This window comes from Sphaerotilus sp., from assembly GCF_013299175.1.
Lineage (GTDB): Bacteria > Pseudomonadota > Gammaproteobacteria > Burkholderiales > Burkholderiaceae_C > Sphaerotilus.
The window spans coordinates 1-43595 of sequence record NZ_JAAFKF010000022.1 but is presented as its reverse complement, the minus strand read 5'-3'; the positions used below and the strand labels follow the sequence as shown (position 1 = coordinate 43595).

Sequence of the window (43595 nt, the reverse complement as noted above, 5' to 3'; positions counted from 1 at the left end):
AGCTGCCCGCCGAGATCAGCAGGTAGCCGATGCCCTCGTTGGCCGCGGTCATCTCCGACACGGTGGTGCCGACGAAGGCCAGCGTGATCGCCACCTTCAGCGAGCCGTAGAAGTAAGGCAGCGAGCGCGGCAGCCCCACCTTGGTCAGCACGTCCCAGCGTTTCGCGCCCAGCACGCGCAGCACATCCTCCAGCTCCGGCTCCAGCGTGGCGAGTCCCGTGGCGATGTTCACCATGATCGGGAAGAAGCTGATCAGGAACGCCGTCAGGATGGCCGGGCCGACGCCGATGCCGAACCACACCACCAGGATCGGCACGAAGGCCGCCTTGGGCAGGGCATTGAACGCGGTCATCAGCGGGTAGACGGCGGTGTAGGCCATGCGCGAGCTGCCGATCAGGAAGCCCAGCAGCACGCCCACCACGATCGACAGCCCGAAGCCGGCCATCGTCACCCAGTAGGTGCGCCAGGCGTGGCCGGCGATGGTGGCGCTGTGCTGCACCAGGGCCGAGCCGATCGCGGCCGGACTCGGAAAGATGAACTCGGACACCTTGAACACCGAGCACACCACCTGCCACAGCACCAGCACCGCCACCAGCAGAAGCCACGGCGACCAGCGTTCCACGGTCTTGGCGTTCATTGCGTGACCTCCACGCTGCTGCTGTTGGTGGGCGTGGCCGGCTTGCGCATGGCGCCGATGTAGCCCCGCAGTTCCTGCACGATGGCGGTGAACTCGGGCGTGTAGGTGATCTCCAGGTCGCGCGGACGCGGCAGGTCGATCTCGCGCTTGACGACGAAGCGCCCCGGACTCTTGCTCATGACATACACCGTGTCGGCCAGAAAGACACTCTCGCGCAGGTCGTGCGTGACGAGGATGACGTTGAATTTCTGCACGGCCTGCAGGTCGCGCAGCGCGCACCACAGCTCTTCGCGCGTGAACGCATCCAGCGCACCGAACGGCTCGTCCAGCAACAGCAGCTTCGGCTCGTGGATCAGCGCCCGGCAGATCGACGCCCGCTGCTGCATGCCGCCCGAGAGCTGCCACGGGAACTTGTCCTCGTAGCCGCCCAGGCCGACGCTCTGCAGCAGCTTGCGCGCCTTGTCCTGGTACTCGGCCTTCTTCTGCTTGAACGACGAGCGATACGGCTCGACGATCTCCAGCGGCAGCAGCACGTTCTCCACCGTCGTGCGCCAAGGCAGCAGGCTCGGCGCCTGGAAGGCCATGCCGGTGATCTTCAGCGGGCCGGTCACTTCCTGGCCGTCGATCACCACGCGGCCCTTGCTCGGGCGCTTCAGGCCGGTGGCCAGCTTCATGAAGGTGGACTTGCCGCAGCCGGATGGCCCGACGATGGCGATGAACTCCCCCTCGCCGACCTGCAGGCTGATGTTCTCCACCGCGAACTGCCCGCTGGCGAGCAGTTCCTCGTTGTAGGCGAGCCAGACATCCTGGAAATCGACGAAGGCGGTCGTCATCGTGGCGTGCTCCTGGTCGAATCCGGCTTACTTCTTCGCGGGGGCGAAGATGTTGCGGTCGGCCGCAGAGGGCAGGAAGCTGCCGTTCCAGATCGCCTCGGACTTGACGCGCTCCTTGGTGCCGAACGCGTCCGACACCTGGCTGGCCATCAGCGACAGGCGCGGGCCTTTCACGTCACCGAAGGTTTCGGCCCTGGCGTCCGCGGTCAGCACCGAGGCGTCGAGCGCCAGCTTCAGGCGGCGCAGTTCCAGTTCGCTGTTGATGATGCCGTCGCGTGCCTTGACCGTCTCGACCGCACCGGCCGGGTCGGCGATGACCGCTTTCACGCCCTTCGTGAAGGCGCGCAGGAACGCCTTGATCGCCTCGGGGTTCTTCTTGACGAACTCCTCGCTGGCGATGATCGCGTTGCCGTAGAGCTTCACGCCGAACTGCGGATACGGCAGCACCACCACGTCCTCAGCCTTCACGCCGCGCGCTTCGAGGTTCAGCAGCGAGGTGAACGAGAACCCGGTGATCGCGTCGATGTCCCCGCGCACCAGCATGGTCTCGCGCAGCGGCGGGTCCATCGCGGTCCACGCCACGTTGGAGATGCCGTTGGCCTTGGCAAAGATCGGCCACGCCTTGCGGCCGGCGTCGAACACCGGGGCGCCGAGCTTCTTGCCGTTCAGGTCGGCGGGGGTCTTGATGCCGCTCTTCTTCAGCGCGAGCACCGCAGCCGGCGTGTTGTTGTAGACCATCATCACCGCGACCGGCTTGTTCGGCGCCGTCGGGTTGTTGGCGTGGAACTCCATCAGCGCGGCCAGGTCGGCGAAGCCCATGTCGTAGGTGCCCGAGGCCACGCGGGTGACAGCGCCGCCCGAGCCATTGCCCGCGTCCACCGTGACGTTGAGCTTCTCGTCCTTGAAGAAACCCTTGCTGGCGGGCACCTGGAACAGCGCGGCCGGGCCTTCGAAGCGCCAGTCGAGCTGGAACTTGATCGGGGTGTCCTCGGCCTGGGCGGCCAGCGGCAGCGTGCCCAGCAGGGAGGCGCTGGCGAGCACCAACAGGGTGCGACGGATCGGGGAAGGCTTCATCATGGTGTGTTCCGGATCGTATACAGTTTGGTGGACAATTCGGGAAAGCAGTTTGCGTGCCAGAAAACCCTTCTGCGATCGGGTCGAACCCTTGCCCCGCGCCGTCCCTCCGGCGCGGATCACCCCGACGGCGACGGGACCAACGCGCTGGCCAGATCGTGGATGCGCGGGTTCAGGCTGAGATTGCGCTCCACGCTGCCGATGTGGTCCGCCATCAGGGCGACGGCGGCGTCGGCGTCGTGGCGGGCCAGCGCCTCGACGATCGCCACATGCTCTGCCTGCGAGTGCTCGGCCGAGTGCGAGGACTGGTACATCAGCGAGATCAGCGACGAGCGCGAGAGCAGGTCGGTGAGCAGTTGCGCCAGCACCTCATTGCCCAGTTGACGGGCCAGCACCACATGGAAATCCGCCAGCAGCCGCGTGCGCCCCGGCACGTCGGTGCGCAACACGGCCTCGCGTTCAGCAACGAGGTGGGCGCGCAGCTCCTCGACTTGCGCGGGCGTGATCTGGGCGGCGAGCTGGCGGATGAGCGCGGTTTCCAGCATCTGCCGCACGGCGAACACCTGCCGCGCCTCCCCGACGCTCGGTTGCGCCACGAACGCACCGCGCGCTGGCTCCAGCGTGATGAGGCGGTCGCGGCTGAGCTGCATCAGCGCCTGGCGGACCAGGGTGCGCGAGACCTTGAAGATGTCGGCGATCGGCTGCTCGGCCAGCTTGGTGCCGGGCATGAGGCGGCGCTCGACGATGGCGGTGGTGATGGCATCGACGATGCGCTGCGTGGCGCTGGTGGGGTGATCCTCCGCCGTGGCCGCCGGCGCGTCCAGGGGGTTCGGCATCAGGGGCGGGCTATGGCGCATGGGCGATCGCGGGTGTACGTTGCATTCCGGGGTGTTCATTCCAGTGTATACACCGGCCGCAACCGTGTGCAATCGGGTCCGCCATGCTCCACCTGCTCAACCTGTTCGCCGCGATTGCCCTGCTGATCTGGGCGACGCAGATCGTCCGCACCGGCGTGCTGCGGCTGTTTGGCGAAAGCCTGCGCCGGCTGCTGGCGCTGAGCATGGCGACCTGGCCGGGGGCGATGCTGGCCGGGGCGGCGGTGACGTGCGTGGTGCAGTCGAGCACGGCCACCGCGCTGATCGTGTCGTCCTTCGTCGGGCAGGGGCTGGTGGCGACGGCGCCCGCGCTGGTCGTGATGCTGGGCGCGGACGTGGGCACGAGCGTGATGGCGCTGGTGTACTCCTTCGACCTGTCGTGGTTGTCGCCGGCGCTGATCTTCTGCGGCGTGGTGCTGCACCTGTCCCGCGAAAAGACCAGCACCGGGCGGGTCGGCCAGATCGCCATCGGACTCGGCCTGATCACGCTGGCGCTGCAGCTCATCGTCGAGAGCACGCGCCCGCTGGTCGAGGCGCCGCTGGTGCGCGCATTGCTGGTGACGCTGCCGAACGACCTGACGCTGGAGCTGATGGTCGGCGCAGTGCTCGCGATCGTGTCGTATTCGAGTCTGGCGGTGGTGCTGCTGGTGGGCACGCTGGCGCAGGAGGGCATGGTGCCGGTGGCGACCGCACTCGGGCTGGTGCTGGGGGCGAACCTGGGGCGGGCGCTGGTGGCGGTGCTGTCGGTGTCACGCTCGGACGTGGCGACGCGGCGGCTGCCGATGGGGTCGCTGGTGCTGCGCGGTCTGGCGTGCGCGGTGGCGGCGCCGTGCATGGGGGTGTTCCATGTCTGGTTGCAGCGTGGTGTTCACGAGGTGCTGCTGCAGGTGGTGCTGTTCAACCTGGCCTTCAACGCGGTGCAGGCGCTGCTGTTCGTGCCGCTGACGGGACCGCTCGCCCGCCTGCTGGAACGCTGGATGGTCACGCCCCCGCTCACCGACGGCCGCACCCCGCGCCACCTCGACCCGCTGGTGCTGACCTCGCCGTCGCTGGCGTTGAGCTGCGCCGCCCGCGAGGCGTTGCGGCAAGCCGATGCGGTCGAGACCATGCTCAGCGGCATCCAGCCCGTGCTGCGCGACAACGACCTCGACCAGGCCGAGCGGCTGCGCCAGATGGACGACGTGGTGGACGCGCTCTACACCGCGATCAAGCTCTACCTCACGCGCATTTCCCGCCAGCCGCTGTCCGAGCGCGAGAGCCAGCGGTGGACCGAAATCGTCTCGTTCACCATCAACATGGAGCAGATCGGCGACATCATCGAGCGCGTGCTGCAGGACATCGAGGACAAGAAGATCCTCAAGCAGCGCCGCTTCTCGGACGCCGGCATGGCCGAGATCATCCACCTGCACGAGCGGCTGATGGCGAACCTGCGGCTGGGCATGAGCGTGTTCCTGGACGGCCATCCGCGGGACGCCCAGAAGCTGCTGGAGGAGAAGGCGCGCTTCCGGGAGCTGGAGCACAGTTATGCGGCCAACCACCTCGGGCGGCTCAAGGACAACACCGCCGACAGCATCGAGACGAGTTCGCTGCACCTCGACCTGATCAGCGACCTGAAGCGCATCAACTCGCACATCTGCTCGATCGCGTACCCGATCCTGGAGCCGGCGGGGGCGCTGGCGAAGACGCGGTTGCGGCCGTCGCGGGTGGGGGGGCTGGACGACGTGCGGGGGTGAGGCGGGCACGGAGATCACCGCCCGGAGCGGCTCAGAACCCGATCACCGTGACGACCGTTTGCAAGAAAAAATCCCTAGGAAACGACGCCTGCCCGCGTTCATCGCGCATGTGCCAGACCGTCGTGAAGGTGCCGCTGCGGCAGGGTGCGGTGAAGTCGAGGCTGAGCGTCACCGGCTGACCGGGCGGCGTGTCGGGCAGGGGTGTGCTCGCGGTGTGGCAGCGCAGGTGGGCGTCGGCCACCGCTTCGAGCTGCGTGCCGACGCGCCGGGCGATGACCAGTTCTTCATCCAGCCGAACCAGGCTTCGCGCCCGCCACGCGACGTTGCCGACGTTCTGCAGCGTCCAGGTCTGGGTGAACGTCTCTCCCGGTGCGATCAGCGATGGATCGGGCGTGGGTGCGTGGGGGATGAAGGCCACCGAGTCGCCTGGGGTGGTCTGGCTGCGGACGACGCAGGCGGGCGCTTCCCGAGGGTCCGTGGCGTGGCGGTGGCCGTGGAGGTAGTGGCGCAGCAGCACGATCGGCGAGACATGCAGCGCCCCCGACAGCCGCGTCAGCGTGTGAACGGACGGGTCGCGGGTGGTGCCGTTCAGCAGCGAATACAGGTGCGAGCGCGTGATGCCAGCCTTGTCGGCGAGGTCGGACATCGACAGCGCCAGTTCATGCCGCGTGCGCTGGACCAGTGCCTGGATCGGCGAGCCTCTGCTCGGTGTGTGCAGGTTCATTGAGGGCCTCTCCCCGTGATGTTTTGTGCCGTGGCATGCGTGACCCTGCCAAGTGTGCAATTTTGCACATTTGTAAAGAGAGTGTGAATTTTTTGTGGATCTGTCCACTGAAGTGGACAAGTGCGTCGGTAGGATTCGTGCAAATTTCTCATAACAAGTACATGCCGGTACGCGGAACCCTGCGGTTCTCGGGCTAGGCGGTCGCATCAGGGGGAGGGTTCTTGCGGTCAGCGCCGATGCGGCGTGTGGCTGCGCAATTAATCCCTTGGTTTTCTGATGATCACCGCTTCGGATGCTGATGCGGTGGAATTTTCGTGGCTGTCGTTGTTGTCCAATAAATGTCTGACTTTTGCTGTGGAGAGTTTCTATGAAAAAATTTGGTATTCGGGCTGTGTCTATTGCTGTTGCAACCTTAATTGCTGGCTGCGGTGGTGGAGGAAGTGATGGCAACGGGTTGACTGATATTTCTGGAAGGGTTATTGATGGATACATCAAAGGCGCCACAGTATTCTGGGATTGTAATAAAAATGGGGTTTTTGATTCTAGCGAAGAATCAACTGTAACTGGTGATGATGGGGTTTATAAGATAAAAAATAAAAGCGGAGATGGTTGTCAACTGTTAGCTTATGTTCCATCTAGTGCAGTTGATAAAGATCGTCCTTTTGATGTGGGCCGATCTGCTTATACTATGCGGGCTGTTCCTGGTATTTATGATTTGATCACGCCTTTTACAACGATTATTTCGGGGAAGATGGCTTCTGATGGTATTTCTGTTGATCAGGCGAATAGTGCGCTGGCAGGTGTTCTAGTGGTGAATAAGAACTTGCTAGTTGATTTTATTGGCAATAAAGATCCCGAGCTAAGTGCTTTTGCTGTTGATGTGCGGCGGGTGCTTGAAATGGCTGCGCTAAATAAAATACCGGCAGGAAGTAGTATTTTTGAGGCAGTAAAGCTACGCTACGCTGATTCGGCATTCATGGCATCTGTTGCGCGTGGCATCGAGGTTTTTGACTACTCATTTACCTCCACAATCGATCGAGTAAGTAAATTTTACAATGGAAATCCCGGTAATAAATTGGTTCGACGGGTTGTTTTTTCCGATTCTCAGATCAATGCGGACTTGGATCGAATTGCTGGTCAAGTTAACTCGCGAGGCGGTGCTTTGTTTGGAAGCGCAGATTGGAATAAATTTAGTGATGATGAAATCAAAAAATATTCCTTAGTATTAATCAAGATAATTCAGTAAAGCCAATTTCATTGCGCAGTGTTGATTTGCAAGAAATTCAAAGAAAGAGAAATTTTTTGTTTTCTTCTGCGAGTGCTGCGTTAAATTTAACAATTAAAAATGAAAATGATTTAAGTACTTTTTTCACGAATGATCCAGGTGCTACTTTCGATTGGTTGTTGGAGTCAATTTCAATTTCAGGTGAATTGGCTGTTGATTTTTCTACTCTTGCTATACCGCTTCCTAAGGTGGGGAGACCATCCAATTTGACAAAAGAGCTTAAGGCGTTTGTTTCCGATAGTGGGCGGGGTAGTTTATTCAAAAGTGGAACGCAGATTGCTACTTCATATGCAAAGTGCGTGAAAGCTATATATGTTCTTGATGATGTTCTGGCTATAACGGGAGAAGTCGATTATTCGGATGCAATATCTGGTTTTGTTTTTGATTGTGGTGCATTCTTTTTTGATAATATAAAAGAAATTTCAAAAATACAGAAAAATGGTAAAATTAGTGATGCATTTGATGTGGCGGCCAAAGTTCTTGATGCTTCCGGGAATGTATATCTAACTTTGACGGAGAAAGATAAGTTATTGATTGTGTACAGATATTACATAACAATTTTTGGCTTGTTGCATACAGCGCTTGATGGTGTACCTGATCCCGTTACAAAAAAGGTTAATGCTGGAATTGATATTGGTGTTCAGGGATTGAAGGCGATGGTCGCTTCAATGGAGCTTGAAAAAGCCGCAAACGAGAAGAGGGATGAGAAATACGATGCTGCATTTAAGCTGTATAATGAGCGAGCCAGTAAAATATGGCGCAGTTATTTTATTTCTTTTTTGGAAATATATGATGATTATTATTTCCGGGTTGCTGACGCCAGTGCTTGCACAAACGGAACTGAACTAGATCTGGTCGGGGTGTGTTCACCGCCGGTAATCGCTAGTGTCTCCGGGGTCTCGCCTGCGGTTGCAAATCTGAGTCAAGCGACAACATTCACCATCACCGGCCAAAACCTCCCCCTAACCTCCGTCCTCTCCATCGCCGACGCCACCTGCCAGACCCCCACCAACCGGACGGCCACGGGCTTCACCGTGGTCTGTACGCCGGGTGGGGCGGCTGAGAGCAAGGTGGTGACGGTCAAGACGGATACGGAGGCGAATGGTGGAGTGGTGATTGATGCGAGCAGGGTGGTGACTGTTCAAAACAGTCCCTCTAGTTACGGCTGGAATGTTTCCACGCATGCCCAGTATCAATATATGCAATTATTTGGAATATCGATGGGTTCGGACGGGAGTATTTATGGCGCAGACATCCATCAACATTCAGTGCATAAAGTTGCAAAAAATGGGATCGTTTCTGCATTTTTTAATATAAATAGTGGATACGTTGATTGTGCATACATGTTGAATCCGTACTCTGTCGCTGTGGGTCGTGACGGTGAGGTTTACGTCGCTGATACTGGTTATAATATTATAGACAAGCTAACGGGTGTCAATTCAAAGGCGCAGACTTTTGGATATTGTAAATATCCATATGGTGTGATCAGCTATAACGGCGTCAAGTTTAATGGTCCAGTTGGGATTGCTGTTGGCCCTGATGGATCGGTATACACGGCCAATGCTGGTAATGGTGACCTGATTGAAAGAAATTACATTGCAAAAATTAAGCCAGATGGCTCAACCTTAATTTTGGCTGGATCAAATTCGACTGGATTTGCCAATGGCCAAGGTGTAGCTGCTTCGTTTAATTTCGAGTCTTTATCTGGTATGACGGTTGATCAAAATGGAAACATTTATGTGGCTGATAATGGTAATCATGTAGTTAGAAAAATTTCTCCAGATGGTTATGTGGCGACAGTGGCAGGGTCCGGTGTTGCTGGATTCTTGGATGGCCCAGCATCGATCGCATCTTTCAAGAATCCTACTGCTGTTGCTATTGACAGCAAAGGAAACATGTACGTTGCTGATTCAGGGAATCTTAAAGTTAGAATGATTTCTGCAAATGGTATTGTTTCAACAATTGCAGGCGGTGGCGCCATCGTAAACAACGAGACGGTTGATGGGGTTGGTGGCTCGGCATCATTCTTGGCCTTGTTCGGAATGACTGTAGATAAAGATGACAATATATATGTCACTGACGCATGGCGAAAGGACGGTGGTTGGTATTGGGGGAAAATTAGAAAAATATCCTATGGCATAATAAAATAAGTTGCAGCACTGCGATGAAACAAAAACAGCCAGCGTTGGCCGATGCGTTGCTGGCTGGCCGCCCCCCACGTCAGAATAGTTGCCGCGTCGATAGAACCCGAAGTCATCACATTCGGCGCCGATGAAGACGAGGCGCTGTTGCAGGCGGTCGATGCGCTGGAGACGGGTCTGTCGTTCTACATCGAGGCGTGCCGACCATTGCCCGTCGCCAGTGCGCCGCAACCGGGCCTGTGCACCGCGCGCCCCTCGGCGCGGGAGTGCACCAGGCTGGGTGTGTACCGGGCGATGACCGACTCGCCCATGAACCCACTTGACAACTAAAACCTAGTTGGTTAATTTCATCCCATCACGCATGGAAAAGCGCACCCCTCACTGCAAGCTGTCGATCGTCAAGACCCTGGTCGATGCGGGCAAGGTGCGCATGACCCAGAGTGCGGTCATCGGAGGAAGACTGCTGGGTGTGGATGAAGACGGCATCGTGTCCACGGTTCTGGCCCTCACCCCGCAGGATTTCTACAAGTCGATGACCACCCACGCCGATCACCGCCTCTGGCAAGACGTGTACCGTCCCCGCACGGCGGTTGGCGATGTCTACCTCAAGCTGACGGTCATCGACGATGTGCTGATCGTGTCGTTCAAGGAGTTGTGACCATGAAATGCCCCGCCTGCGGCGCCGCCGAACTGGTGCATGACACCCGCGACGTGCCGTTCACCTACAAGGGTGAAACGACGATCATCCCGGCTGTGACCGGTGATTTCTGCCCCGCCTGCACCGAGTCCGTACTGGACATGGCACAGGCCCGCCGCTTTGGCGATCAGGTGGCCGAGTTCATCAAGCAGGTGAACGCCACCATCGTCGATCCCGGCTTCATCGCCAACGTGCGCAAGAAGCTCGCCCTCGGCCAGCGCGAAGCCGCGCAGATCTTCGGCGGCGGCGTCAACGCCTTCTCGCGCTACGAAACCGGCAAGACCCGGCCGCCGCTGGCCCTGGTGAAGCTGCTGAAAGTGCTGGACCGCCACCCGGAGTTGCTGGACGAGGTGCGGGCGGTGTAGAGACGGCATGCCTCCGTTTCCATGTCGCCGAAGCCGTGCCAACGAGCTGAAAAATGCAAAATCAAACCATTGATGGTGTCGAGGTCATGCGCAGTTCCGGCAACGTGTTCGCCGACCTGGGCTTGCACGACGCTGAAAAGCTCAAGATCAAGGCGGGCCTCGTGATCGAGATCCGCAAGGCGATGCGGCTGCAGGGGCTGACCCAGCAGGTGGCGGCCAAGCGCATGGGCATCACCCAGCCCAAGGTGTCGGACATGATGCGCGGCGATTTCTCGAACCTGTCCGAGTGCAAGCTGATGGACTGCCTGAACCGGCTGGGCTACGACATCGAGATCAAGGTCCGGCCAGCGGCCCAGCCGGTCGGGCATTTGATGCTCGCCGTCGGTTGATCAGAGAAACACATCCGCCCGCACCCGGAACCGCTGCGCCAGCCCCGTGTGGTGTGTTGCATCGAATATGATGCCCATCATCATCAATAAAGATGCAGGCGCCCGCCATGAGAACCACCGTCACCCTCGACGACGAGCTGTACGAACAAGCCCTGGCCATGGCCGATCCCGCGATGGACAAGGCCGATCTGTTCCGGGAAGCCGTCAAGACCTTCGTGCGGGTACAGGCGGCCAAGCGGCTGGCGGCGCTGGGTGGGGTCGTGCCCGACATGCAGGACGTGCCACGCCGCCACGAAGTGCCCGCGGCATGACGGCCGTGGCCGGGGTGCTCATCGACACCTCCGTCTGGGTGGACCACTTTCGCCACCACAACGGCGCACTGGTGGCCCTGCTGGGCCTGGACATGGCCTGGACGCACCCGATGGTGGTGGCCGAATTGGCCTGCGGGACACCTCCGGCGCCACGCCGACGGACGCTGGGCGACATGGAACAGCTTCAACAGGTCCAGCAGGCCACGCTGCCAGAGGTGATGGTGCTGATCGAGCGCGAGAAGCTGCACGGGCTGGGGTGCGGGCTGGTGGACTTGGTGTTGCTCGCCTCGACGCGCATCACGCCTGGGGCCGTGCTGTGGACGCTGGACAAGCGGTTGGCCGGGTTGGCTGCGCGGTTGGGGGTGTTGCACCAACCCGTGTCGCATTAGGTCGCCGCCGCCGCCTCGGCCCGGAGATGCCGGTACACCCGCCCCCGCGACACCCCCAGCGCCCGCGCCGTCTTCGACACGTTCCCGCCATGCTCGGCCAGCGCCTGCACGATCGCCTGGTGCTCGGTCTCGCGCAGTGACGCCGTGCTGTCCGGCCGCTCGACTGGCGGGACGGACGCGGCCACCGGCTTGGGCGCGACCGCATGCACCGGCCGGTGCCCGTCGCGGCTGCGCCAGTCGCAGCGCACCCACAGCATCAGGCCGTTGGGCAGGTGCAGCGGCTGGGGCTGGGCCGGCGTGCTCCAGCCGATGAGCGTGGACAGCGGGACGCCGAAATGCGCCTCGACCCCGCCCCGCGCCTGCGCCGTCGCCATGCCATCCCGCAGCCCCAGCAGCCGCGCCGCCGCACCATTGAACCAGTCGAGCCGTCCGTCGCCCGTGATCCCCGCCAGCCCGGCCATCGGCGTGTCGAGCAGGTTCGGCGCGATCTGCATCCGCACGACCAGGTGCTCGGTGGACTGCGCACACAGCAGCCGGTTCTCGATCTCCGCCGCGTAGTGGCCGACCACCGACCCGGCATCGAACCCGAACGGCCGCCCCTCGCTCGACAGGTCCAGCACCCCGGCGAGTTGGCCGCGGATGTCGTGGATCGGCGCGGCGGCGCAGTGCATCGCCTGGACATTGCCGAAGTAGTGCTCCGCGCCCGAGACCACGCAGGGCCGGGCGGTGCGCGCCGTCACGCCCGGCGCGGTGGTGCCGACCGCCTCTTCCGACAGGTTCACGCCGATGCGCGTCGTCACCGGCATCAGCCGCTCGTGGCTGCGCGCCTGCACGAAGGTGCTGCCGATGATGATGCCCTGGGCGTCGGTGAGCATGGCGGTGCCGCTGGTGCCGGCCAGCGTGTATTGCAGGCGCGCCATCTCGTCGGTCGCCGCCGCGAGCAGTTGCTGGTTCAGCCGCAGCGCGCCGTGGACGCGGCTGGGCGTGACCGGCTCGAACTCGACCGACCGGCTCGGGTCCTGGCGGGCGTGCAGGCAGCGGGTCCACGACTGGATCACCGCCTCGCTGACCATGCCCGACGGGCGGATGCCTTCCTCGAAATAGCGTTGCCGTGCCAGGGCGATGCGTTGGGCGGCCGAGGCATAGAACGGGTTGGCGGGCAGGTGCTGGCCGTGGGTCATGGCGGTGTCTCCGTGCAGCGAGTGTGCGGGCGGGCCGGGCCATGGGGCAAGGTGTGCCGTGGCGGAACACTCCGGGCCTCGGGTAAATCCCGAAGTGGCCGCGCTGTCGGGCTGGGTCTATCGTGGTCCGTGAACTGATCCGCACCGAGTTGCACAACAGGAGACACCCCCATGCTGAACCTGCCCATCCGAAGCCTCATGGCCTGCGCGGTGGCTGCCCTGGCCACCGCCAGCGGCGCCCAGAGCCTCGCCGACCTGCGCAACGACGCCGCCACGCCGGGCGATGTCAGCACCTACGGCATGGGCTGGGGGCTGCAGCGCCACTCGACCAGCCAGGAGATCACGCCCGCGAACGTGAAGGGCCTCGCGCCGGTCTGGAACCTGAGCCTCGACAACTCGACCAACGCCTCGAACCAGCCGCTGCTGATCGACGGCACGATGTACGTCGCCACCCACAACAGCACGGTCGCGGTTGACGCCATCACCGGCCGCCAGAAGTGGAAGGTCGGCGTGGACCTGCCGAACGACATCGCCGGCTACCTGTGCTGCGGCATCCACACGCGCGGCATGGCGGTGCTCGACGGCGTGCTCTACCGGACCACGATCGACGCCCATGTGATGGCGATCTCGGTGGCCGATGGCAAGGTGCTGTGGAAGCAGAAGGCCGCCGACTACAAGGACGGCTATTCGATGACCCACGCGCCGCTGATCGCGGGCGGCGTGCTGGTCACGGGCATCTCGGGCGGCGAATACGGCACCCGCGGCTTCATCAACGGCTGGGACTTGAAGACCGGCGCGAAGAAGTGGCACCGCTGGACCACCGCGCTCCCCGGCGAGCCGGGCGGCGACACCTGGAAGGGCGACGCCGCGAAGACCGGTGGCGGCCCGACCTGGCTGACCGGCAGCTACGACCCGGAGCTGGACCTCGTGTACTGGGGCGTCGGCAACGGCGGCCCGTGGAACGCGGCGACCCGCGGCGGCGATTCGCTGCACATCAACTCGGTGCTGGCGCTGCGGCCCTCGACCGGCGAGATCGTCTGGACCTACCAGTTCTCGCCCGGCGATCCGTATGACTACGACGGCGTGAACGAGCTGGTGCTGGCCGATCTGCCCATCGCGGGCAAGAAGACCAAGGTGCTGATGCAGGCCAACCGCAACGGCTTCTTCTACGTGATCGACCGCCAGTCCGGCAAGCTGCTGTCGGCCACGCAGTTCGCGCGCAACGTCAACTGGGCCACCGGCATCGACATGAAGACCGGCCGCCCGATCGACACGCCGATGACCACCACGGTGCGCAAGTCCGAGGAGATGAAGGACTTCGTCGAGGTCTGGCCGAGCGCGTTCGGTGGCAAGAACTGGATGCCGATGAGCTTCGACCCAGGGCGCGGGCTGGTGTTCATGAACACGATCGACGTGGGCATGAAAGTCCGCTACACCAAGCAGGAACGCCCCGGCGGCCCGAACTGGTACCTCGGGCTGGAGCTGGGCGGCTTCGTCAGTCCGGCCGACGGCAACCGCGGTGCGCTGGTGGCCTGGGATCCGGTGGCGGCCAAGCCGGTGTGGACGGTGCTGAACAAGTCGCCGTTCTGGGCGGGTGTGCTTTCGACGGCGTCGGGTCTGGTGTTCACCGGGGCGCAGAACGGGCAGTTCCTGGCGTTCGACTCCAAGTCCGGCCAGCAGTTGTGGTCGTTCCAGACCGGCTCGGGCATCTCCGGCCTGCCGATCGCGTGGGAGAAGGGCGGGCGCGAGTACATCACCGTGCTCAGCGGATCGGCGCACGTCTACGGCGCACTGGCGGGTGACCCGGACACGGCCAATGTGCCAGCGGGTGGCTCGGTGTGGACCTTCGCGCTGCCGAAACGATGAAGACAGGCGTTCTTGCCCTGGCGCTGTGGGGCGCCTTGTCCGGGTCTGGCGCCGTGCAGGCACAGGAGGCGGCGCCCGACCCGGTCGAGGCCGGGCGGCGCCTCTACGTCATCTCCTGCCAGCGGTGCCACGGCATCAACCTGGTCTCGAACAGCATCGGCTTCGACCTGCGCACCTTTCCGCAGCACGACAAGGCGCGGTTCGTGCGCTCGGTGAACGAAGGGCTGCGGGCGATGCCGGCTTGGGGCGCTGTGCTCAAGCCGGGGCAGGTGGAGCTGCTGTGGGGGTATGTGGGGTCGGTGAACGGGTGGGCGGCTGCGGCCAGCGCGCCGCAGTGAGCGGGGGCGTATCCCCGCCCCATGTGTTCTTCAACCGAGTTGCAGGAACACCCGCCCGCCCTCGACCTTCACCGGATAGCTGCGCACCGCCTCGGTGACGGGCGCGCAGGTCGGGCGGCCGTCGCGCACGTCGAACTTGCCCTGGTGCAGCGGGCATTCGATCTCGTGGCCGTCGAGGAAGCCGTCGCACAGGCGGGCGTGGCCGTGGGTGCAGAGGTTGTCGGTGGCGTAGACCTCGTCGCCGACGGTGTAGACCGCGATGTCGCGCCCGGCGACCGCGAGGCCCATCACGTCGTCGGTGGGCAGGTCAGCGGCCGACAGTGCATCGACCCAGTTCGTGGTGCTCATGGTGTTCTCTTCTCGGTTCGGTTCAGATCGGTTCAGATCGGTTCAGATGGGATAGATGATCGAGTTGGGGATCATCTCGGAGTCGTAGATGCACTCGCGCGAGGCGAACTTCAGCCCCGCTGGCGTGCGCACCACGACATCCAGGTAGCGCCCGACGTTGAACACGGTCGAGACTTCGGACAGCTTGGTGCGGAACACCGCGTAGTTGGCCTCGCAGCGCCAGCGGCCGTCCCCGGCTTCATGCACCAGTGGGGTGCCGACGATGTGGCGCTGGTAGTAGGGATCGTGGAACAGCGTTTCCTTGATGCCGTAGACGCGGTCCTTCAGCATCCCCTTGCTCGTGAACCCCAGCGTCGCCAGCGGGAAGCCACGCTCGTGGTTCTCGCGGGGCTGCAGGCGGTACACGCAGTCGTCGGTGAAGAACTCGGGCCAGAGATCCCAGTTGCCGGAATCGACGGCGCTGGCGTAGTCGGCGTAGAGCTGGGTCAGGGCCAGCCAGTCTTCAAAGCCCATCGGGGTGGTCATGGGGGTGGTCATGGCTCAAGCCTCCATCACGTTGCGCCAGTAGCGGTACATGCCCCGGATCAGCGTCTCCGTGACCATGTGTTCGGTGTTTTCCACGCCATGCCCGCCGAGTTCGGCCAGCGTGCGGTGGAAGGGCTTGCTCTCGAAGGCTTCCTGCGAAAACTCGATGACCTCGCCGTCGTCGGCCGAAACGAAGCCGGCCGGGCCGAACAGGTTGGCTTGCCGCAGGCGGCGCTCGGTCATCTCCGCGCTGTCGTCCTCGAAGCCGAAGTGGGTCCAGACGAAGTCGAAGCTGCCGTGGCCGTCGGGCTGGATGTGGCGGGTCGAGACGCTGTTGACCTGCTGCTGCAGGATCACGCTCGGGAAGATGGTCGTCATCACCGCCGTCGGGCCGTTCCACCACGGCTCGGGCACGATGTCGAGGAAGCTCGGGTCGTGGAGCTGCATGCTTTCCTTGAAGCTCGACACCTGGGTCACCTGCGCCGCGTCGGTGGATTTGCTCGCCGTGCCGCGGGTGGAGATCATCGCGGCGTGGCGGTGCTGGTCGTCCATGCGCAACTGCGACTTGTTGTCGGCGCGCCAGAGGCCGAAGGTGACGAACCAGGTGTGCAGCAGGCCGGGGTGGTAGGGGTCTTTGATGTTCTCCTGCATCAGCTTCCAGTTGCCGGGGATGCGCTGGCGGTTGTAGCCGAGGATCTTCAGTTTCCGGCCGTCGAAGAGGCGGTCGAAGTAGCCCAGGATGGTGGGGCCGAGGTAGTCCTCCAGCGACTCGACTTCGTGGTCGAAGGACGCGAAGACCACGCCGCCGCGCACGGCGACCTTCAGCTTGGTCAGGTTGTGGTCGCTGGTCTTGAAGTCCGCCGGCATGCCGCCCTGCACCTTGCCGTCCTGCTTGACGCCGCGGCGGAAGGGCACGCCCTGCAGATCACCCTTGAGCGTGTAGCTCCACTGGTGGTAGGGGCAGACGAATTCCTTGCGGTTGCCGTGGCGCTCGCGGCAGAAGCGCATGCCGCGGTGGGCGCAGACGTTCTCGATCACGCTGACCGTGCCGTCTGGGTCGCGGGCCATGATCACCGAGCGTTCGCCGACGACCGTGCGCTTGAAGTCGCCCGGATTCGGCACTTCGGCTTCCAGGCCGACGTAGCACCAGTGCGCCTTGTAGAAGAAGCGTTCCAGCTCGCGCTGGTAGATCTCTTTGTCGGTGTAGGCGAGGAAGGGGATGCGGTGGGTGCCGTCGCCTTCCCAGGTGAGTTCGGTGGGAAAGACCGTCGAGGTCGTCGAGGTAGTCGATGGATCGCTCATGCTGGATCTCCTCAATCAAGTGCCTTGGTTGTAGAACGCGTCGGCATAAATGTGCGCGGCCCCGATGCCCTTGCGGCGCGCCACCACCGTGGCCGCTTCGACCATCGGCGGCGAGCCGCACAGGTAGGCTCGCCAGCCGTCGAGCGCGCCGTGGTCCTGCTCGATGGCGTCGGTGACGAGTCCGCAGCGGTGGAGGGCCGGATCGCCGCCCGACGCCACGACGACCTGCACGTTCAGGGCCGGGTGTTCGCGCTGCAAGGCGTCGAGTTCGGCCAGGCCGTACACGTCACGCGGCGAGCGCACGCCGAAGTACAGGTGGACGGGGTTCGCCATGCCCTGCGCGACCGCACCGCGCAGGATCGACAGGATCGGCGCCAGCCCCGTGCCGCCCGCGACACAGAGCATCGGTCCTTCGTGCTGGCGGCGCAGATAGGCCGATCCCAGCGGCCCGCTGACCCGCACGGCGTCCCCGACCTTCAGGTCGTTGGCGATGTAGCCGGTCACGCGCCCATCGGGGACGAGACGGACGTGGAACTCGAACACCTCGTCGCCGCTCAGTCCGGCCATCGAGTACGGACGGATGTGGCTAGGCGTGAACTGCAGTTGCACGTACTGGCCGGGCGAAAACTCGATGGGTTTGGCCGGGCGGATCACCAGCCGGCGGATGTCGTGTGTCAGTGCCTCAATGGCGGTGACGGTGCCCTTGACGATGCGGGCCGGATGGACCACGACTTCATCGGGTTCCGGAATCTCGATCGTGCAAGGCTCGGTGAGGTAGGTCTGGCAAGCGAGCACGTAGCCTGCATCACCGGCGAGCGGGGCTTGCTGCTCGCCGCCGTCGTGCTGCACTTCACCCTCCAGCACGCGGCAGCGGCAGGTGCCGCAGCGGCCCGCCATGCACGAATACGACATCGGCACCTGGGCTTCCTGCAGGGCTTGCAGCAGGTTGGCGCCGGGCTGGACCCGGATGACACGGTTGAGCGGTTGAACGAGGATGTCCATGGCAGGTTTGGTGGAGCGTGGCGCATCATTCCCGGTTTGCCGGAATCAGCCAATAGAATCGGTTGAATGTGAACCATCACTGGCGATGATGCACACGACCTGCACGACCCACACGGCCCGCACGGAGACCCCATGGAACTGACCGACATCGACCTCAACCAGTTGGTGGTGCTCCAGCAGTTGATGGTCGAGCGGCGCGTGTCCAAGGTGGCGGAGAACCTGGGCCTGACGCAGCCGGCGGTGAGCAACACGCTGGCCAAGCTGCGGCGGCAGTTCGGCGACGACCTGTTCGTGCGCACCCCGGCGGGCATGATGCCGACCCCGTTTGCCGAGCAGCTCGGCGAGACCATCGGCTACGCGCTCGGCATGATCCACAGCGGCCTGAACCAGCACAGCCGCTTCGATCCGGCCAGCGTGCAGCGGTCGGTGACGATCGGGATGACCGACATCGGCGAGATCGTGTTCCTGCCGCGGCTGCTGGAGCGGCTGCGCGAGGTGGCGCCCGGCGTGTCGCTCGGCACCGTCCGCACCACGGCCACGACCCTGCGCGACGACATGGAGTCCGGCAAGGTGGACCTGGCGATCGGGCCGCTGCCGCAGCTCAAGGCCGGTTTTTTCCAGCGCCGCTTGTTCCGCCAGCGGTACGTCTGCCTGTTCCGCCAGCAGCACCCGCTGGACCAGCCCGGTCGGCCCCTGTCCCTCGCCGAGTTCAAGGCGGCCGAGCACCTGGTCATCGTGTCGGCGGGCACCGGCCACGGCAAGGTCGATGCCTTGATCCGGCAAGCCGGGGTGGAGCGCAGCGTGCGGCTGACCGTGCCGCATTTCGTCAGCGTGGGCCACATCCTGCGGCGCACGGACATGGTGGCGACCGTGACCGAGCGGCTGGCCGAGAGCTTGGTCGAGCCGTTCGGGTTGACCTGCCAGCCGCACCCGATCGACCTGCCGGCGGTGGCGATCAACGTGTTCTGGCACGCCAAGGTCCACCGCTCGCCCCTGCACCAGTGGCTGCGCGGGCTGGTGTTCGAGCTGTTCGGCGAGGACCAGTCCACCGAGCTGGCGCCGTCGGAGCCACATCACGGCGGGTGATGCACCACATTCGCCCCAGCCCATAGGCGCGCGCGTGCAGACGCACGACGATCGGCGCCATGCACCACCTGTCGAACCTGTCCCTGCTGCACTCACGCCCCGACCGCATCGCGCTGGCGCGCGAGCGGTTCTTCGAGGGCGGACAGGCGCCGACCGGCGTGGTCAGCGAAGCGGTGTTCGAGTCCTGGGCGCGCTGCCTGCGCCTGCATGGCAACCCGAACGAACGCGCCACCTTCCAGCCGGTGACGGCCAGCCGGACCCAGTTGGCGCTGATGAAGAACCGCCCCTTGCGCCAGGCCTGGCTGGACGAAGTGCCGCGGCTGGAGGCGATGCTCAGCACGTCGAACTGCACGGCGATGCTGACCGACGCCACGGGCGTGCTGATCGGCTCGACCTGCGTGGGCCGCTCGCACGAGGAGCTGATGCCGGTGGCGACGCGGCTGGGCGTCAACCTCTCCGAAGATGCTGTCGGCACCACCGCGCCCGGCGTGGTCGCCCGCACCGGCAAGCCTGTGTGCGTCCAGGGCGGCGAGCACTTCTTCGACAGCGTCAAGGAGATGCACTGCGCCGCTGCGCCGATCCGCGACATCCGGGGGCAGTTGGCCGGGGTGCTCGACCTCTCCAGCGAGCGCATCCCGTTTGCCTTCGATGCGGCGGCGGTGGCCGGGCTGTACGCCGGCGCGATCGAGAACCGCCTGCTCGTGGCGCAGTCCACCGAGCACCTGGTGGTGCGCTTCCAGGTCGCGCATGACCTGCTCGACTCGGCGATGGTGGGGCTGATCGGGATCGACGTGGGCGGGCGGATCGCGTGGGAAAACGGGGTGGCCCGCAGCCTGCTCGGGGGACGTGCCCATCCCGCCGCCCAGGCAGAGCGGTGGCTGGAGCCGTCGTTCGGTTTGCCGTGGGAACAACTGGTGGCCTTGCCAGCGGCGGGGGCCGCGCCGCTGGCCTTGCCCAATGGGCTGCAGGTGTGGGCACGGGCCGAGATGCGGGCACCCGATGGCCGCCGCGGGCTGGTGGTCGGGGCGAGCCTGCCCGCTGTAGCGCCGGAGCCGCCGGTCGTCCCCGAACCGACCGCCGAACCCATGGAGGAACCTGTCGCCGATCCGCGTGCGGCCAAGCGCCTGCGCGAATCGGACCTCGACCTCATCCGCACGACGCTCCAGGCGTGTGGTGGCAACGTGTCGGACGCCGCCAAGCAGCTCGGCGTGTCACGCGGGCTGATCTACCGCCGCCTTCGGGGTTGATCGACCGCATCGACGCGGCCCGGCACGGTGGTGTCCGTGTTCTCAAACGGAACACCGCCCACCCCACGTTTTCCCGAAGTTCTGGCTGCACCCCCTGCACCCCTACCGTTCGCCACCTAGATGAACGGAGACGCTCCCATGCAGGACCACCTGGACCGACTTGAACACGCCCTGATGGCCGGCCGCATCAACCGCCGCGGTTTCATCCGTGCTGCGGCTGCCGCCGGACTCGCGGGCAGCAGCCTGCACGCCCTCGCCGACGAACTCGATGCCGTTCGCGCCAACCAGGCCGAGCGCGCCAAGAACCTGCAAGCCGCCTACGACTACATCGTGGTCGGCACCGGCAGCGCCGGCTCGGCCCTGGTCGGCCGCCTCGCGGTGGCGCGTCCCGATGCCAGCATCCTCGTGCTGGAAGCTGGCGACTGGGACACGGCGCCCTCGATCCACGACCCCAGCGTCTGGTTCACGAACCTGGGCACCGAGCGCGACTGGAAGGACGTGGCCATCCCGTCCAGCGGCACCAACAACCGCGCTATCCCCGAACACATGGGCCGCGTCGTCGGTGGCGGCAGCAGCATCAACGCCACCATCTGGGCGCGTCCGTTCAAGGACGACCTGGAGCACTGGGCGGCCGAGAGCGGCGACAAGGCGTGGGGCTACGAGCACGGGCTGTCGATCTACCGGCGCATGGAAAACTGGCAGGGCAAGCCGGATGCACGCTACCGCGGCCAAGGCGGCCCGGTGTGGTGCCAACCCGCCGCCAACCCGCACCCGCTGGCGCCCGCGATGCTCGCCGCCTGCAAGAGCCTGGGCATGCCGATCCTCGACGACCTGAACGGCGCGCGTGAGGAAGGTTCGGGCGGCTTCGCGCTGATGAACCAGATCATCCGCGACGGCCGCCGCCAGAGCATGGCGCGGTCCTACCTCTACCCGGTGCTGGGCCGCAAGAACGTGACGCTGCTGGTCAACACGCACGTCGATCGCCTGACGTTCGCCGGCACCAAGGTCACGGGCGTCGAACTCGCCGGCGCCGCAGGTCCGCGCCGCATCCAGGCCAAGACCGAGGTGATCCTGTCTTCGGGTGGCATCAACACGCCCAAGCTGCTGATGCTCAGCGGCATCGGCGACGACGCCCAACTGCGCAGCCACGGCATCAAGACGCTGGTGAACGCACCCGAGGTCGGCCAGAACTTCCAGGACCACCTGCTGCACGGCGGCTGCCTGTGGGAACCCCAGGAGCACATCCCGCACCGCAACAGCGCGGCCAACGCCTCGGGTTTCCTCAAGAGCCAGGCGGGACTCGCCTCGCCCGATGTCAACCTGGTGCAGATCGAGATCCCCTACGCCAGCGACGTGGTGGGCAAGCGTTACGCCCCGCCGAACACGAGCTGGGCCTTGTGCTCGGGCTTGGTCGCGCCGAAGAGCCGCGGCGAGCTGCGCCTCAGATCCGCCAACCCGGCCGACCGTCCGATCGTCGATGCCCGCTTCCTGAGCCACCCGGACGACGTGAAGGCGCTGGCCTACGGCATCGAAGTGGCCCGCGAGATCGGCAACTCGGCGGCGATGCGCGACTTCGTCAAGCGCGAAGTGGCTCCTGGCAAGAAGCTCACCGGCAAGGACATGGAGGACTTCGTCCGCGACGGCGCCACGACCTACTTCCACCAGGCCGGCACCTGCCGCATGGGCAAGGACAGCAAGGCCGTGGTGGACGCCAAGCTGCGTGTCAACGGCGTGCAGAACCTGCGCATCGCCGACAGCTCGATCATGCCGCGCATCGCCTCGGTGGCCACGATGGCGAGCTGCGCCCTGATCGGCGAGCGCATGGCCGAGATCCTCACCGCCTGAACCCCCGTTCATCTTTCCGCCTTTCCGCCTTTCCACCCCCACCTGGAACACCCCATGGACTCCCAACTGCTCGTCAACAACGAACTCCGCGCCGCCTCCGATGGCGCCACTTTCGAGCGCCGCCACCCCGTCAGTGGCGAAGTCGTCACCCGCGCAGCGGCTGGCTCGGTCGAGGACGCCGTCGCGGCGGTCGAATCGGCCCAGACGGCGTTCCTGGCGTGGCGCCATTCGCCCCCGTCCGAGCGCCGCCGCCTGCTGCTGAAGGCCGCCGACGCACTCGACGCCCGCACGCCCGCCTTCATCCAGGTGATGGGCGAGGAAGTCGGGGCCTCGCCGCTGTGGGCCGGGTTCAACGTCTATCTGGCCGCGAACGTGTTCCGCGAAGCCGCCTCGATGGCCACGCAGATCCAGGGCGAGACCATCCCCACCGACAAGCCCGGTGCGCTGTCGATGACGGTGCGCCAGCCGGTCGGCGTGATCCTGAGCATCGTGCCGTGGAACGGGCCGGTGGTGCTGGCCGCCCGCGCCATCGCCTACCCGATCGTCTGCGGCAACACGGTGGTGTTCCGCGCCTCCGAAGCCAGCCCGCGCACCCACCAGCTCGTGGCCGAGGCGCTGGTCGAGGCCGGCTTCCCGCCGGGCGTGCTGAACATGCTGACCAACGCCCCGAAGGACGCGCCGGAAGTCGTGGACACGCTGATCGCCCACAAGGCGGTGCGCCGCATCAACTTCACCGGCTCGACCCGCGTCGGCCGCATCATCGCCGTGAAGGCGGCCCACCAGCTCAAGCGTTGCCTGCTGGAGCTGGGCGGCAAGTCGCCGCTGGTGGTGCTGGACGATGCGAACGTGGACGAGGCGGTCAAGGCGGCCGTGTTCGGCTCGTTCCTGTACCAAGGCCAGATCTGCATGTCCACCGAGCGCATCGTGGTGGACGAGTCCATCGCCGACGAGTTCGTGGCCAAGTTCGCTGCGCGCGCCAATGAACTGCCGGCGGGTGATCCGACCCAGAACGCCGCTTGCGTGATCGGCCCGATGGTGACGAAGGAGTCCGGCCCGCGCCTGAACGCGCTGATCGACGACGCGCTGGCCCAGGGCGCCACGCTGGCCTGCGGTGGTCACGCGGATGGCGCGGTCATGCCCGCCACGATCGTGGACCATGTCAAGCCCGGCATGAAGATCTTCGACGAGGAGACCTTCGGCCCGATCACCACCATCGTGCGCGTCAAGGGTGTCGAAGCCGCCGTGGCCGCTGCCAACGACACCGCCTACGGCCTGTCGGCGGGCATCTTCGGCCGTGACGTGACCCGTGCGCTGGGCGCGGCGCTGCAGATCGACTGCGGCTCGGTCCACGTCAATGGCGCGACGGTGCAGAACGAGGCCCAGGCGCCCTACGGCGGCATGAAGAACAGCGGCTACGGTCGTTTCGACGGCCGCGCCGTGATCGACGAGTTCACCGAACTGAAGTGGATCACGCTGGAGCCGTCGGTGCAGCAGTACCCGGTCTGACCGAGTACGGACACTGACACTGCAACCAAGAGGCCCCGGTGGTTTTGAACCACCGGGGCCTCTTTCATTCACCTGTCACCTGTCACCTGTCATCTGTCATCTGTCATCACTGGCAGGTGTAGCTGCCCGCTGCCGTGACCGCACCACTGCCGCTGTAACGCACCTTCTTCGGATAGACGCACAACGGCATCGACACGGTGCCATCGGACGAGGTGGCGGTGAAGGTGCTCGGCGCTGTGCCTTGCTCCACCCACGACTGCAACGCCAGGAACAGCTCATCACGCCCCAAGGCGGTCTGCGGCACCGGCACCTTGGCGGCGGCTTCCAGACGACCGCCGTGCGACAGGCCAGGGATGTGGACGTAGCGGAAGAACTTCTGCACTTCGGCCACGCCGCCCATCGCCGAGGCCACCCGGTTGTAGTAGTTGTCCGATCCCTGCGGGGCGATCAGGTTGTCGGCAAGCCCGTGGTAGAGCAGCAGCTTGCCCTTGCGTGCGTTGAAGGCGGTGAGGTCCGGGTTGTCGGTGTTGATGTTGCTGAACTGCGGTTGCTGGACCAATCCCTGGTAGGCGGCCACCGTGAGGTCGTTGTAGCTGAACCGCTGCCAAGCGTTGGCGCCATTGCCTGTGGCGTTGGAGAAGAAGACCGAGCCGAGCGCCGCGTTCTGCATCTCGATGGCGACCTGGTCCGTCGCGATCGGGAAGGCATTGGCACCAGCGAGTCCGTCAAGTGGCGCGCCGCGCGTGAGGCCGAACCAGAGCTGGTTACTGCCTGCGAGGTAAGGGCCTGATGCGTTGTCCAGCGCCGGATCGGGCACGCTGCCATCGGCTGTCTGGCCATACCAGATGCGGTTGAACACGGAGGCTTCCGCCAGCGTGACGCAACTCGCCGCGCTGGCATTCGTGCCGACCACGCCGCCGTTGCCCGCCACGCCCGTGCAGAGCGCCGCAGCATCCTTGGTCGGGTCATAGCGGCAGGCGTAGGGGTCGGTCAGGAAGCCGAGCGCCGCGCCGCCGCACGCCGCGATCGCTGCAGTGGAGACCGCCGTGAGCTTGGCGCTGGCGATCGGGCCACCGAGTTCGCGCTGCATCGCCACCTGCGGGTACAGCTCGTTGGTGATGAAGCGCGTCCAGTTGATGGCCGGTGCGCCGGAGAGGATGCCGTCGAAGTCGTCGGGGTAGACCTGCGCGAGCTTCAGACCTTGGCGACCGCCGGTGGAATAGCCGTCCCAGTAGGCGTAGCTGTGCGCCTTGCCGTAATAGAGCTTGGCCAGGGCCTTCGACTTCACCGACATCTCGTGGAGGCTGCGCTCGGCGAAGTCCTTCCACAGCGTGGTGTTGACCGTGCCGTCCGGGTTCATGCCGAAGGAGGCGCTGATGCCGCCGAAGGGGCTGGTGTGGCCGTGGTCAGAGGTCGCCACGACGTAGCCCTTGCCGGCGGTGGAGGCGTGCAGGTCGTTGCCGTCACCGCCACCACCGATGGTGGTGGTGCTGGTTTGCGCACTGCCGGCCCAGCCGCCGCTGCCGTAGGCGCGGATGCGCTGGTTCCACGCTGCGTGGGCGGGCAGCCAGACCTCGATGCCGATGCCGGCGGAGGTCGAGGGCGCCGTGGCGGGGCCGGCATTGCCAGGACCGACGAGCAGCTTGACCAGGCACAGGTCGGCCGGTGCAACGGGCGGCGCGGGCGTGGTCGGGGTGCCGGACAGCGCGATGGCGTCACCGGCCTTGAAGGACTTGACCAGCAGCACCGTCGTGTTCGCGTCCGGCTTGAAGGCGGTCTTGAGTCCATCGTCGCAGGACAGCGCGGTCACGGTCGGCGTGGCGGGGGTGCTGTCGCCGCCGCCGCAGCCTTGCACGAGGGCGGTCATGGCCAGGGTGGCGCTCACGCCTGCAAGCCGAAGCCCTGGGGGTGGGAGAGGAAATGGCATGGTGGTCTCGCTTTCGTCTGGGTCTTGGAACCTTCGGACGATAGGAAACGGGGGGGCGACCGTCTTTCACGATCCTGCGGAAATTGCAGCGGCTTGCGGCGGCAGACCAGGGACTTACCCGTGCAGGCGGCGCAGGGTGCTGGGGGTGGTGCCCAGGTGGCGGCGCATCTGCGTCGTCAGGTGCGACTGGCTGGCGAAGCCGCATTGGCCGGCGATTTCGGCGATGGAGTGGTCGCCGCAGCGGGCCAGGGCGCGCGCGGCGGCGTCGAGCCGCACACGCTGCACATACGTGTGCGGGGTGGTGCCGAAGCTGGCCTTGAACAGCCGCGCGAAGTGGAAGGGGCTGAGCCGGAGTTCGTCCGCCAGCCGGTCGAGCGTGAGCTTCTCGCCGAACGCCTCGGCGACGAAATCGACGATGCGCCGCCGCTGGTCGGGTGCCAGCGTCTGGACAGCGGCGGCGCGGGCGGGTGCCGGGCCAGCGTGGTCGGCGTGGAGCACCGCCAGCAAGGCCAGGCTCAGGCCGCGGGCATACAGCGGCCCGGTCGGCGTGCCCGCCAGCACTTCCTCGGCCAGTTGCAGGGCCAGCGTGCTCACCCGGTCGTCGAAGACCTCGTGCCGGGTGCGCAGCGGCAGCGACTGCAGCTCGCCGCCGGTCAGCGCCTGTACATCGGCATCGGGAAACAGGATCTCGATGCAGCGCCCCGCCTCGCCGGACCACTCCGCACGCTCGAAGTGCAGGCCCGCCTCGCAGACCTCGATCATCCGGGGGGCGGTGCGCAGGTCCAGGGTGTGCATCCCGCGCTGGTAGCGGCGGCGGCCCGCGCCGCTGTGCGCCACATAGATGCACGCGATCGGGTGGTGGTCGTGCTCGGTGGCGCCGCTGGCCGGGATCGGGCGCACCGCCACCGGCAGTCCGGCCGATCCCTGCGGACTGCAGGCCAGCACTTCACCTGGGTTGTTCGATGCAGCGAGTCCGTGCAGGGTCGTGAACAGCATGTCCGGCCAACAGGTAGGTCAGTGGAGGTGGGCACCTCGCGGCGCCCATCCGGTCCCATGCAGCAGGGTATCAGCGTCAGATCGCGCCGCCCATCACTTTCCCGAGAACGCCACCAGTGACTGGTTGTCCCGCGACGAGCCGCCCACGTAGAAGGTGAAGCTGCCGCTCGGGAGTTGCCATTGGTGCTTGCTGGTGTCCCAAACGGACAAGCGTTCGGCCTTGATCGTCAGGCTCACCGCCTGGCTTGCGCCGGCGGCCAGGCTGATCTTCTGCCATCCCACCAGACGCTTGGGCGGCTCGCCACTGTTGCTGGGCAGGCCGGCGTAGACCTGTGCCACCTCGGCACCGGCGCGGCCACCGATGTTCTTCAGCGTGAAATTGACCGTCAGGTTGCCGGCGGCGTCCATGCTGGTCTGAATGCCGGAGTAGCTGAAATCGGTGTACGAGAGGCCGTGACCGAAGGGGAACAGCGGCGTGATCTGGCGGGCGTCAAACCAGCGGTAGCCCATCGCCAAGCCTTCCAGGTACTGCACGTTCAGCGATGTCTTGGAAATGGCCGTCTGGGGAAGATCGGCCTCGCGAACCGGGAAGGTCTGCGGCAGTTTGCCGGACGGGTTGACATCGCCGAAGAGAACGTCCGCGATCGCCTGGCCGCCCTTCACGCCCGGATACCAGGCTTCCAGCACCGAGTTCACGTTGCCGACCCACGGCATGGTCACGGCGGTGCCGGTTTCCAGCACGACCACGGTCTGTTTGGCCTTGGCCGCCACCGCCGCAATGAGCGCGTTCTGGTCGTAGGACTGGTTGGCCGGGTCGGTGACCGCGTCGGGCAGGCTGAGGTTGCTCAGGTCCGCGTCTTCGGTCTGCCACTGCGTGCCGAAGACGATGGCCACGTCCGCCGCGGCGGCAGCCGTCGCCGCCGCAACCGCATCGTTGCCATCGAAATAGGTGACGGTGGCCGTCGGAGCCTTGGCGCGGATGGCGTCCAGCGGCGAGGACTTGTACCAGGTGGCGCAGGCATTGAACAGATTGAGGTTGCCCACCACGGTGCCAGGCTTCAGGCAAGGCACGGCATCGCCGTCGCGTGGGGCCACGGAGGCCGATCCACCGCCCGACAGCACGGCCACGTCGGCATGCCCGCCGATGACGACGATGCTGCGCACGCTGCCGGCATTCAGCGGGAGCGGCTTGCTGGTGGAGCCGGTGCTGGCCGTGTTCTTCAGCAGCACCATGGACTGCTGTGCGAACTTCAGCGCGGCGGCCGAGCCTGCGGCCTGGTCGATGGTGCCGCCGGCCTTCGGCGGCGACTCCAGAATCCCGACGCGGGCCAGCGTGCGCAGCTTGCGGAACACCATGTCGTTCAAGCGGCTGAGCGGCACCGAGCCGCTCTGGACGGCGGTCTTGAGCTTCTGGTTGAAGAAGGTGGGCCAACCGAAGATGCCGGCGCTGTCGTCCGGCGAGCCGGCTTGTTCTTCGTCCAGACCGGCGGTGGCGGCCTGGACGGTATCGGTCAAGGCCAGGAACCAGTCCGACTGCACCTTGCCCTTGAAGCCCCATTCCTTCTTCAGCACATCGGTCAGCAAATACGGGTTCTGGCAGGCATGCAGGCCATTGACCAGGTTGTACGAGCACATCACATTGCCCGGCTCGCCCTGCTTGACACCAATTTCGAAGGGCAGCAAGTACAGCTCGCGCATGGTGCGCTCGTCCACCTCGGAGTTGGACGTGAAGCGGTTGACTTCCTGATCGTTCAGCGCGTAATGCTTCAGCGTGGCCACGACCTTCTGGGAATGCGTGCCGATCGTGCGCTGGGCCACCAGCTCGCCGGCCAGCACGGGGTCTTCACCCATGTATTCGAAGTTGCGTCCATTGCGCGGTTCACGCGCCAGATTGACGCCACCGCCCAGGCCCTCGTAAAAGCCCAGCGCGCGCAGTTCCTTGGCAATCGTCTCGCCATACTCGAACGCCAGCTTCGGGTCCCAACTGGCGGCCAGGGCAATGGGTGCCGGCATGGGCGTGACATTCTTGCCCGTGACACCGACGCCTGCGGCCGAATCGGCCGTGTAGAGCTCTGGAATACCCAGTCTTGCAATGCCGGGAATCCAGCCCGCACCACCCACAGGTGAATTGCCGAAGCCATTGCCATGCACGAGCTGGATTTTCTCGTCCAGCGTCATCTGTGCCAACAAGGCCGAAGCTTTGTCGTCCGCAACGGTGTCTGCCGTCGGTTGGACCACGGTCGTCTGGGTGTTGTCGCCGCCGCCGCAGCCTGTCAAGGTGCAGGCCACCAGGGCGCCAGAAATCAGGGAAGTGAGGGTTGGGTTCATAGCTGTTCCGTCGTGCCGACCTCGGGGATCGTGCTGTTCTGCATGGCATGGCTTGGACCGACCAAGCACGATGCACTGTAGGGAGTCGGATCGCGGGACGTTTGACCGCTGGCGACAGCACTTGACCGCTGGGAGCAGGGACGTGCAAACCTAGGGAAACTCGCTAGGCCTGTGCTGTTGCAGCGCACGGTAGCGGCTGGGGGTCATGCCGCAGTGGCTGGAGAAAAAGCGTGAGAACGCGCTGAGCGCGGAGAAACCGAGTCGATGCGCGATTTCAGTGAGCGTCACTGTGCTTCCCGACAGCAGCCGCTGGGCCTCGGTGGCCCTGGAGTGCTCCATGACGTCCGAGAAACTGGTGTCTTCTTCGCGCAATCGACGCTGCAGGCTCCAGCGCGAGAGCCGGAATTCACCGCAGGCGGCTTCCAGCAGCATGCCTGGGTCGATGTCCGATGGCCGGCACCCAGCATGGCCGGCGTGGTCCGATCCGGCGTCGTGGAACACCTTGCTCAGCCAGTCCTCCAGCAACTTGCGCGTGGAGGGCGCTGGCTTGAATTGATCCATGGCGGCCTCGGCCATCGTCACATGGTGGTGGTGCAAGACGGGGTTGTGCTGGCGGTAAGGCTGGTCCGCATCGGGTGCCGTCAGCATCAAGCGGTTGTGTCTGGCGCCGAAGCGCACCACGCAGTCGTGCAACTCGCTGAAACACTGGCGTGGTGCGAAGGGCAAGCCAATCAGCTCGATGCTGGCAACGGCCGAGGTCTGCGGCAGGTAGTGCCGCGCCAGCAACTCGACCAGGGCGAAATGCCTGTAGGCGCACAACGAAGAACGCGCCGGACCCTCCATCCTGTACTCGAAAACCCAGCCATCCTGCTGACGATGCGCGATCAGCACGTCCACTTCGCCCATCAGGGACCGCAGCCGCAGCAGTTCACGAATGGCCCCGGTGAGCGACATGCTGTTGGCCAGCACGCTGGCGTAAGTCGGGAAGGCCTCCAGCCATTGGGGCCAGTCCATGCGCAATTCTTCCCGCACCAGTTGCAGTGGACCGAGCAGGTGCAGCAGGTGCAGGTGCTGGACGGCGGGGATGCGTCCCCGTGGATCGTGCAGCAACAGTTCGCTGATGCCGGCGTCGCGTCGTCGCGCCTGGGCCGCGCTGGCGCCTGCGTGGCTTTGCACCTGCCGCAGGATGAGGGCATCGACCTGGCTGCTGACGGTTCGGCCGTGCATGGGACGAACGTCCAGGTCTCTCGGTGTCGATGGCAATAACGATCAGTGGGTCAGTGGGTCAGTGGATGTGCGTGCCGCCGTTGACATCGATCGTGGCGCCCGTGACGAAGCCGGACAGCTCGGACGCCAGGAACAGGCACGCGCCCGCCGCTTCCCGCGTGGTGCCGGTGCGCTTCAGGGGGATGGCTTCGACGATGCCCTGCAGCCGTTCAGCGTTCAGCCCATCGAGCATCGGCGTGTCGATCATGGCCGGGCAGATCGCGTTGGCGCGGATGCCCAGCGGCCCGAACTCGCGGGCGATGCTGCGGGTCAGGCTGAGCATGCCGCCCTTGGACGCCGCGTAGTGCGGGCCACCGACCAGCCCGCCGCCACGCTGCGCGGCGAGCGACGCCACGTTGACGATGGTGCCCGAGCGGCGTTCGCGGAACACGCGCAGCACGCTCTGGCACAGGAAGAACGCGCCCTTGAGGTTGATGTCCAGCATGCGGTCCAGGTCCGCGGCGCTGATGTCGAGCAGCGGCTGGGACTGGACGATGCCGGCGGAGTTGACGAGGCAATCGAGGGTGCCGTGCTGTTCGACCACCTGGCGCACGGCCTGCTCGCAGTCGTCCGCGCTGCTGATGTCGCAGCGCAAGCCCTGCGCGGACACCGGGCGCTGCAGGCGGGTTTCCACCTCGGCCCGGAAGCCGCTCACCACCTGTTCGGTCATGAACAGGTCGAGCAGGACGACCTTGGCGCCGTGTTCGGCGAACAGCGCCGCCGTGGCGTAGCCGATGCTGCGCGGCGACGCTGCACCCGCGATCAGGCAAACCTTGTCCTTGAGCAACATGGGAATCTCTTTCAAAGTTCAGGAATATCAGGAGCAGGCATCTTCAGGCGCTGGCATCTCGCCGAGCACCCAGTCGGTCACGGAGCGGTGGCGCGGTGCCCAGCCCAGCTCGCGGCGTGCTCGCACGGCCCGGACGCGGCTGTTGCTGCCCAGCGAGAAATACGCGCGTGGCACACCCCAACGCTCGGCGGCCACGACCGGGTCCAGCGAGACCACGCCGGGCCGCCCGAGCCGCGTGGCGATGGCCGCGCCGAGATCGCCGAAGGACGCTTCGCCGTTCTCCGCGAAATAGAAAGCACCGGGTGGCGCCTGGTCGAGCACCAGCAGGTACAGCGCCACGAGGTCGTCGAGATGCACGTTCGACCACACGTTCAGGCCCTGGCCGACGACCTCGACCCGGCCCTGCGCACGGGCATTCGCGACGAGAAAAGGGATCTGCACGCTGTCCCGCTTGAGTCCGTGGCCGACGCCGTAGACGAGGCTGGGGCAGATCACTGCGCTGCGCACCCCCTGCGTTGCCGCCGCGAGCACGCACAGGTCGATGTCGCGGCGGGCCTGCTTGCGTGGGTCCACGGCGAGCGGGGTGTCTTCGTCGAAGACGGGGCCGGACGGTGCCTGACCACGGGCATCGTCGCCGACCACGCTGGCGCCGCTGGTGTGGATCAGCGGCTTGGACGACCCGGCCAGTCCGGCGATGAGCGCGTGGACGCTCGGCGCGTGGTCGGCGCTGGCGGTGTGGACCACGCCGTCCGAGCGCCGCGCCTCGCCGCTCAGCAGCGCGGTGTCGTCGAGGCTGCCCAGCACGGGTTCCATGCCTCGGGATTCGAGGAACGCCGCCGCCTCGGCGCTGCGCACGAGGCCGCGCACCCGGTGGCCAGCTTCGGCCAACCGCAGGGCGACGGAGCCGCCGATGTAGCCCGTCGCGCCGGTGAGGAACAGGGTGGCCATGGGCGGGGCTACTTCGCGAAACCGATCGACAGGGCCGGCACGGCCGCCACCACCACGGTGCCGACCAGCAACGCGAGCAGGTAGCCCAGGATGGGCCGCATCCCCACGCTCGGGCTGACGCGGCTGATGGCGCAGGCGGCGTAGTAGCCGACGCCGAACGGCGGCGCGAACAAGCCGATGCCCATCGCCAGCACCACCACCATCGAGTAATGGACATCGTGGACGCCGAACTGCTTGGCGATCGGGAACAGCAGCGGCCCGAAGACCACGATGGCCGGGATGCCCTCCAGCACGCTGCCCAGCACGACAAACGCCAGGATCGACACGGCCAGGAAACCAGCCGTGCCTCCGGGCAACTGCGTCATGGCCTGTGCCAACTGCCGCGAGAAGCCCGATTGCGTCAGTGCCCAGGCCATGCCGGTGGCCGTGCCGATGATGAGCAGGATCGCGCCCGACAAGGCCGCGGTGTCCACCAGCGCCGGCCACAGCTTGCGCCAGTCCAGTTGGCGGTACAGCAGGGCGCCCGCCAGGATCGCGTAGGCGATGCCGATGGTCGAGACCTCGGTGGCGGTGGCGATCCCTTCCACCACCGCGGCCCGGATGATGAAGGGCAAGGCCAGCGCCGGCAGCGCGACCAGCAGCGTGTGCCCGATCTCGCCCCAACTGGCGCGCACCATGCCGGTGAGCGCGACCTTGCGGTTGCGCCACCAGACGACGAAGCACAGCAGCACCGCCAGCACCAGCGCCGGCACCAGCCCCCCGGCGAACAGCGCCGCGATGGAGATGCCCGTGACCGAGCCGATGGTGATCAGCACGATGCTGGGCGGGATGGTCTCGGTCTGCGCGCCGGTCGCCGCGAGCAGCGCCACCATCTCGCCCTCGGGCATCCCGCGCTTGCGCATCTCGGGGAAGAGCACCGGGGCGAGCGCGGCCATGTCGGCCGCCTTGGAGCCGGAGATGCCGGACACGAGGTACATGCCCCCGACCAGCACATACGACAAGCCGCCGCGCACATGGCCCAGCAGCGAGGCCAGAAAGCGCACCATCGCCTTGGCCATGCCGGACAACTCCAGCACCACGCCGAGGAACACGAACAGCGGCACCGCCAGCAGCACCAGGTGCGCCATGCCCTCGTCCATGCGGCCGACGATGACGATGGTGGGCTTGGACGTGGCGAGCGCGATGTAGCCGAAAGTGGCCAGCCCGAAGGCGAAGGCGATCGGCACCCCGCTCAGCACCAGCGCCGCGACGATGAAGACGAAGAAGATGAGCAGGTTGACATTGCCCAGCGACTGGAACAGCGGGCGCATCACCCAGAGCACCGCCACCGCCGTCGCCACCACGGCCAGCGCCGCGAGCAGGCGCCGCCAGTCGGTGACTTCCGCGAGTTTCAGCAGCGCCGACAAGCCCATCAGCACGATGCCGCACGGCAGCGCCGCCGCGCGCCACGCATTCGAGATTTCAAGCGAGGGGGTCGTGACGATGGCTTCTTCGATGGCGAACTCGAAGGCGCCGTGGCCGATCAGCAGCAGGAACGTGCCGGCGGCCACGGTGGCGAGCAGGTCCAGGAAGGCCCGCGTTTCGGGTGAAGCCATGTCCACCAGCGCCGTCATCCGCATGTGCGCGGAGCGGCGCAGGGCGATCACGGACCCCAGCATTGCCAGCCACAGGAACATCATCGCCGCCAGCTCGTCCGACCAGGTCAGCGGTCGGTGCAAGGCGTAGCGGCTCACGACCCCCGCCAGCAGCACCAGGATTTCCAGCAGCACGAGGAGCGCGGCCGGCACCTCCGTGAGCCACCCCAGCAGGCGATCCGCCGCCGCGACGCCGCGGCGCCAAGGGGTCGTTGCGAGAGACGGGTCCGATGGCCCTTGGCCCGGTGCGTGGGAGGTGTGCATGGGTCAGGCCAGCTTGCCGCTGTACTTTTCGAGCAGTGCCCAGGCTTCCGGGCCGAACTTCTTCTGCCAGTCGGTGTAGTAGCCCGCCTTTTGCAGCGTGTCGCGGAAGGGCTTGCCGTCCACGGTGTTGAACTGCATGCCGGCGCCCTTGAGCTTGGCTTCCAGCGATGCGTTCAGTGCCTCGTGCGCGGCGCGTTGCTTGAGGGCGTGGGCGTCGAAGATGCGGGTGGCCAGGGCACGCAGGTCGTCCGGCAGCGCCGCCCAGTTGCGCTTGTTGCCCACCAGCGAGAAGCAGTCCCACATGTGCGAGGTGTACGAGCAGTACTTCTGCACCTCGTAGAGCTTGGTGGCGTCGATGGTCGGCAGCGCGTTTTCCTGCCCATCGACGACCTTGGTCTGCAGCGCGGTGTACAGCTCGCCGATCGGCACCGTGGTCGGCGAGGCGCCCAGGCCCTTGAACAGCGAGGTCGAGTTCGGGCTGGCGGGCACGCGGATCTTCATGCCCTCCAGGTCCTTGGGCGAGGTGATCGGCTTGGACGCATGGGTGATCTGGCGGAAGCCGTGGTCGAACACCTTGCCGACCGGCACGACCCCGATCTTGTCGAACAGTCCGCGGACGTGCGCGCCCAGCTCGCCGTCCATCGCCTTCCAGACCGTGGCGTAGTCGGGAAACGCGAAGGCGAGCGTGTTGATGGACACCACCGGGATCAGGTTGCCCCAGATCTGGTTGGCGGTGCAAACGAAGTCGATCGCGCCGGAGCGGACCTGCGACACCGTGTCGGTGTCGCTGCCGAGTTGCCCGTTGGGGTAGACCTCCATCGTCAGTCGGCCGCCCGATTCCTTGAGGATCTCGGCGCAGGCGGCCTTCAGGGCGGCGCTGGTCGGGTGGCTCTCGGGCAGGGAAATCGCGATCTTGAGGTTGAACTTGTTGGCTTGGGCCAGCGCGACGCCAGGGACGAGGGCGGCGGCGGCCAGCCCCCCAAGCTGCTGGAGGACGGCGCGGCGTGCGGGGGTGGAACGGGTGGTGTTCATGGTCAGGGTCTCCTGAATCGGTGTGGATGGCGAGGGATGGCTCAACTCAACTCAGCTCAGTTCAGGTAACGCGCAGCCGGCGTCTGGACGCCGTTGCGGGGCGCGTCCACGCACTTGAAGCTGCTGGCCTTGCTGGCGTCCCCGCTCTGGTAGGTCGGCACCTTGGGGTAGGCGCAGATCGGGCGTTCCATGGCCACGGTCGTGCCGGCGGCGTCGGCGTAGCGGGTGGCGATCACGCTGTCGGGCGCGGTCTTGTTCTCCACCCAGTCCACCATCTTCAGCAGGATGTCGTGGTCGGCGTCCTTGGGCACGTACTGCGAGTACGACTGCCCGAAGTCGCCCACGCCCGGCCCGCCGGTGATGCTGCTGCAGTGGCCCATGCCCGGCACCAGGAAGTAGCGGAAGAAGTTCTGCGTGGCGGCGAGGTCGCCCCCTTGGGCCTGCACCGTGCGCTCGTAGTAGTCGATCGCGCTGGCATACGGCACACCGGGGTCGGCCGTGCCGGTGAACATCGCCAGCTTGCCGCCGTTGGCCTTGAAGCGCGACAGGTCGGTGTCGTTGGCGTTCATGATCGACGCCAGACGGGCGTCCGCCGTGTCCATGTCGCGGTCCATGTCGAAGGTGGCGTAGTTCCAGGCGGAACCCGACGCCCACTTGAACATGTAGAACTGCTGGGCGGGCCAGGACGTGGTGTCGCCCTGGAAGCCCAGACCGAGCACGGCGCTTTCCGAGCCGACCGGCAGGCCGGAGAAGATGCGCTCGCCGGTGCGCGGGTTGACCGGGCCGTTCCAGGTGGCTTTCAGCGCGGTCAACTGGGGCACGGTCAGGCAGGTGTCGCTGTCGGTGCCAGCGCACTTGGGCAGCGTCTCGGGGTCGAAGCTGCAGCGGCGCGGGTCGGTGAGGAAGGTGTCGGTCGGGGCGCCGCCGTCCTTGCCCACGCAGGCCGCCAGCACCTTGGCCGTGACCATGTTGAGCTTGGCCTGCGAGAGCGCCGCGCCGGGGGCGGTGAGGGCCTGCAGGTTGTGGATGAACATCGTGTGCAGGTGCGTGCGGTTGTTGGCCGGGGCGCCGGCGACGATGCCGTGGTAATCGTCGGGGTAACGCTGGGCGATCGACAGCGCCTGCTGGCCGCCGGTGGAGCAGCCCTGGAAGTACGAGGTGCGCGGCGCGGCCTTGTAGTAGGCCGTGGCCAGCGCCTTGCCGGTGACGGTCATCTCGTGGTTGGCGCGGTAGCCGAAATCGCGCCAGCGTTCGGGGTGGTCGATGGCCAGGTTCGCGTCCGGCGCGGTGCCCAGGTCGGTGTTGGCGGACGCGAAGCCGCGCTTCAAGCCTTCCGCCATGCCGGTGATGTAGGCGATGCTGCCCCCGCCGCCACCGTTGCCGGTGCCCAGGAAGCGGCCGTTCCAGTTCTGGCGCGGCATCCAGACCTCGACGTTGACGCTGGAGTCGGTGGACGGCTGCATCAGCGCGGTGACGCGGCAGAACGCGGGCAGGCCAGTCACGGGGCCGGGCTGGCCGGGCGGGGTGTAGTCGCCAGCGGGGATGGCCGCGGCCGTCAGCACCTTGCCGCCCGCCAGTGTCGTGCCCACGAGGCTTTCGCACGCAACCTTCTCGGCGTTGCTGGTGGTCGTGCTGGTGTCATCGCTGCCGCCGCCGCAGGCTGCGAGCAGCAGGGGCAGCAGCAGGAAGGGCACGCCGGCCAGCCGTGGCTGTGGCTGTGATGGGAAGAGGGAATGGGATGTCATGGCTTGTCTCCGTTGTTCTGTGGTTCTGTGTGCATGGGTACATGGGCACGGCAGGGGTGGCGGCCCTTACCGGGGGTCGAACACGCCGGGCTGGTGGATCTCGATCACATGGCCATCCGGGTCGTGCAGGAAGACCTGGTGCCAGCCGGGAATGGCCCAGCAGCCGTAGTCCGAGTAGCGGATGCCCAGCGCGTCGCAGCGGCGCATGAAGCCCTGGATGTCGTCCGTGCGGAAGCAGAAGTGGCCATGGCCCATCGGGTTGACGAATTTCTTCATCTTGAAACCGGTGTCCAGGTCGCGCTCGGCCCAGTGGAACTCGATGTCCCCGTCGGTCAGGAAATCGACATTGCCGGTGTAGGCACGGTCTGCGCGCACGCCACTCACGACGGTGTGTTCCTGGTCCTGGATGGTCCCCAGGTCGAACAGCGTCTTGTAGAACTTGGTCAGGCGCGGCAGGTTGTCCGTGCAGAGGTTCATGTGGTGGAACTTGAAGTTCATGGCGGTCCTGTGTGGCGGTGAGAATTGCTTGCAATGATTCACCCATGAAGATGACAAATCATTGGTAAAAACACCTAAGCCGCAAAAATGGACTTTCTTGGCAGATGGCGGCCCAATGCTTTTCGATGACTTTCATTGAAGAACATGCAGTTTCATCCATGACACAGAACCTGATGCACCCCCAAGCCACGGCTGACGCGGGGGAGTCCGCCGCAGTGCAGCGGGAAGAGACCTGTGCCCTGTCCACCGTGCGCCGGGTCGCGGCCATGCTCGATCTGGACCCCGACGGCGTGTTGGCGGGACAGGCGCTGCCCCGTGGCTGGCAGTTCGTGCTGCTGGGGGCCGACACGCGGCGCTCGGCGCTGCGCGGCGATGGTTTTCCGGGGCTGGGCGTGCCGATGCCGGACCTCGGGCTGCCGCGCCTGATGCTGGGCAGCCGGACGGTCGCGTTCCACGGGGACATCCCGGTCGGCGCCTCGGTGGTGCGCTCCAGCGGACTCCAGAGCCTCGTGCGCAAGACCACGGCGTCCGGCCCGATGGCGGTGGTCAAGATCGCGCACACGCTGCGGCTGGCCTCGTCGTCCGAGCCGGCACTGGTCGAGACCCAGACGTACCTGCTGCTGCCACCTCGGCCACCCGGTGCCGGTGCCGGTGCTGCTGAAGCCGCGCCCGCCGCGGCTCCGCAGGCCGCGCACCTGAAAACCGCCGTGCCCGACGAGACGCTGCTGTTCCAGTATTCGGCGCTGGGCTTCAATTCGCACCGCATCCACCTCGACCGCGACCACGCCCGCACGGTCGAAGGCTTTCCCGATCTGGTCGTCAATGGCGGGCTGTGTACGCTGCTGCTGACCGAGTTCCTGCGGCGTGACCTGGGTGTGGTGCCGGCCGCGCTGTCGGTGCGGCACCTGGCGCCGCTCTACTGCAACCGCCCCGTCACCCTGACCGCCGATCCGGAACCGGATGCGTCGGGCGGACACTGGCGGCTCAAGGCATACGACGATCAGAACCATCTGGCCGTCGAGATGGAGGTCAAGCTCTGATGGCATTCGAACCACTCAAGGGCGTGCGCGTCCTCGACCTGACCAGCGTCGTGGTCGGCCCGGTCTGTACCTGGCGGCTGGGCCAGTACGGCGCCGAGGTCATCAAGGTCGAGGCCCCCGAGGGCGACCTGATGCGTGGCCTGGGCGGCCTGTCGCCCACCGGCCAGCACTCGGGCACCTACCTGCACTTCAACCGCGGCAAGCGCAACATCTGCCTCGACCTGAAGCAGCCCGGCGCCCGCGAGGCCGTGGCGCGGCTGGTCGAATCGGCCGACGTGGTCGTGGCCAACATGCGTCCGCAGGCACTGGCGCGGCTGGGGCTGGACGCGGCGACCGTGCGGGCGAAGCATCCCGACAAGGTCTACTGCCTGATCACCGGCTACGGCACCGACGGCCCGTATGCCGGTCTGCCCACCTACGACAGCGTCGTGCAGGGCGTCTCGGGCATCGCCGGGCTGATGCAGGCGCGTGACGGGGCGCCGGCCTATGTGCCGCTGCTGATCTGCGACCACGTTGCGGGCGAGATCGCCGCCGGCGCCATCCTCGCCGCATGGGTCGAGCGCCGCACCAGCGGGCAAGGCTGCAGCATCGAGGTGCCGATGTTCGAGACCATGGCCGCCTTCGTGCTGCAGGAGCACCTCGCGCAGCACAGCTTCGACCCGCCCGTCGGCCCGCCCGGCGATCTGCGCCTGCTCAGCCCGCACAACAAGCCGGTGAAGACGGCGGACGGCTGGATCTCGTTCACGGTCAACACCGACCCGCAGGTGCGCGCTTTCCTCGTCGCCACCGACCGGGCGCACCTGCTGGACGATCCGCGCTTCACCAGCGTGGCGGCGCGGGCGCGGCATGTGGGCGAGTGGTTCGAGGTCCGCGGCGCCGCGCTGAGCAGCCGCACCACGGCACAGTGGCTCGCCATCCTGCAGGGTGCCGATCTGGCCGCCCAGCCCTGCCACACCCTGGACACGCTGCCCGACGACCCACACCTCACCGCCGTCGATCTGATCGCCTACGAGCAGCACCCCACCGAGGGCCGCACCGCCGCGATCCGCTCCTCGATCCGGGTCGGTGACGCCCACCTCCCGCGGCGCACGCCCGCCCAGCCCCGCGGCGCGGATACGCGGGCACTGCTGGAGGAGCTGGGCTACGGCGCCGAGGCGATCGAGGCGCTGCTGGCCTCGGCGGCCGCGCAAGTGCCCCGCAGCGGTTGAGTCCATCGGGTCGTCGCGCAGCGTGCGGGACAATGGTGGCCGCGCACGATGCGATGGACAGACAGCCGATGGAGCATGGATGAAGGACGACGCCAAGGACACCACGGGAACGGGCACGGGCACCGGCCCTGCCGCTGAAGCCGAGGCGCGCGCGTATGCGGCGCCGGCACTCGAAAAGGGCCTCGACATCCTGGAGATGCTCTGCCGCAGCGAGCAGCCGCTGACGCAGAAGGACATCGCGCAGCGCCTGGGCCGCAGCGTCGGCGAGATCTACCGGATGGTGGCGTGTCTCGTGAACCGCGACTACGTGACGCTGGTGGACGAGAACACCTACGGCGTCACCACCAAGCTGTTCGAGCTGTCGCACGTTTATCCGCCGACGCACCGGCTGCTGTTCGAGGCCACGCCGATCATGCAGCGCCTGGCCAGCGAACTCGACCAGTCCTGCCACCTCACCGTCTACGGCCAGGGCAAGCAGGTGGTGCTGTGCAAGGTGGACACGCCCAGCGGCATGGGCTTCGCGGTGCGGGCGGGGGCGGAGCTGGATGTGCTCATCTCGGCGTCGGGCCGGGTGCTGCTGGCCTTCCAGGACGAGGAAACGCGCAAGCTGCACATCGAGGAATCGCTGCAGCGCCGCCCCGAGCAGGCCGATCCGCAGATTGACAGCACGCTCGCCGCGATCCGCATGGCCGGCTACGAATCGATTCCCAGCGTGCAGGTGCGCGGTCTGTACGCCGTCAGTTTCCCGGTGCTGGATGCCCAGGGGCGTGCCGTCGCGGCATTGACCGTGCCCTACGCCGAGCGGATCGACCAGCTCCGGCGCAAGTCGATTCCCGAGGTGACGGCCGCATTGGGCTTGGCCGCGCGCAAGTTGTCGTCACGCATCGGTGGCATGGCCGAACGGCCCGCCAGACTCTGAACACCAGGACCACCTGCACATGGACATGAACATGGACATCCACACCCTGCGCAAACTGGTTGCGCGCGACGGCACCCGCAGCTTCCTCGAAACCCTCGACATCCACACGGGCGAGCGCACCGTGCGCAAGACCTTCGACGTGGTGATCGAGGCGCCGAACTGGACCCGCGACGGCCGCCGCCTCGTCTACAACAGCCAGGGCCGGATGCACGCCTTCGAGTTGGCGACGGGCGAGGTCAGCGCCATCGACACCGGCTTCGCCACCGACTGCAACAACGACCACGTCCTCTCGCCGGACAACACGCAGCTCGCGATCAGCCATTTCACGAACGAGGACGCCGCCTCGCGCATCTACACGCTGCCGCTGGGCGGTGGCGCCCCCGTGCTGGTGACGCCGCAAGGCCCGAGCTACCTGCACGGCTGGTCCCCGGACGGTGCGCGGCTGGCCTACTGCGCCGAACGCGGCGGGCAGTACGACATCTACACCATCGGCGTCCACGGCGGCCCGGAAACCCGGCTCACCGACACCCCCGGACTCGACGACGGCCCGGAGTATTCGCCCGACGGCCGCTCGATCTGGTTCAACTCCACCCGCAGCGGCCTGATGCAACTCTGGCGCATGGACGCGGACGGTGGCAACCCGACCCACATGGTGCAGGAGGACGCCAACGGCTGGTTCCCGCACGTCTCGCCGGACGGGCAGTGGGTGGCCTATGTCGCCTATGGCAAGGACGACGTGGCCCCCGGCGACCACCCGCCCGACAAGTGGGTGGAACTGCGTGTGGTGCCGGCCAGCGGTGGGGTCTCGCGGACGCTGGTGAAGCTGTTCGGCGGCCAGGGCACGCTCAACGTCAACTCCTGGGCGCCGGACAGCCGGACGCTGGCCTTCGTGTCCTACGAGCGCATGGGGTGAAGTGAGGCGGCCAAGCGGTTGGCGTGACCCAGCCCCTGGTCCATACAGGGAGGTCGGGAGGGGGGCCTTCGGGGTCAGCAGACCTCACAACCCGCGCACCTCGCTCGCGGTGCAGGGCTATCTTTGCTCGGTCGGGCTGGCGGTCGGCGGTGGCACGGGTTGCCGCTCCACCTGCTCCAGCGTCGGATCGAGACAGGCCCACGTCGGCGCGCTGCTGGTCCAGATGTTCATCGTCGGCTTGACTGACGACGTATCGTCCAGTATTCGCTGGTCGGGCCGTCGATGTCGAGTGCTGCGGTCGGCACCATGATGTTGACCGTGCCGTTGGCCGCCAGATGCTGGCAGTCGCGGCACCAGCAGATTCTGGTGGCGACCGGTTCAGCGGAGAGGCGGAAGCGGAAGGCGCCGCAGAGGCATTTTCCGAGGCGGGTAGTCATGGGGTTTTTAACGCCGATTCCAGCGCACGAAGTGCGCGGTATTGCAACGATTTGTTAATCGATATTATCGAACCACAACTCGTCACGATTGAGTAAGCTAATTGATGTGGCGGGCATAGAACATATTGTGGTTGCTTCGCCATTATTAAATTCGTCTAAATCGACAAGCACTATTCTGGATCCATTATCTTCTTTTGGCATAACAATAAATACCACGTTTATTTCAGATCCTGGGGACTTATTTTTGCAAAATGATACTAGCGCCCTATATTTTCCAATTTCTTCATCCGTTAGCTTAAATAACGTCCCATTATCAGTTACATGGTACTTTGCATCAAAAAGCATAAATCCGCCATTGAACTCCGCAATAAAATCCGGCCTTTTGCCTCCGTGCATTTTTAATTCGGAGGACAAGGTATTTTTGCCTTGTTCGATGCTCTCATATTTGATTCCGTATGCTTTCAACCATTTTCCAGCATATTCTTCTCCGTCAATTCCTGCAAGACGCGAATTTTTCTTTCGTAATGCCGATCGAAGCTTGTCCATGGGAGTCATTTTTAAATCCTTACTATTTTAGTGCAGTATGTGCGGAACACCTTGCTGGCGTAACAGCCTCTTTGCTGAGTATCAGCTTGTCGGCAAAGCAACTCAAGTCCGCGTAACCATTGAGTTTTTTATTGGTCTTGCAAGTTTTTGCCTTCGTATAAATTACCCTAAACCACGCGCCCTGCGTAACTCGATACGCCGCCACAAGGCCATACAGCATATCGAATCTGTCATTTCAGGTCTACGCTCGTCATCCCGCCACCAACCCCAACGCCAACCGATCATGCCGCTCCACCAGCGGCCCCAGATCCACCGTCGTCAACTCCCCCTCGCGCACCAGCACCCGCCCCCCGACGATGTTCCACGCGACCGACGGACTCGCGCACAGCAGCAGCGCCGCCAGCGGGTCATGCACCGCGCCGCCGGCCATCGCCAGCCCGCCCGTGGGCCACAGCACCAGATCGGCCGCCATCCCCACCGACAGGTGCCCGATGTCATCCCGGCCGAGCACCTTCGCGCCGCCCCGCGTGGCGATCTCCAGCGCATCCCGCGCCGTCATCTCCGCCGGCCCGAGGTCGCAGCCGTAGCGCAGCACGCCGCCCGCGTCCATCTCCGGCGGCTGCATCGCCCGCCCGACCCGCGCCAGCAGCAGCGCCTGCCGCGCCTCGTTCAGCAGGTGCGCCGCGTCGTTGCTCGCGCTGCCGTCCACGCCGAGGCCGACCGGCACGCCCGCGTTCAGCATCCGCCGGATCGGCGCGATCCCCGACGCCAGCCGCATGTTGCTGCACGGGCAGTGCGCGACCCCCGTGCCGGTCGCGGCGAAGCGGGCCAGGCCGTGCGCGTCGAGCTTGACGCAGTGCGCGTGCCACACGTCCTCGCCCAGCCAGCCCACGCTCTCGGCGTACTCCGTGGGCGTCATGCCGAACTTGAACTGGCTGTAGGCGAGGTCGTGGTCGTTCTCGGCCAAGTGGGTGTGCAGCCGGGCGCCGAGGCTGCGGGCGAGTGCCGCCGAGTCGCGCATCAGCTCGCGGCTCACTGAAAACGGCGAGCACGGCGCCGCCACCACGCGCAGCCGGCTGTAGCGGCCGTTGTCGTTGTAGGCATCGATCAGCCGCTGCGTGTCGATGAGGATGGCGTCCTCGCGCTCGACGAGGTGGTCCGGCGGCAACCCGCCCGCCGACTCGCCCACGCTCATGCTGCCCCGCGCGGCGTGGAAGCGCATGCCGACCTGCTGCGCCGCCTCGATCTGGTGGTCCAGCGTCACGCCGTTCGGAAAGAGGTAGAGGTGGTCCGAACTCGTCGTGCAGCCCGACAGCAGCAGCTCGGCCATGGCGACCTGCGTCGAGACCTGCACCATCTCCGGCGTCAGCCCGGCCCAGATCGGGTAGAGCGTCTTCAGCCAGCC

The 43595-nt window shown here is 65.7% G+C and carries 42 protein-coding genes; 19 read left to right on the top strand and 23 right to left on the bottom strand.

Annotated features, from left to right (window positions below; genetic code table 11):
- From QZW52_RS06075 to QZW52_RS06060, 4 genes are all read right to left on the bottom strand, one after another.
- The coding region (locus QZW52_RS06075) for an ABC transporter permease (RefSeq protein ID WP_293996353.1) at positions 1 to 637 on the bottom strand (637 nt) is incomplete at its 3' end.
- The gene (locus tag QZW52_RS06070; protein ID WP_293996351.1) at positions 634 to 1470 is read right to left on the bottom strand and encodes an ABC transporter ATP-binding protein; all 837 of its coding nucleotides are present in this window, start codon (positions 1468 to 1470) and stop codon (positions 634 to 636) included. The genes QZW52_RS06070 and QZW52_RS06075, both read right to left, overlap by 4 nt.
- Before the next feature lie 27 nt (positions 1471 to 1497).
- Positions 1498 to 2544 carry an ABC transporter substrate-binding protein gene (locus QZW52_RS06065; RefSeq protein ID WP_293996355.1) on the bottom strand — a complete coding sequence of 349 codons (1047 nt, stop codon included), beginning with the start codon at positions 2542 to 2544 and terminating at the stop codon, positions 1498 to 1500.
- A gap of 119 nt (positions 2545 to 2663) precedes the next feature.
- On the bottom strand, positions 2664 to 3380 hold the full coding sequence (locus QZW52_RS06060) for a GntR family transcriptional regulator (RefSeq protein ID WP_293996349.1): 717 nt from the start codon (positions 3378 to 3380) through the stop codon (positions 2664 to 2666).
- Between the two features lie 104 nt (positions 3381 to 3484).
- Between QZW52_RS06060 and QZW52_RS06055 the strand changes: the two genes are divergently transcribed.
- On the top strand, positions 3485 to 5152 hold the full coding sequence (locus QZW52_RS06055; protein ID WP_293996347.1) for a Na/Pi cotransporter family protein: 1668 nt from the start codon (positions 3485 to 3487) through the stop codon (positions 5150 to 5152).
- A gap of 31 nt (positions 5153 to 5183) precedes the next feature.
- Here the strand turns inward: QZW52_RS06055 and QZW52_RS06050 are convergent, their stop codons facing one another.
- The gene (locus QZW52_RS06050; RefSeq protein ID WP_293996345.1) at positions 5184 to 5876 is read right to left on the bottom strand and encodes an NBR1-Ig-like domain-containing protein; all 693 of its coding nucleotides are present in this window, start codon (positions 5874 to 5876) and stop codon (positions 5184 to 5186) included.
- A gap of 367 nt (positions 5877 to 6243) precedes the next feature.
- Between QZW52_RS06050 and QZW52_RS06045 the strand changes: the two genes are divergently transcribed.
- The 8 genes from QZW52_RS06045 (at position 6244) to QZW52_RS06010 (ending at position 11453) form a co-directional block, all read left to right on the top strand.
- Positions 6244 to 7122 (top strand): hypothetical protein, encoded by an 879-nt coding sequence (locus tag QZW52_RS06045; RefSeq protein ID WP_293996343.1) that lies wholly within the window; start codon positions 6244 to 6246, stop codon positions 7120 to 7122.
- Between the two features lie 11 nt (positions 7123 to 7133).
- On the top strand, positions 7134 to 9311 hold the full coding sequence (locus QZW52_RS06040; protein ID WP_293996341.1) for an IPT/TIG domain-containing protein: 2178 nt from the start codon (positions 7134 to 7136) through the stop codon (positions 9309 to 9311).
- A 42-nt stretch (positions 9312 to 9353) separates the two neighbouring features.
- On the top strand, positions 9354 to 9632 hold the full coding sequence (locus QZW52_RS06035) for a type II toxin-antitoxin system HicB family antitoxin (protein WP_293996339.1): 279 nt from the start codon (positions 9354 to 9356) through the stop codon (positions 9630 to 9632).
- Positions 9633 to 9663: 31 nt separating this feature from the next.
- Positions 9664 to 9960: a type II toxin-antitoxin system MqsR family toxin gene (locus QZW52_RS06030; RefSeq protein ID WP_293996337.1), complete on the top strand. Its 297-nt coding sequence runs from the start codon at positions 9664 to 9666 to the stop codon at positions 9958 to 9960.
- Positions 9961 to 9962: 2 nt separating this feature from the next.
- A complete protein-coding gene (locus tag QZW52_RS06025) occupies positions 9963 to 10364 on the top strand; it encodes a type II toxin-antitoxin system MqsA family antitoxin (RefSeq protein WP_293996335.1) in 402 nt (133 codons plus the stop codon).
- Between the two features lie 53 nt (positions 10365 to 10417).
- A complete protein-coding gene (locus QZW52_RS06020; RefSeq protein ID WP_293996333.1) occupies positions 10418 to 10753 on the top strand; it encodes a helix-turn-helix domain-containing protein in 336 nt (111 codons plus the stop codon).
- Between the two features lie 107 nt (positions 10754 to 10860).
- The gene (locus QZW52_RS06015) at positions 10861 to 11064 is read left to right on the top strand and encodes a type II toxin-antitoxin system VapB family antitoxin (protein WP_293996331.1); all 204 of its coding nucleotides are present in this window, start codon (positions 10861 to 10863) and stop codon (positions 11062 to 11064) included.
- Positions 11061 to 11453 (top strand): type II toxin-antitoxin system VapC family toxin, encoded by a 393-nt coding sequence (locus QZW52_RS06010; RefSeq protein ID WP_293996329.1) that lies wholly within the window; start codon positions 11061 to 11063, stop codon positions 11451 to 11453. Before QZW52_RS06015 ends, QZW52_RS06010 begins: the two co-directional genes overlap by 4 nt.
- Here QZW52_RS06010 and QZW52_RS06005 read toward each other — a convergent pair.
- Positions 11450 to 12634: a helix-turn-helix domain-containing protein gene (locus QZW52_RS06005; protein ID WP_293996327.1), complete on the bottom strand. Its 1185-nt coding sequence runs from the start codon at positions 12632 to 12634 to the stop codon at positions 11450 to 11452. The genes QZW52_RS06010 and QZW52_RS06005 overlap by 4 nt on opposite strands.
- A gap of 171 nt (positions 12635 to 12805) precedes the next feature.
- Between QZW52_RS06005 and QZW52_RS06000 the strand changes: the two genes are divergently transcribed.
- Both QZW52_RS06000 and QZW52_RS05995 read left to right on the top strand, forming a co-directional pair.
- Positions 12806 to 14500 carry a PQQ-dependent dehydrogenase, methanol/ethanol family gene (locus QZW52_RS06000; RefSeq protein WP_293996325.1) on the top strand — a complete coding sequence of 565 codons (1695 nt, stop codon included), beginning with the start codon at positions 12806 to 12808 and terminating at the stop codon, positions 14498 to 14500.
- Positions 14497 to 14838 (top strand): c-type cytochrome, encoded by a 342-nt coding sequence (locus tag QZW52_RS05995; protein WP_293996323.1) that lies wholly within the window; start codon positions 14497 to 14499, stop codon positions 14836 to 14838. Before QZW52_RS06000 ends, QZW52_RS05995 begins: the two co-directional genes overlap by 4 nt.
- Positions 14839 to 14868: 30 nt before the next feature.
- Here the strand turns inward: QZW52_RS05995 and QZW52_RS05990 are convergent, their stop codons facing one another.
- From QZW52_RS05990 to QZW52_RS05975, 4 genes are read right to left on the bottom strand one after another with little or no spacing between them, the layout of a single operon-like run.
- The gene (locus QZW52_RS05990) at positions 14869 to 15186 is read right to left on the bottom strand and encodes a non-heme iron oxygenase ferredoxin subunit (RefSeq protein ID WP_293996321.1); all 318 of its coding nucleotides are present in this window, start codon (positions 15184 to 15186) and stop codon (positions 14869 to 14871) included.
- A gap of 42 nt (positions 15187 to 15228) precedes the next feature.
- On the bottom strand, positions 15229 to 15711 hold the full coding sequence (locus QZW52_RS05985) for an aromatic-ring-hydroxylating dioxygenase subunit beta (RefSeq protein WP_434738280.1): 483 nt from the start codon (positions 15709 to 15711) through the stop codon (positions 15229 to 15231).
- 15 nt (positions 15712 to 15726) lie between these two features.
- Positions 15727 to 17013 carry an aromatic ring-hydroxylating dioxygenase subunit alpha gene (locus QZW52_RS05980; RefSeq protein WP_293996317.1) on the bottom strand — a complete coding sequence of 429 codons (1287 nt, stop codon included), beginning with the start codon at positions 17011 to 17013 and terminating at the stop codon, positions 15727 to 15729.
- Between the two features lie 15 nt (positions 17014 to 17028).
- Positions 17029 to 18015, bottom strand: a complete 987-nt coding sequence (locus tag QZW52_RS05975; protein ID WP_293996315.1) for a 2Fe-2S iron-sulfur cluster-binding protein — start codon at positions 18013 to 18015, stop codon at positions 17029 to 17031.
- A gap of 132 nt (positions 18016 to 18147) precedes the next feature.
- Between QZW52_RS05975 and QZW52_RS05970 the strand changes: the two genes are divergently transcribed.
- The 4 genes from QZW52_RS05970 (at position 18148) to QZW52_RS05955 (ending at position 23699) form a co-directional block, all read left to right on the top strand.
- Entirely contained in the window at positions 18148 to 19101 is a 954-nt protein-coding gene (locus tag QZW52_RS05970; protein WP_293996313.1) for a LysR family transcriptional regulator, read from the top strand.
- Between the two features lie 59 nt (positions 19102 to 19160).
- The gene (locus QZW52_RS05965; protein ID WP_293996311.1) at positions 19161 to 20348 is read left to right on the top strand and encodes a GAF domain-containing protein; all 1188 of its coding nucleotides are present in this window, start codon (positions 19161 to 19163) and stop codon (positions 20346 to 20348) included.
- 138 nt (positions 20349 to 20486) lie between these two features.
- Complete coding sequence (locus QZW52_RS05960; RefSeq protein ID WP_293996309.1) at positions 20487 to 22193, top strand: GMC family oxidoreductase; 1707 nt, start codon at positions 20487 to 20489, stop codon at positions 22191 to 22193.
- 54 nt (positions 22194 to 22247) lie between these two features.
- Complete coding sequence (locus QZW52_RS05955) at positions 22248 to 23699, top strand: aldehyde dehydrogenase (protein WP_293996307.1); 1452 nt, start codon at positions 22248 to 22250, stop codon at positions 23697 to 23699.
- Between the two features lie 106 nt (positions 23700 to 23805).
- Here QZW52_RS05955 and QZW52_RS05950 read toward each other — a convergent pair whose 3' ends face one another.
- The 10 genes from QZW52_RS05950 to QZW52_RS05905 all read right to left on the bottom strand — a co-directional run bounded on the left by QZW52_RS05950 (position 23806) and on the right by QZW52_RS05905 (position 37127).
- Positions 23806 to 25584, bottom strand: coding sequence for a tannase/feruloyl esterase family alpha/beta hydrolase (locus QZW52_RS05950; protein WP_293996305.1), 1779 nt, complete (start codon positions 25582 to 25584; stop codon positions 23806 to 23808).
- Between the two features lie 156 nt (positions 25585 to 25740).
- Positions 25741 to 26622 (bottom strand): AraC family transcriptional regulator, encoded by an 882-nt coding sequence (locus QZW52_RS05945; protein ID WP_293996303.1) that lies wholly within the window; start codon positions 26620 to 26622, stop codon positions 25741 to 25743.
- A 93-nt stretch (positions 26623 to 26715) separates the two neighbouring features.
- A complete protein-coding gene (locus tag QZW52_RS05940) occupies positions 26716 to 28950 on the bottom strand; it encodes a beta-glucosidase family protein (RefSeq protein WP_293996301.1) in 2235 nt (744 codons plus the stop codon).
- A 150-nt stretch (positions 28951 to 29100) separates the two neighbouring features.
- Positions 29101 to 30213 carry a helix-turn-helix transcriptional regulator gene (locus tag QZW52_RS05935; RefSeq protein WP_293996299.1) on the bottom strand — a complete coding sequence of 371 codons (1113 nt, stop codon included), beginning with the start codon at positions 30211 to 30213 and terminating at the stop codon, positions 29101 to 29103.
- 22 nt (positions 30214 to 30235) lie between these two features.
- The gene (locus QZW52_RS05930; RefSeq protein ID WP_293996297.1) at positions 30236 to 31006 is read right to left on the bottom strand and encodes an SDR family NAD(P)-dependent oxidoreductase; all 771 of its coding nucleotides are present in this window, start codon (positions 31004 to 31006) and stop codon (positions 30236 to 30238) included.
- Positions 31007 to 31033: 27 nt separating this feature from the next.
- Complete coding sequence (locus QZW52_RS05925; protein ID WP_293996295.1) at positions 31034 to 31954, bottom strand: NAD-dependent epimerase/dehydratase family protein; 921 nt, start codon at positions 31952 to 31954, stop codon at positions 31034 to 31036.
- Between the two features lie 8 nt (positions 31955 to 31962).
- Complete coding sequence (locus QZW52_RS05920) at positions 31963 to 33852, bottom strand: TRAP transporter large permease (RefSeq protein WP_293996293.1); 1890 nt, start codon at positions 33850 to 33852, stop codon at positions 31963 to 31965.
- Between the two features lie 3 nt (positions 33853 to 33855).
- Positions 33856 to 34884, bottom strand: a complete 1029-nt coding sequence (locus QZW52_RS05915) for a TRAP transporter substrate-binding protein (RefSeq protein ID WP_293996291.1) — start codon at positions 34882 to 34884, stop codon at positions 33856 to 33858.
- A 56-nt stretch (positions 34885 to 34940) separates the two neighbouring features.
- A complete protein-coding gene (locus QZW52_RS05910; RefSeq protein WP_293996289.1) occupies positions 34941 to 36629 on the bottom strand; it encodes a tannase/feruloyl esterase family alpha/beta hydrolase in 1689 nt (562 codons plus the stop codon).
- 66 nt (positions 36630 to 36695) lie between these two features.
- The gene (locus QZW52_RS05905) at positions 36696 to 37127 is read right to left on the bottom strand and encodes a VOC family protein (RefSeq protein WP_293996287.1); all 432 of its coding nucleotides are present in this window, start codon (positions 37125 to 37127) and stop codon (positions 36696 to 36698) included.
- Positions 37128 to 37300: 173 nt separating this feature from the next.
- Here QZW52_RS05905 and QZW52_RS05900 point away from each other — a divergent pair, with 173 nt between their 5' ends.
- The 4 genes from QZW52_RS05900 (at position 37301) to QZW52_RS05885 (ending at position 41207) form a co-directional block, all read left to right on the top strand.
- Entirely contained in the window at positions 37301 to 38167 is an 867-nt protein-coding gene (locus QZW52_RS05900) for an HTD2 family dehydratase (protein ID WP_293996285.1), read from the top strand.
- Positions 38167 to 39375, top strand: coding sequence for a CaiB/BaiF CoA transferase family protein (locus tag QZW52_RS05895; protein ID WP_293996283.1), 1209 nt, complete (start codon positions 38167 to 38169; stop codon positions 39373 to 39375). Before QZW52_RS05900 ends, QZW52_RS05895 begins: the two co-directional genes overlap by 1 nt.
- 79 nt (positions 39376 to 39454) lie before the next feature.
- Positions 39455 to 40294 carry an IclR family transcriptional regulator gene (locus QZW52_RS05890; protein ID WP_293996281.1) on the top strand — a complete coding sequence of 280 codons (840 nt, stop codon included), beginning with the start codon at positions 39455 to 39457 and terminating at the stop codon, positions 40292 to 40294.
- A 19-nt stretch (positions 40295 to 40313) separates the two neighbouring features.
- Positions 40314 to 41207, top strand: coding sequence for a TolB family protein (locus QZW52_RS05885; protein WP_293996279.1), 894 nt, complete (start codon positions 40314 to 40316; stop codon positions 41205 to 41207).
- 227 nt (positions 41208 to 41434) lie between these two features.
- On the opposite strand, the gene QZW52_RS05880 is transcribed toward QZW52_RS05885, so the two are convergent.
- From QZW52_RS05880 to QZW52_RS05870, 3 genes are all read right to left on the bottom strand, one after another.
- Positions 41435 to 41644 carry a GFA family protein gene (locus QZW52_RS05880; RefSeq protein WP_293996277.1) on the bottom strand — a complete coding sequence of 70 codons (210 nt, stop codon included), beginning with the start codon at positions 41642 to 41644 and terminating at the stop codon, positions 41435 to 41437.
- Between the two features lie 54 nt (positions 41645 to 41698).
- Positions 41699 to 42190: a hypothetical protein gene (locus QZW52_RS05875; RefSeq protein WP_293996275.1), complete on the bottom strand. Its 492-nt coding sequence runs from the start codon at positions 42188 to 42190 to the stop codon at positions 41699 to 41701.
- Between the two features lie 250 nt (positions 42191 to 42440).
- The coding region (locus QZW52_RS05870) for an 8-oxoguanine deaminase (RefSeq protein ID WP_293996273.1) at positions 42441 to 43595 on the bottom strand (1155 nt) is incomplete at its 5' end.

Coding starts and splice junctions, on each gene's coding strand:
- QZW52_RS06070 (WP_293996351.1), bottom strand. CDS start 1,470: ATGACGACCGCCTTCGTCGATTTCCAGGATGTCTGGCTCGCCTACAAC.
- QZW52_RS06065 (WP_293996355.1), bottom strand. CDS start 2,544: ATGAAGCCTTCCCCGATCCGTCGCACCCTGTTGGTGCTCGCCAGCGCC.
- QZW52_RS06060 (WP_293996349.1), bottom strand. CDS start 3,380: ATGCCGAACCCCCTGGACGCGCCGGCGGCCACGGCGGAGGATCACCCC.
- QZW52_RS06055 (WP_293996347.1), top strand. CDS start 3,485: ATGCTCCACCTGCTCAACCTGTTCGCCGCGATTGCCCTGCTGATCTGG.
- QZW52_RS06050 (WP_293996345.1), bottom strand. CDS start 5,876: ATGAACCTGCACACACCGAGCAGAGGCTCGCCGATCCAGGCACTGGTC.
- QZW52_RS06045 (WP_293996343.1), top strand. CDS start 6,244: ATGAAAAAATTTGGTATTCGGGCTGTGTCTATTGCTGTTGCAACCTTA.
- QZW52_RS06035 (WP_293996339.1), top strand. CDS start 9,354: ATGCGTTGCTGGCTGGCCGCCCCCCACGTCAGAATAGTTGCCGCGTCG.
- QZW52_RS06030 (WP_293996337.1), top strand. CDS start 9,664: ATGGAAAAGCGCACCCCTCACTGCAAGCTGTCGATCGTCAAGACCCTG.
- QZW52_RS06025 (WP_293996335.1), top strand. CDS start 9,963: ATGAAATGCCCCGCCTGCGGCGCCGCCGAACTGGTGCATGACACCCGC.
- QZW52_RS06020 (WP_293996333.1), top strand. CDS start 10,418: ATGCAAAATCAAACCATTGATGGTGTCGAGGTCATGCGCAGTTCCGGC.
- QZW52_RS06015 (WP_293996331.1), top strand. CDS start 10,861: ATGAGAACCACCGTCACCCTCGACGACGAGCTGTACGAACAAGCCCTG.
- QZW52_RS06010 (WP_293996329.1), top strand. CDS start 11,061: ATGACGGCCGTGGCCGGGGTGCTCATCGACACCTCCGTCTGGGTGGAC.
- QZW52_RS06005 (WP_293996327.1), bottom strand. CDS start 12,634: ATGACCCACGGCCAGCACCTGCCCGCCAACCCGTTCTATGCCTCGGCC.
- QZW52_RS06000 (WP_293996325.1), top strand. CDS start 12,806: ATGCTGAACCTGCCCATCCGAAGCCTCATGGCCTGCGCGGTGGCTGCC.
- QZW52_RS05995 (WP_293996323.1), top strand. CDS start 14,497: ATGAAGACAGGCGTTCTTGCCCTGGCGCTGTGGGGCGCCTTGTCCGGG.
- QZW52_RS05990 (WP_293996321.1), bottom strand. CDS start 15,186: ATGAGCACCACGAACTGGGTCGATGCACTGTCGGCCGCTGACCTGCCC.
- QZW52_RS05985 (WP_434738280.1), bottom strand. CDS start 15,711: ATGACCACCCCGATGGGCTTTGAAGACTGGCTGGCCCTGACCCAGCTC.
- QZW52_RS05980 (WP_293996317.1), bottom strand. CDS start 17,013: ATGAGCGATCCATCGACTACCTCGACGACCTCGACGGTCTTTCCCACC.
- QZW52_RS05975 (WP_293996315.1), bottom strand. CDS start 18,015: ATGGACATCCTCGTTCAACCGCTCAACCGTGTCATCCGGGTCCAGCCC.
- QZW52_RS05970 (WP_293996313.1), top strand. CDS start 18,148: ATGGAACTGACCGACATCGACCTCAACCAGTTGGTGGTGCTCCAGCAG.
- QZW52_RS05965 (WP_293996311.1), top strand. CDS start 19,161: ATGCACCACCTGTCGAACCTGTCCCTGCTGCACTCACGCCCCGACCGC.
- QZW52_RS05960 (WP_293996309.1), top strand. CDS start 20,487: ATGCAGGACCACCTGGACCGACTTGAACACGCCCTGATGGCCGGCCGC.
- QZW52_RS05955 (WP_293996307.1), top strand. CDS start 22,248: ATGGACTCCCAACTGCTCGTCAACAACGAACTCCGCGCCGCCTCCGAT.
- QZW52_RS05945 (WP_293996303.1), bottom strand. CDS start 26,622: ATGCTGTTCACGACCCTGCACGGACTCGCTGCATCGAACAACCCAGGT.
- QZW52_RS05940 (WP_293996301.1), bottom strand. CDS start 28,950: ATGAACCCAACCCTCACTTCCCTGATTTCTGGCGCCCTGGTGGCCTGC.
- QZW52_RS05930 (WP_293996297.1), bottom strand. CDS start 31,006: ATGTTGCTCAAGGACAAGGTTTGCCTGATCGCGGGTGCAGCGTCGCCG.
- QZW52_RS05925 (WP_293996295.1), bottom strand. CDS start 31,954: ATGGCCACCCTGTTCCTCACCGGCGCGACGGGCTACATCGGCGGCTCC.
- QZW52_RS05920 (WP_293996293.1), bottom strand. CDS start 33,852: ATGCACACCTCCCACGCACCGGGCCAAGGGCCATCGGACCCGTCTCTC.
- QZW52_RS05915 (WP_293996291.1), bottom strand. CDS start 34,884: ATGAACACCACCCGTTCCACCCCCGCACGCCGCGCCGTCCTCCAGCAG.
- QZW52_RS05910 (WP_293996289.1), bottom strand. CDS start 36,629: ATGACATCCCATTCCCTCTTCCCATCACAGCCACAGCCACGGCTGGCC.
- QZW52_RS05905 (WP_293996287.1), bottom strand. CDS start 37,127: ATGAACTTCAAGTTCCACCACATGAACCTCTGCACGGACAACCTGCCG.
- QZW52_RS05900 (WP_293996285.1), top strand. CDS start 37,301: ATGCACCCCCAAGCCACGGCTGACGCGGGGGAGTCCGCCGCAGTGCAG.
- QZW52_RS05895 (WP_293996283.1), top strand. CDS start 38,167: ATGGCATTCGAACCACTCAAGGGCGTGCGCGTCCTCGACCTGACCAGC.
- QZW52_RS05890 (WP_293996281.1), top strand. CDS start 39,455: ATGAAGGACGACGCCAAGGACACCACGGGAACGGGCACGGGCACCGGC.
- QZW52_RS05885 (WP_293996279.1), top strand. CDS start 40,314: ATGGACATGAACATGGACATCCACACCCTGCGCAAACTGGTTGCGCGC.
- QZW52_RS05880 (WP_293996277.1), bottom strand. CDS start 41,644: ATGACTACCCGCCTCGGAAAATGCCTCTGCGGCGCCTTCCGCTTCCGC.
- QZW52_RS05875 (WP_293996275.1), bottom strand. CDS start 42,190: ATGGACAAGCTTCGATCGGCATTACGAAAGAAAAATTCGCGTCTTGCA.